The 57,671-nt window shown below is 46.4% G+C and carries 43 protein-coding genes (2 of these 43 only partly in view); 3 read left to right on the top strand and 40 right to left on the bottom strand.

Annotated features, from left to right (window positions below; all coding sequences use genetic code 11):
• The 13 genes from CEF13_RS08465 to CEF13_RS08405 form a co-directional block, all read right to left on the bottom strand.
• A protein-coding gene (locus CEF13_RS08465; protein ID WP_102710279.1) for an ABC transporter substrate-binding protein crosses the window boundary here: on the bottom strand, positions 1 to 798 show its 5' portion. The gene continues 108 nt to the left of window position 1, outside the view; the window shows 798 of its 906 coding nt (coding positions 1-798); it begins with the start codon at positions 796 to 798; its stop codon lies beyond the left edge, outside the window.
• Between the two features lie 20 nt (positions 799 to 818).
• On the bottom strand, positions 819 to 1,460 hold the full coding sequence (locus CEF13_RS08460; RefSeq protein ID WP_102710278.1) for an ABC transporter permease: 642 nt from the start codon (positions 1,458 to 1,460) through the stop codon (positions 819 to 821).
• Positions 1,461 to 1,556: 96 nt separating this feature from the next.
• Entirely contained in the window at positions 1,557 to 2,807 is a 1,251-nt protein-coding gene (locus CEF13_RS08455) for a Zn-dependent hydrolase (protein ID WP_102710277.1), read from the bottom strand.
• A complete protein-coding gene (locus CEF13_RS08450) occupies positions 2,800 to 4,074 on the bottom strand; it encodes a Zn-dependent hydrolase (protein ID WP_102710276.1) in 1,275 nt (424 codons plus the stop codon). Before CEF13_RS08450 ends, CEF13_RS08455 begins: the two co-directional genes overlap by 8 nt.
• Before the next feature lie 26 nt (positions 4,075 to 4,100).
• Positions 4,101 to 5,465 carry a dihydroorotase gene (locus tag CEF13_RS08445; protein ID WP_102710275.1) on the bottom strand — a complete coding sequence of 455 codons (1,365 nt, stop codon included), beginning with the start codon at positions 5,463 to 5,465 and terminating at the stop codon, positions 4,101 to 4,103.
• Positions 5,462 to 7,012: an HAL/PAL/TAL family ammonia-lyase gene (locus tag CEF13_RS08440; RefSeq protein WP_102710274.1), complete on the bottom strand. Its 1,551-nt coding sequence runs from the start codon at positions 7,010 to 7,012 to the stop codon at positions 5,462 to 5,464. Before CEF13_RS08440 ends, CEF13_RS08445 begins: the two co-directional genes overlap by 4 nt.
• Positions 7,012 to 8,109: a thiohydantoin desulfurase gene (locus CEF13_RS08435; protein ID WP_102710273.1), complete on the bottom strand. Its 1,098-nt coding sequence runs from the start codon at positions 8,107 to 8,109 to the stop codon at positions 7,012 to 7,014. The genes CEF13_RS08440 and CEF13_RS08435 overlap by 1 nt, the downstream gene beginning before the upstream one ends.
• Complete coding sequence (locus CEF13_RS08430) at positions 8,109 to 9,764, bottom strand: thiourocanate hydratase (protein WP_102710272.1); 1,656 nt, start codon at positions 9,762 to 9,764, stop codon at positions 8,109 to 8,111. The genes CEF13_RS08435 and CEF13_RS08430 overlap by 1 nt, the downstream gene beginning before the upstream one ends.
• Before the next feature lie 269 nt (positions 9,765 to 10,033).
• A complete protein-coding gene (locus CEF13_RS08425) occupies positions 10,034 to 10,708 on the bottom strand; it encodes an ATP-binding cassette domain-containing protein (protein WP_102710271.1) in 675 nt (224 codons plus the stop codon).
• Positions 10,709 to 10,717: 9 nt separating this feature from the next.
• Positions 10,718 to 12,286 (bottom strand): ABC transporter permease, encoded by a 1,569-nt coding sequence (locus CEF13_RS08420; RefSeq protein WP_102710270.1) that lies wholly within the window; start codon positions 12,284 to 12,286, stop codon positions 10,718 to 10,720.
• A 70-nt stretch (positions 12,287 to 12,356) separates the two neighbouring features.
• On the bottom strand, positions 12,357 to 12,737 hold the full coding sequence (locus tag CEF13_RS08415; protein ID WP_102710269.1) for a hypothetical protein: 381 nt from the start codon (positions 12,735 to 12,737) through the stop codon (positions 12,357 to 12,359).
• Positions 12,738 to 12,877: 140 nt separating this feature from the next.
• Positions 12,878 to 14,182, bottom strand: coding sequence for a sensor histidine kinase (locus CEF13_RS08410; protein WP_102710268.1), 1,305 nt, complete (start codon positions 14,180 to 14,182; stop codon positions 12,878 to 12,880).
• Positions 14,183 to 14,191: 9 nt separating this feature from the next.
• The gene (locus CEF13_RS08405; protein WP_102710267.1) at positions 14,192 to 14,872 is read right to left on the bottom strand and encodes a response regulator transcription factor; all 681 of its coding nucleotides are present in this window, start codon (positions 14,870 to 14,872) and stop codon (positions 14,192 to 14,194) included.
• 243 nt (positions 14,873 to 15,115) lie between these two features.
• On the opposite strand from CEF13_RS08405, the gene CEF13_RS08400 reads away from it, so the two are divergent.
• Complete coding sequence (locus tag CEF13_RS08400; RefSeq protein WP_102710266.1) at positions 15,116 to 16,003, top strand: deoxyribonuclease IV; 888 nt, start codon at positions 15,116 to 15,118, stop codon at positions 16,001 to 16,003.
• Here the strand turns inward: CEF13_RS08400 and CEF13_RS29665 are convergent.
• The 16 genes from CEF13_RS29665 to CEF13_RS08320 all read right to left on the bottom strand — a co-directional run bounded on the left by CEF13_RS29665 (position 15,953) and on the right by CEF13_RS08320 (position 36,401).
• Entirely contained in the window at positions 15,953 to 16,342 is a 390-nt protein-coding gene (locus CEF13_RS29665; protein ID WP_425320556.1) for a MerR family transcriptional regulator, read from the bottom strand. The two genes, CEF13_RS08400 and CEF13_RS29665, sit on opposite strands and share 51 nt — an antisense overlap.
• Before the next feature lie 21 nt (positions 16,343 to 16,363).
• The gene (locus tag CEF13_RS08390; RefSeq protein WP_102710264.1) at positions 16,364 to 16,732 is read right to left on the bottom strand and encodes a DUF4180 domain-containing protein; all 369 of its coding nucleotides are present in this window, start codon (positions 16,730 to 16,732) and stop codon (positions 16,364 to 16,366) included.
• A 36-nt stretch (positions 16,733 to 16,768) separates the two neighbouring features.
• Entirely contained in the window at positions 16,769 to 17,689 is a 921-nt protein-coding gene (locus CEF13_RS08385; RefSeq protein WP_102710263.1) for a phosphotransferase family protein, read from the bottom strand.
• Positions 17,690 to 17,930: 241 nt separating this feature from the next.
• Positions 17,931 to 18,944 carry an endo-1,4-beta-xylanase gene (locus tag CEF13_RS08380; protein WP_102716283.1) on the bottom strand — a complete coding sequence of 338 codons (1,014 nt, stop codon included), beginning with the start codon at positions 18,942 to 18,944 and terminating at the stop codon, positions 17,931 to 17,933.
• Between the two features lie 129 nt (positions 18,945 to 19,073).
• Positions 19,074 to 20,597, bottom strand: coding sequence for a glycoside hydrolase family 43 protein (locus CEF13_RS08375; RefSeq protein WP_102710262.1), 1,524 nt, complete (start codon positions 20,595 to 20,597; stop codon positions 19,074 to 19,076).
• Between the two features lie 30 nt (positions 20,598 to 20,627).
• On the bottom strand, positions 20,628 to 22,151 hold the full coding sequence (locus CEF13_RS08370; RefSeq protein ID WP_102710261.1) for a glycoside hydrolase family 43 protein: 1,524 nt from the start codon (positions 22,149 to 22,151) through the stop codon (positions 20,628 to 20,630).
• Between the two features lie 65 nt (positions 22,152 to 22,216).
• Entirely contained in the window at positions 22,217 to 23,518 is a 1,302-nt protein-coding gene (locus CEF13_RS08365) for an endo-1,4-beta-xylanase (RefSeq protein ID WP_102710260.1), read from the bottom strand.
• A gap of 123 nt (positions 23,519 to 23,641) precedes the next feature.
• Complete coding sequence (locus CEF13_RS08360; RefSeq protein ID WP_424991962.1) at positions 23,642 to 24,583, bottom strand: carbohydrate ABC transporter permease; 942 nt, start codon at positions 24,581 to 24,583, stop codon at positions 23,642 to 23,644.
• Positions 24,584 to 24,605: 22 nt separating this feature from the next.
• Positions 24,606 to 25,520: a carbohydrate ABC transporter permease gene (locus CEF13_RS08355; protein WP_102710258.1), complete on the bottom strand. Its 915-nt coding sequence runs from the start codon at positions 25,518 to 25,520 to the stop codon at positions 24,606 to 24,608.
• A complete protein-coding gene (locus CEF13_RS08350) occupies positions 25,517 to 28,072 on the bottom strand; it encodes a DUF5696 domain-containing protein (protein ID WP_102710257.1) in 2,556 nt (851 codons plus the stop codon). Before CEF13_RS08350 ends, CEF13_RS08355 begins: the two co-directional genes overlap by 4 nt.
• A gap of 16 nt (positions 28,073 to 28,088) precedes the next feature.
• A complete protein-coding gene (locus tag CEF13_RS08345; RefSeq protein WP_424991967.1) occupies positions 28,089 to 28,676 on the bottom strand; it encodes a YIP1 family protein in 588 nt (195 codons plus the stop codon).
• Positions 28,677 to 28,707: 31 nt separating this feature from the next.
• A complete protein-coding gene (locus CEF13_RS08340; protein WP_102716282.1) occupies positions 28,708 to 30,168 on the bottom strand; it encodes a hypothetical protein in 1,461 nt (486 codons plus the stop codon).
• Between the two features lie 16 nt (positions 30,169 to 30,184).
• Positions 30,185 to 31,048 (bottom strand): carbohydrate ABC transporter permease, encoded by an 864-nt coding sequence (locus CEF13_RS08335; protein WP_424991966.1) that lies wholly within the window; start codon positions 31,046 to 31,048, stop codon positions 30,185 to 30,187.
• A gap of 14 nt (positions 31,049 to 31,062) precedes the next feature.
• Positions 31,063 to 32,019: a carbohydrate ABC transporter permease gene (locus CEF13_RS08330; protein ID WP_102710255.1), complete on the bottom strand. Its 957-nt coding sequence runs from the start codon at positions 32,017 to 32,019 to the stop codon at positions 31,063 to 31,065.
• 17 nt (positions 32,020 to 32,036) lie between these two features.
• A complete protein-coding gene (locus CEF13_RS08325) occupies positions 32,037 to 34,931 on the bottom strand; it encodes an extracellular solute-binding protein (protein WP_102710254.1) in 2,895 nt (964 codons plus the stop codon).
• Positions 34,932 to 35,027: 96 nt separating this feature from the next.
• The gene (locus CEF13_RS08320) at positions 35,028 to 36,401 is read right to left on the bottom strand and encodes an ABC transporter substrate-binding protein (protein WP_102710253.1); all 1,374 of its coding nucleotides are present in this window, start codon (positions 36,399 to 36,401) and stop codon (positions 35,028 to 35,030) included.
• A gap of 281 nt (positions 36,402 to 36,682) precedes the next feature.
• On the opposite strand from CEF13_RS08320, the gene CEF13_RS08315 reads away from it, so the two are divergent.
• Complete coding sequence (locus tag CEF13_RS08315) at positions 36,683 to 37,444, top strand: helix-turn-helix domain-containing protein (protein ID WP_102710252.1); 762 nt, start codon at positions 36,683 to 36,685, stop codon at positions 37,442 to 37,444.
• Between the two features lie 164 nt (positions 37,445 to 37,608).
• On the opposite strand, the gene CEF13_RS08310 is transcribed toward CEF13_RS08315, so the two are convergent.
• From CEF13_RS08310 to CEF13_RS08260, 9 genes are all read right to left on the bottom strand, one after another.
• Positions 37,609 to 38,493, bottom strand: a complete 885-nt coding sequence (locus tag CEF13_RS08310; protein ID WP_102710251.1) for an ABC transporter ATP-binding protein — start codon at positions 38,491 to 38,493, stop codon at positions 37,609 to 37,611.
• Positions 38,494 to 38,496: 3 nt separating this feature from the next.
• Positions 38,497 to 41,358 carry an ABC transporter permease gene (locus CEF13_RS08305; RefSeq protein WP_102710250.1) on the bottom strand — a complete coding sequence of 954 codons (2,862 nt, stop codon included), beginning with the start codon at positions 41,356 to 41,358 and terminating at the stop codon, positions 38,497 to 38,499.
• Between the two features lie 48 nt (positions 41,359 to 41,406).
• Complete coding sequence (locus CEF13_RS08300; RefSeq protein WP_102710249.1) at positions 41,407 to 42,474, bottom strand: efflux RND transporter periplasmic adaptor subunit; 1,068 nt, start codon at positions 42,472 to 42,474, stop codon at positions 41,407 to 41,409.
• On the bottom strand, positions 42,440 to 43,165 hold the full coding sequence (locus tag CEF13_RS08295; protein ID WP_243864516.1) for an ABC transporter ATP-binding protein: 726 nt from the start codon (positions 43,163 to 43,165) through the stop codon (positions 42,440 to 42,442). The genes CEF13_RS08300 and CEF13_RS08295 overlap by 35 nt, the downstream gene beginning before the upstream one ends.
• A gap of 286 nt (positions 43,166 to 43,451) precedes the next feature.
• Complete coding sequence (locus tag CEF13_RS29150; RefSeq protein WP_243864538.1) at positions 43,452 to 47,429, bottom strand: family 43 glycosylhydrolase; 3,978 nt, start codon at positions 47,427 to 47,429, stop codon at positions 43,452 to 43,454.
• 238 nt (positions 47,430 to 47,667) lie between these two features.
• Positions 47,668 to 49,299, bottom strand: coding sequence for a helix-turn-helix domain-containing protein (locus CEF13_RS08275; RefSeq protein ID WP_102710248.1), 1,632 nt, complete (start codon positions 49,297 to 49,299; stop codon positions 47,668 to 47,670).
• Entirely contained in the window at positions 49,274 to 51,043 is a 1,770-nt protein-coding gene (locus tag CEF13_RS08270; RefSeq protein WP_102710247.1) for a sensor histidine kinase, read from the bottom strand. The genes CEF13_RS08275 and CEF13_RS08270 overlap by 26 nt, the downstream gene beginning before the upstream one ends.
• Before the next feature lie 76 nt (positions 51,044 to 51,119).
• On the bottom strand, positions 51,120 to 52,769 hold the full coding sequence (locus tag CEF13_RS08265) for an extracellular solute-binding protein (protein WP_102716278.1): 1,650 nt from the start codon (positions 52,767 to 52,769) through the stop codon (positions 51,120 to 51,122).
• A gap of 361 nt (positions 52,770 to 53,130) precedes the next feature.
• Positions 53,131 to 54,876, bottom strand: a complete 1,746-nt coding sequence (locus CEF13_RS08260) for an SGNH/GDSL hydrolase family protein (RefSeq protein WP_102710246.1) — start codon at positions 54,874 to 54,876, stop codon at positions 53,131 to 53,133.
• Between the two features lie 565 nt (positions 54,877 to 55,441).
• Here CEF13_RS08260 and CEF13_RS08255 point away from each other — a divergent pair.
• Positions 55,442 to 56,182, top strand: coding sequence for a potassium channel family protein (locus CEF13_RS08255; protein ID WP_102710245.1), 741 nt, complete (start codon positions 55,442 to 55,444; stop codon positions 56,180 to 56,182).
• A 144-nt stretch (positions 56,183 to 56,326) separates the two neighbouring features.
• On the opposite strand, the gene CEF13_RS08250 is transcribed toward CEF13_RS08255, so the two are convergent.
• The gene (locus CEF13_RS08250) at positions 56,327 to 57,322 is read right to left on the bottom strand and encodes a cell wall hydrolase (RefSeq protein ID WP_244917058.1); all 996 of its coding nucleotides are present in this window, start codon (positions 57,320 to 57,322) and stop codon (positions 56,327 to 56,329) included.
• 241 nt (positions 57,323 to 57,563) lie between these two features.
• On the bottom strand, positions 57,564 to 57,671 hold the final stretch of the coding sequence (locus CEF13_RS08245) for an MFS transporter (RefSeq protein ID WP_102710244.1). Its footprint extends 1,113 nt past the window's final position; the window shows 108 of its 1,221 coding nt (coding positions 1,114-1,221); its start codon lies off the right edge, out of view; its stop codon occupies positions 57,564 to 57,566.

Below are 57,671 nucleotides of genomic sequence, written 5' to 3'. Positions count from 1 at the left end.
AAGCTTAGCTGAAATTTTGTTCAAAATCTTTGCGATTTCAGGGTCCTTCTCGTTAAGATCACCACGTATTACAGGAGCCACGAAGTATGGAGGCCAGAAACCTTTGTCATCCTCAAGCAGAACGAGATCCGGGTTAGTCAAATCACCATCTGTTGTAAAGCCAACCGTTACATCCGCTTCGCCATCAAGCGTTACGCGGTATTTAATACCGTAGTCAAACAGCTTAATTGTTTTGAAATTCATTTTGCCATAGAAATCGTTCAAGCCCTTTAAGCCATCCTCACGCTCTTCAAATTCTGGAACAGCAGCCAGGTTAAGCTCAGGTGCTGCCTTCACCAAATCAGAAATTTTGTAGAGGTTATATTTTTCCGCGATTTTTTTGGATACTACAAGACCTTGGGAATCGTTCGCGTTTGTCGGCTCCAGCCAAATCAGATTAAACTTTTCTTTATAGCCTTTAGCGACTTCATCGTATACCGTTTTGGCATCCGAGTTAGGCGGCAATTCCAATACGTTGATCAAGCCTGTTCCTGTGTACTCAGGGTAGAAGTCAATATCGCCTTTTTTGAGAGATTCATGAGCAACAAGCGTACCGCCCAGGTTCAGCTTGCGATCAACCTTGTAGCCTCCATCTTCAAGAGCCAGCGCGTACATTTCACCAAGAATTAATGATTCTGTGAAGTTTTTGGAGCCGACTTTAACGACGGACTTGCCTGAACCGCCATTTGACGAGCAAGCACTGATGACCAATGTTGCACTTACAATCAAACCTGCAAGAGCTAATAATTTTCTTTTCATCTGAAAATACCCCTTTCATATTAACGCTGATATTTGGTTACTAATCTTTCAATTCCCGAAAAACCAATTTCCGATAAAATGGCTAACAAGGCTACGGGGAGTGCTCCGACAAGCAGCAAGGAAAACTTGTACATGCCAAGGCCGTTGATAATGAACGTTCCAAGCCCGCCTCCCCCGATGAATGCGGCCAATGTGGCGCTGGCAATAACTTCTACCGCAGATGTCTTAATGCCGGATAGCAGCAATGGAGCAGCAAGCGGCAGCTCGATTTTTCGCATAATCATTCGCTCGCCCATACCCAGACCTGAGGCCGCTTCGATTATAGCGGGCTCTATCCCCCGAAACCCCATGTAAGTATTAATAAGAATTGGAGGGCAAGCGAGCAGCGTCAAGGCGACGAGTGCAGGTGCAAACCCCGTTCCCATTATAGGTAAAATAATAATTAATACAGCCAAGCTGGGGATGACTCGCAAGGAATTGAAGAGCCCCATAATCGGACCAGTCAACCATTGCTTCTTCGCACACACAATACCTAGAGGCACACATATTACGATTGCAATAAGCAGTGCATAGAAGCTTATGCTCAAATGAACCTTGACCGCTTCCCAAAATCGGTCGCTATTGGCTAGCACATATTCGTATGCACCGACGAAAGCATTCACCCTTATTCCAACCTCCCTTCTCGATTAATTATCATCTATTAATAATGAGTTACCATTATTATTAATCTATATATCCCATTATGTCAATCGGAATTATTAATTCAATTCATTTGCCAGCTTTATTAGCGTTTGCAGGAGTACATTTGCTCCTGCCTCACAATCTTCAGGACTGCTCCATTCGAGTGGATGATGACTAATTCCATCACGCGAACGAACCAAGATTAGACCCATTTCAGTAAGATCATTCATTGCGACCGCGTCATGGCCTGCACCACAGACCATATAAGTTCCAGGCAGCCCGACTTCCTTACAGCTTTCTGCTATTGCATCCACGATGCTCGGAGAGGAACGAACAGGCTGGGCACTGTCTATGGTTCGAAACGAGACTGACAAACCTCTCTGCTGCGCTATAGCTGTTAGTTCGGTCGTAATAGCCAGTTGCATGCTGTGCAGCTTCTCCGCTGCTTCATGCCGCATATCGACAGTAAATACAATCTCTCCAGGGATAACGTTAATAGCTCCCGGAGCCATTCTTAACGTGCCGATTGTAGCAACTCCGCCGTGCTCAACCGCTATTTGTTCAATAGCTAGCAGTTGAGCAGCTGCGGCTGTCAGTGGATCTTGCCGCAGCTTCATCGGAGTTGTTCCTGCATGGTCTGCACGCCCGCGTACAGTCACTTCAAGCCAGCTGTGCCCATAAATCGCTGTTGCTATGCCAACAGGCGCATCCTGTTCCTCCAAAACGCGGCCTTGCTCAATATGAAGCTCCACATAAGCTTTAATAGATTCGCGGCTGCGGCTAGCGAACGCTGCTCCATAGGGATCCAAGGTGGCATATTCCATAGCTTCCTTGAGTGTAGTACCCTCCGAATCGGTCAGTTCCAGCCAGCTCTCATTCCATTGCCCAGTCATCGCTCGACTTCCGAAATAACCGGCGCCAAAACGGACACCTTCTTCGTCCGTAAAGCAAATCACCTCTAAGGGTCTAAAATGTTTAATTTCTTGTTCTCTAATCGTACGCAGAGCTTCTATTCCGCCAAGCACGCCAAGCGCGCCATCGAATATACCAGCTTGAATGACCGTATCGATATGTGACCCCGTAGCGATTGCTCCTGCATCAGACGCCTCGCCCTCAAGTCGACCGATCAGATTGCCTGCTTCATCTTGTCTAACATGAAGCCCGGCATCCTCCATCTGACGAATGATAAATTGTCTCGCTATTAATTCCTCGTTGCTGAGTGAAAGCCGTGTAACGCCGCCATTTACGTCGATGCCAATTTGTCCTAGCTGCTCAATGGATGCCATCAGCCGCTGTCCATTGATCTGTGCAAGTCCCGAATTAGTCATCCTGCCACCCGCTTAAATCAGCAGCATCAAACCATAGCAAAGCTTCTCCAAGAGCCTGCGTTCCTGCTGCTACATCCTGAATATCCGTCCATTCCTCCGGACAATGGCTTCTGCCATCCTTGCTTGGAACAAAGATCATGCCAATTGGAGCAATTCTAGCCAGTTGGTTCGCATCATGACCCGCTCCACTCGGCAAAGAAATAACCGGAGCTACAGATGCGCATGCCGCCAGCACCTGTTCCAATACCTGCTCTTTGACGATAACGGCATCCGATTTCGATAAGCATTCAAACGACAAATCCAGTCCGCGCCTTGCAGCAATGTCAGATGCCTCATCCGCAAATGCCGCATACACAGCATCAGATATCTCATGATTAAGTGAGCGTATTTCGAGATCAAATCTAACCAATCCCGGCACTACGTTAGAAGCATTGGGCTCGTTCGTTAGTTTGCCAATCGTGCCAACCGCATCCTTCGCATAGTGCAAGCAGTGACGCTCAAATGCTAGGCCAATCTCACAAAAGCCCGCTAATGCATCATGGCGAAGCGTCATTGGCGTTGTTCCCGCGTGATTCGGCGCTCCTGATATTTGAACACGGTAACGATGTATGCCAACAATGCCAAGAACCGCGCCAAGACGATTTCCTGACTGCTCAAGCACAGGGCCCTGCTCGATATGCAGCTCTAGATAAAGCGCAACATCACCGGGCTTCCTCGCCTGTATATTTAGCAGACTGACATCACCGCCCTGCCGATTAATCGCATCGGCAAGCTTTAGCCCCGTATCATCGCGAAGCTCTAGCATGGTTTCCGTCAAATTCCCAACCATGCCTCTGCTTCCAATCGTCGAAATGCCGAACTCACTTGGTTCTTCCGCAGTGAAATCAACAATTTGCAGCGTATGACGAAGCCGCTTTCCAGATTCAAGAAGCAATCGAGCGATTTCAATACCGGCAAGCACGCCGATAATGCCATCAAAGCGCCCACCGCCCGTGACCGTATCGGTATGAGAGCCAATCATAATTGGAGCGAGTGCAGGATCGCTCCCAGGCAAGCTGCCAATCAAATTAGAGGCGGCATCTATAGACACCGTAAGCCCTGCTTCCTGCATTTGCTCAATCAGCCAGCGCCTTCCGCTGTCATACTCGTCAGTGAATGGACGGCGCGTCCAGCCTGGCTTGGACGGGTTAATAATCGTTGACAGCTGCTCAATATTCGCTTGCAGCCTGGATATATGAGGTATCAGCCTGTCTACATTACTCTCCATTTCCAACCCCTTCTCTCTACAATGACTTAGGCAATATGCTCTGCTCTTACAAATTCACCATGACCAGCCTTGCCTACAATAACTCCCGCTTCATATACAACAGTTCCTCTTACCAAGGTATGAGAAAGCTTCCCTTGCATCTTCATGCCTTCATAAGCACTCCAGCCAGCACTAGAATGAAGCTCCCGCTCATCCAGCGTCCATGCAACGGTTGGATCAATAATTGCGAGATCGGCATCATAACCTTCCGCCAATCTTCCTTTGCGATGACCGAGTCCAAACACATCAGCAGGCCTTTGACTAAGCAGCCTCACCATGTCCATAAGCGAAATCCGTCCCTTGGCAACGCCTTCACTATAAATAATAGGAAGCAAATGCTCGACACCTGGTGCACCCGAAGCATTGTTGAAAATATCAGCATCCGATTTACGCTCAATCAGCCAAGGCGCATGATCAGATGTAATCATATCGATTGCTCCTTTTGACGCAAGCTCCCAGAGACCGGAAACATCCGATTTCGCTCGCAGCGGAGGGTTGATTTTCCCCTTCGCCTGCAGCCTGGGCATATCTTCCTCGCTAAGCGTCAAATAATGCGTACATGTCTCCGCGGTAATTTTAGCCCCAAGCGAGCGGAAGTAATCCGCCAGCTGAAAAATACGAGGATACGTGCAATGATACAAATGCAGCTTGACCCCCGTCTCGTAAGCAAGCTCCATAGCGGTCAGGGCAGCCACAGATTCACTGACCTTCGGCCTACTCCACACATGCGCGCGGGGATCATTTCCTTCAGAACGATATTTATCGATATAACGCCTTACTATTTCATCGTTTTCTGCATGAACGCCAACAGGACAGCCGGTTTCGGCTATGACCGCAAAGGAGTCTAGCAGCTGGCCATCGTCAATGCGCGGAAACCGAAAGGAGTCCGTATTGAACATGGATACCTTGAAGCCGCAGGCTCCTGCTTCTGCAAGCTGCCGAATATGCTCGTAGCCATCCTGCTTATGTATCGTAACGAGCATCGCCATATCAACAAGCGATTGCTGCTCAAGCTGCTTCCTCTTTTCATCAAACAAATCCAGTGTACAGATCATGCCCGTAGCATCATACGGCATTTCAATGATTGTCGTTACTCCGCCTGCTGCCGCTGATGTGCTTGCCGTTGTAAAGCCTTCGTCCAATGAGCTATAGCAATGAACATGGGCATCCACAGCGCCGGGCAGCACGAAGCTTCCTTCTGCGTGAATCACCTTATCTGCTGTCAGATCATCAGCATCCTGTCGACCGATGTTGATGATCTTGCCGCCTTTGATTCCAATCACCGAATCATATAACACTTCATTCGGAAGCACGAGATTTCCATAAACCAAAAGATCATAATGCTTGATCATGATTCGCTTCTCCCTTCCAAATAAATTCCTTTGCGCATCAGATGATATACAGCATCAATATCAGGGGTTAAAGGGCGATCCTCCGTCAAAGTAGTCACAACACTGCGGATTTGGGCATACAAAGCGGCCGATCCTTTGCCTAAAGCAGACTGCGAGCCGCGCAAATCAATCGCTTGAGCCGCTTGCATGGCTTCCATGCCAAGAATGTAAAGTAAACGATCAATGATATCAGCTGTCTTCCGTATAACGAGCGGAGTGTTGTTGGCGTGATCCTCCATATCACCCGCAATGGAGAAGTAATCAGCCGAGACCGGATTAGACAGCAGCCGGATTTCGGCATCTATGGAAGTATAGGTTTTCTGAAGCGTGCCGAAAGCAATCGTTTCTGCATTTGGAGCTAGGAAACGTTCAAGACCTGTAAAGGCAGGCGTTCCCAGCTTCAATGAGCGGTAGCAGGATATTTTCGATACATGGCTTAATGCAATAGCTACCATCTCAAACGCAATGGTCCATGAGGTGACGTCGAAATTAGACGAGGGAATGACCCTTCTCTCCTCAATAAGGACGCATGGATTATCATCTGATCCGTTTAATTGAATAAGAAGCAGCTTTGAAGCATACGCCAGCGCGTCACGAGCTGCGCCATGAACATGACAAGCACTTCGAAAGCTTAGCGGATCTTGAATTTTATTGATTTGATCCTCTTTCATCGATGTACTGCCCTGCAAATTGCGCCTTACATTAGACGCGCTCTCCGCCGCTCCCTCGAAGGGTCTCACCTCGAACAATGCTGCTTCATGAGGAAGGATGCAGCCTTGAAGCGCTTCAAGCGACAAGGTGAAAACAGCATCAGCAGTATCCAGCAATCTTAGAGCTGCTGCTGCGGTCAAAGCGGCACTGCCTGATGACAGTGCATTGGAGCTTACAATCGCAAGCGCATCCTTTGGTCCAAGCTGCAGGGGTGTGAGCCCTGTTGCATCAAAAGCAGCTTTTGCAGACATTGTTTGACCTTTATAAATCACGTTTCCTTCGCCAATAATAGCTAATCCAATATGAGATAAAACGGATATATCTCCGGCGCCAATAGAACCGCGAGACGGCACAATCGGGTGGATCGCTGCATTAAGCAAATCCCGGTACATCCATACAATTGCCGGCTGCACCCCTGTACATCCCACCAGCAATGAATTCAAACGGGCAACCAGCACCGCTCTTACCTGCTGCTCTGAAGCAGCAGGCCCTATCGCAGCAGAATGAGAATAAATGAGATTTCGATTAAATCTTTCATACATCTCCGCGGTAATCTCACGGTCCTTATTTTGCCCGACGCCGCGATTAAGTCCATAGATGGGTATGCCTTCTGCAGCAAGCTCATGAATGAGCACATGCGCTACCTGCACCCGTTCCATTGCCTGCTCAGACAGCTCCACCCGATACCCGTCAATGGCTATGAGCTCAAGCTCGCGAATAGTGAGACTATGCCCATCAAGAATAATGACTTGCTCAGACGGCTGTTTCAGTTCTCCTGCTTCTATTTTTCCGTCCATTATTCGATGCCCTTAAGACCATATACAGCAAGCGGAATGCCCAGCGCCTTCTCTACCTCTGGATATACGGTAGGGTCCTTTACGCTAGAGCTAAGCGGAACATGCTGCTTGTCGATAGCAAGCAAGGAAAGCTCCATGCCTTCCTTCACGCCGCCTACGCTAATCGGCAGTCCTGTAGCTGCTTCAAAGGTTGTAATGACATCTGGATAGGTTGTCAATCGATTGCCTTCCGCATCATCCACAGCCATATATTCGTTCATTACATGCAGCGTTAACTCGCCGCCTTGGCCATCTGCCATTGTAATGGTTCCAATATCAAAGGCTCCAGAGTAATGAACATCCTTCTTTAACACAACGCCTCTACCGATCATCCGACCGTTCGTTTTTTCACATACGGTCTCCATAATCGCTTCAGCACCAATCGCCTCTGCCTCGATCATGGCATAGCCAAGCTCAATCGCTATCGAGATCCCGCCGATCGCAGCATGCTCCTTCACATAAGAAGCTGGAATAGGATGGCGCGCAGAGGCGATGAAACCTCCTGACATATCAGATGCCGTCCGCAAAATATTAGAGGTTTTCGCAGGTGTTCCCTTCACAACCAGCTCAAGATAAGAGCCTGTATCCCTTCTTCCCCCAACGGCAACCTGAATCGTCTCATAATCGGTACGAGATGCCAGACCCATCGAGCCCATTTTCCCTGTCGGATGCGCGCGGATATCGCCAGTTGCATCTACGACAACAAGCCCAAGGGCAGCAGCAGGAAGCCAGCCATTAATCGTGCTCGACATGCCGTTTTGCGGCGTCATAACGCCAACAACCTTGCCATCGTAGTTTTCCATCAAGAGCTCAACCGCTTTAATATAATCAATGCCTCGCATTTCCCAGTCTCTTCCTGCTGGTGCGCCAATTGCAGTCGCCGTAATAATAATGGCATCATCTGGAAGCTCATCAACCGAAACTAGCTTCGGCTTGCCTATACCTACCGCCGCGCCGCCAATCTCCAATCCATGATCAACCCAGCCTCCGCCGCCTGCTGCGAATACGGATCCTCCTCTTACTGCCGCACGCACATCTGCTATAGTCAATTCCCGCATTATGCATTCCCCTTCCGATTTGTATCAATTCTTCGTATGCCTTTTTTGCTTACTTCATCCAGCGCTTCTTCATAGCCTGCGTCCGCATAACGCATGACGCCAAGTCCCGTATCATTATCCAGCGTTGTTTTCAATCTCAAATCTGCATCCGTCGTTCCATCTGCAACAAGCGTTACGCCAGCACTGGTCATGTAGCCGCTGTAGCCGCCCCCGCCTGAATGAATCGCCACAAGATCAGCCATTGAAGAACAGTTGATCATTGCATTCAGCAGCGGCCAGTCCGATATGGCATCACTGCCGTCTTTCATATTCTCAGTCATAATATTAGGATGTGTCATGGAACCTGCATCTAGATGATCACGAGAGAAAGCAATTGGCCCACTCAGCTCACCTGCTTGCACCATTGCGTTAACGGCTAATGCCAGCTTTGTCCGGTCACCATGACCGAACCAGCCAATGCGTGCTGGCAATCCTTCAACCGGCACATACTGGTTCGCTAGTCGAATCCAATTGACAACGACCTCATTGTCACTGAAATGCTCCAATATATATTGATCAATTTTCTGAATATCGCTAGCTTCTCCGCTGAGCGCGACCCAGCGGAAAGGACCAATGGCACGCGAGAAAAGCGGTCTAAGAAAAGCCTCCGTAAATACGGCGATATCAAAAGCATCCTTAACCCCATTTTGCACCGCTTGTGAACGGATGTTGTTCCCATTATCAAAGACAATTGCGCCTCTTCGTTGAAATTCCAGCATCGCTTCCACTTCGATTGCTATTGAAGCGCCTGCATCTGCCTGAAGCTGATCCGGTGCAGTTTTGCGCATCTCCGCAGCCTTCTCCAAGCTGTAGCCGGATGGAATGTAGCCGTACATCAGATCATGCGCCGATGTCTGATCTGTCACGATATCAGGCTGAATCCCTCTACGAATCAGCTCCGGATAAATATCTGCAGCGTTGCCAAGCAGTCCAACGGATAAGCTCTCTTGTCTCTCGCTAGCTTCTTGAATCCACTTCAGCGCTTCATCAAGGCTTGCTGTCTTCCTTTGCAAATAACCAACTTCAATGCGTTTATCAATTCTAGCTTCGGAAACCTCCACGCATAAAATAACCGCATTTGCCATCGTGCCCGCTAATGGCTGTGCTCCACCCATTCCGCCCAAGCCGGCAGTCAAAATAAATTTCCCTGATAGACTGCCGCCGAAATGCATTCTAGCGATCGACTGGAATATTTCGTAAGTACCTTGAATGACGCCTTGAGAACCGATGTATTGCCATGCTGCAGCTGTTAAACCGCCCCAAACGATTAAGCCTTGCTCTTGATATTTATAGAAATTATCGCTTGTTGCCCATCTGCCAACAATGTTGCAATTCGCCATGACAACGATAGGGGCATATTTATGTGTTCGCATAATACCGATTGGCTTACCTGATTGAATAACAAGCGTTTCATCTTCTTCCAACGATTTGAGTGTGTTGACAATGGCATGATAGGAATCCCAATTGCGCGCCGCTTTGGCAAGCGCTGCATACACGGTAAGCTCCTGTTGATTTTCACCATTTTCGAGTACATTCTCGAGCATCCGCAGCAGTGCTTCCTGTCTCCAGCCTTTGCACCGCAGCTCGCCGCCTCTGGCAGCTAAAATTCTATCCATGTCCACTTCTCCTTTTTATCATTATTCAATAATCATTTTCTATTTATCAATAAATTAACAAACGTTTCCTCTCTAGTCAACACTATTTTGTTAAGAATACGTCAGATTAAGTAACGCAATAGGAATTAACTGCTTTAATGATATACTGAAGCAGCTCCTGTTTCAAATTAGGAGCAACCTCGAACCCTATAAATAGCACCCATGCTGGGCGCACTCAAAAATGGCTCATGCTGGTTTAGCATGAGCCATTTGATAATACCGCCATAGTATCAATCACGTTTTTTCATCTGTGCCATCTTTCCATCACTCATACCATAAATCACATCCGCAATAGTTGTTACTTTTTTGGAGTGGGTAACAATGATTACACATTTCCCCTCATCATGCGCAAGAGCGGAAAATATATTCAATATTTCCTCTTCGGTTGCACTATCGAGATTTCCTGTTGGTTCGTCTGCGATGACAATCTCAGGGTTGTGTGAAATGGCTCGTGCTATACCTACGCGTTGTTGTTCACCACCGGATAGCTTGAGGATTTTTCTATCCGCAGTTTCCCTATCAATGCCAACCTTTTCGAGCAAGGCATAGGCGAATGCCTTTTTGTCCACTTCCTTGCTCTCGCTGATATTCATAGAAAGCACGATATTTTCGATCGCGGACGAATTGGTGAGAAGATTAAAGCTCTGAAATACAACGCCTATGCCCTTCGCCCGATATTCGTCACGGTTGAGATTCTTTATGTCATGATCGCCGTGCAGAATCGTTCCGCCTGTGCATATATCAAGCCCTGCTATTAAAGAAAGCAACGAGGATTTACCAGAGCCTGACTTGCCTACTATCGTGTAAACCTTTCCAGCTTCAAAGGAAGCGTCAACCCCGTTTAAAACATACTTTTTTGTGCCTTCATATTTATAGGTTACATTGTTAAGTGTCAATACGCCCATTTGTATCACCTAATTCCTTTCCATGAGTATTCTGATCGGCTCGTATTTGGTAATCTTGCTGATGGAAACAAGCCCGGCAAAGGAAGCTAATAAAATCGAAATCAGAATAAGCTCCAAAATCGTATTTAGTCCGAGCGTGATCTTCATTTCAGACAATGGCTGTGCTTGTGACGCGCCACCTGACATGAAACCACCAGGACCCATCGATGTCATAGGGCCCCCCTTCCCAGCTACCATCATGCCGCCGGGAACTTGTGGAGCACTGGCCTGTGCTGCGGAAACCTGACTTTTCAGTATTGCATCAGATACAGGCTGTGCTGCGGTAACACCCAAACCCAAACCGATTACAAGACAAATACAGGTGATTGTGAGAATTTCCGTCCAAAGTCCGAGTGCGACTTTGAATTTTTTCATACCCATCGCGCGAAGCACACCAATTTCATATTTGCGCTCTCTGATGGAGATGGAGCAAAGAAGCAGGAGAATGATTGCTCCCATTACCATAACGGCAATCATAAAGGTGATTGAGATATTCTTTAACCCTAAAACAGGTTTCACGACATTATCGTAGGAAGCGGCATCGGTTTCCACGTCGAACGTATCTGGTAGTCCCATTGCTCTGGCTTGTGCTTCAAAATCTGAGATCATGTCGGGTTCCTTCAGATAATATGTCGCATTGATCCGTATTCCCGTTTCATCGGATTTTCTCGCCGCAAGCAGAGTAGGAAGTGTTGTCAGAACTTCGTTTCGTTTATTCAAGAAAGCGGCTTTCGTCATATTCTCATTGGCGTATTCATCGGTGAGGTCATCATAAACGCCAACCACCTCGAGCTCGTAGGTAACATCGCGATCTAATCTAACTGTTTCCATAGCGGAAATGGACACATTGTACTCAGTACCGTTTACCTCCACCGTGTCGCCCTCGCTTAGACCGCTCGTGTCCAAATCAATCGGGGTATCTATATCGACTTTGGCCGTAAAGGTTAAATGATCTCCAATCTTGATGTTGTTCGCATCTCTAAGCTCAGTGCTAATAACACATTCGTTGTCATTTTGCGGAAATGTACCACTCTCAAAACTTCTCAATCCATCGTTAAAATCCTGCCATGAGTCTCCGAGCAACTGAAAATTACCACCGTCTAACCTCATGGCTTGCATCATTCCTCCCGATGACGCACTAAGTCCACTATTTCCGTTTGCTTCACTATTATCGTCTTGGTCAATTGCATGGATATCAGAGTTGTTTGCACCACGGCTGCCTGTTAAGATACTTTCTCTTAAATATTCGGAATTAGTAAATTGCAAATACAGTTCGGAAGAGATTTGAGGCATGCGCATCATTACGCGCCCATCTTTTGAGTTCTTCATCGCCTCGTCTCTAACCTTTTCCATGTTTGGCCTGATGTAGACCTCAGATCCAAACCGGCCTTTATAATCATCAATCACGGCCGAAGCAGTATTATTAATGATAAGAGTAATTACAGTCGTTAAAATAATAGCGAAAATAATCGCCCCAATCATGATGTTTCTACCTAAGTTTCGCACTAGGTTTTTCAGTGCATTTTGAAATATGTACATTTTACTCAAGCTCCTTTTTTAATATCTCATTTCTAACTTGTTGCTGCCTTTCAATATAATATTGTATGTGTTATTCACTTCTACGCTCGTCCTTCACAGCTTCAAACTCCTCAAAGAAATCATCAAGTTCGTCATCATCGGACTGATTTGAATAGCCTTTCCGTTTCATATACTGGTTTGCAACTTTTTTTGTATCATTTTTAACAAAAAGCATACCGATTGCAAACAATATGGCCGCAATGCCGAAAGAGGTAATAATGTAAGTAAGCACTTGTGGCAAAAATTGTTGCCTGTAATAGTCGGATATTTGTTCATCTGTAGTTCCTTGTAATTCAGCTTGATCAAGCATATCAAGCTGCGCTGGGATATATAGCACAAGCTGCCATATGCCCATACCCAAGATTAGAACGGAAAGAGCAAAGATCGTGATTGGTACAACATTTTTTTTCATCGACATTCTCCTTTATATGAACTATCTCTTGCTAATAATAGAAGACAGACCTTTAACCAACCTTAAATCAAACAACGAATTTTTCTAACAAAAAAACAGCCTTCGGGCAGTTTCCCGAAGGCTGTTTTTTCAATCATTCTTTATTTATGAAGTACAAATGTAAAGGTAGTGCTTTGTCCCTCTACACTCATTGCATAAATCTTACCACCCATATTCTCTATGATTGCTTTGGCGATCGGCAAACCCAATCCATAACTGCCATCATACGTTCTTGATGGATCCGGACGATAAAAACGGTCGAAAATTTTCGACAGATGTTCCTTTGATATACCCATACTGGTATTTGTTATGGAAAAGACAACCTGATGTCTTGATTTCTTTAATGTAATTTCAATACCGCCGTTTGAATCGGAGTATTTGATTGCGTTATCAAAAAGTATCTTTACTACCTGAGCCAGTTTTTCGCTTTCACCGTTTATAATAATATTGGGCTCAATATGTTGTGTAAGTATCAATCCCGTTTCATACGCAACCGCTTCCATTAAAAGCACAGTATCACGAACAGTATCGCTTAGATTAAACGGTAGACTTTCAGTGCTTGTTTCAGCGTGCTCGGTTTTGGCAAGATATAAAAGGCTGCTTACCAGCTTGCTCATACGGTCGGTTTCGGCTTTGATATATCCGATCCATTTCTCTTGACTCTCAACGGTGTCTTTTTTATTCGTTAGCAATGCATCAGCATTAGCATTAATTACTGCAATAGGTGTCTTTAGTTCGTGGGAAGCATCTGCAATAAATTGTTTTTGCTTGTCATACGAAACCTCAACAGGAGCAACGGCGCGTTTCGCAAAAAACACACTGACCCCCCATATAACAAATAACATTACAATACCAATTGCCCCAAAAGTTAAGAGTAATTGTGTCAATATTTTTTGTGATTCGGTAATGTCTAAAAAAGATATTTGAGTGAGGTTATTTATTCTTTTTGTTGAACCAAAGGGATCGCCGTTGTCTCTGAATACTAAACTACCTTTTATATCCTGTTTAATAAATAGCCACAGTTTACCATTTAGTGAAATTCTTGCACTTTCATTATTGGAATCCGTCGCAAACCTAGCCGCATTTTCAAAAACTTCTTCAGGCATATCCACAAAAGAATGAACGCTTATTAATCGGTTTGAACCATCCAATATCACATTAAATGAAAGTGTATAATCTTTTGGAATCATTACTTGAACATTTTGATCATCTGAAGTTCTAGCCAGAATATGTATTGGTGATCGAGTAGGTATTACCGTAGAGGAGAGATTCTGTAGCTTCGAGTAATTCTCATTTTGTGTATTCACGTATGTCATAATGTATATAACGGAAAAAGCGGCAATCATCATGATTGAAATGATAACCATGTTAAGCAGGATGAACCTATTTCGAAGTTTCTTAAACATAATTTCATTTTATCCTCTGCCGTTTTTTAGTAAATACCCCACGCCACGTACTGTTTGAATTGAAGTAGATGAATTAAGCGATAATAGTTTTTTGCGCAGGAAAGAAATATAAACCTCCACATGGTTATCCGCCGCTTCACTATCAAATCCCCATAGCTTATCAATGATGGAATTCTTAGATACAATCATACCTTTCATCTGAATGAGAAGCTCTAAAAGCTGGCTCTCTTTTAAGGTCAGTTTATATGTTTTTTTTCCGCAGTAAATATCTAGAGTATTCGGATTAAGCTCAATATCACCAGATGATAGAATTCCCTCTGGCACAAGCTCGCTCTTCCTGCGTCCCAATGCACGAAGTCGGGCGAGAAGCTCCTCGGTTTTGAACGGTTTTACGAGATAATCATCCGCACCACAGTCGAGTCCTGTAACCTTATCCTCGGTTTCGCCCTTTGCCGTAAGTAGAATGACTGGAACGGCGATTTTTTCTTCACGCAACTTTTTCAATACATCAAGACCGTTTATTCTCGGAAGCATTATATCAAGTATAATAATCTCATAGATAGCGGATAATGCACAATCAAGACCGTACTCTCCGTCAAGGGCAAGATCGACAGTATAATTATTTTTTTTAAGAACTTGAGCTAATGCTTCAGCCATGTACTTTTCATCTTCAACAAGTAAAATCCGCATCACTTTCTCCTCTCCGTTCTATTTCACTACATATTTGTTATCTATTCTTATATCCAAAATTATAAGTGGTCGACCTTAAACAAAACTTAAATGATAATTGTTTCGACTAATTTAACACTTTAGTCTCGTTTGCGGCCTATTAAAATTTGTATTAGCTCTGTCCCCAATACTCACCATTATTTTTTTAGACCTCCTGATGATATAGTTGATACTAATATCCTTAATACGAGCGGAGTGGTCTTCTTGTCAATCTTAATAGGATCTCATGTATCCATGGGTGGAAAAGAGATGTTATTGCAAGCAAGTAAAGAAGCAGCCTCCTATGGCGCTTCGACCTTTTTAATTTATACAGGTGCTCCACAAAATTCGAAACGCAAATCGATTGAACTCTATAATATTGAGCGCGGCCACGCCCATATGAAGCAGCATGGCATTTCTAACATCGTTGTTCACGCTCCTTTTCTTATTAACCTAGCGAACACGAAGAAAAAAGAAGTTTTCGAATTCAGCGTGACATTTCTTCAAGAGGAAATAAAACGGACGGAGAGTTTGCAATCCAAGCAATTGGTATTGCACCCAGGATCGCATGTAGGCGCAGGCAGCGAAGAGGGAATCAAGCAAATTATTCATGGATTAAATGAAGCTTTTACTGAGGATAGTCACGTACAAGTTTCACTCGAGACAATGGCTGGAAAAGGTACGGAATGCGGTCGAAACTTCGAAGAAATCGAAAAAATCATTGATGGGGTTCAACATAACGAACGGTTATCTGTCTGCTTAGATACGTGTCACATTCATGATGCCGGGTATGATATTGTCAATGATTTCGACGGCGTGCTTGAGCAGTTTGATCGAATAATTGGGATAGACCGTTTGAAAGTACTTCATATTAATGATTCTAAAAATGAACGAGGCTCCAGAAAAGATCGTCACGAAAATATCGGACATGGGTACATCGGTATAAAAGCTCTTGACTATATCGTGCATCATCCTCAACTTACTCAGATTCCTAAATTATTGGAGACGCCCTCTATTGGCGAAATCAAATATAAAGATGCGCCATATAAACATGAGATTGCACTACTTAGAAGAGAAATAACAGAACCAATTAAGAAAATGAAGTCGATTTAATTGCCCGTACAAAAAACACGCCATGACTTGGCGTGTTAAAATTTGAGTTTCGGAATGGATTTTATACATTTTTTTATCGATCACAGCGATAAATGCTTCGATGTTTAATTGCCCGCTCTTGGATTTTTGCAGCGCCTTTTGAATTTCCTTTAATGTGAATCCACATGATTTGGCATTAAGTATGAAATTAAGTTGAATCAACACTTCTTCCGAGTATAGCCGGTAACCTGATTCTGAACACAACGGCGCAGAAATGATACCTAGATCCTCGTAATATCTTAAATTTTCCATATTTAAATTCGCCATTTTTGCTATTTGTCCCCGCAAGTAACCCGACATGGTCAACTCTCGCTCCATCTACTACTTCAGCTTGCTTAACTTTTCAATCGCTTTTTGTTCAGTCGGCAAGAAAAAGATATCGTGGCCGTTGTTACATTCATAGATGAAATCTTTTAGGCTTTGACTTGTGTACACAGAAAAATCTCCAACAATAGCAACCTTTACATGATAATTAATGAACTTCTGCAGTATTTCACCTGCAAGGCGTGTTTTCAAATCAAAAAAACTTTCACTTAGCAAGGATTTGTTTATAACTATACGATCACTGCCTGCTTCATATTGTACGGTTGCCATAAGATCCAATGCTGATTGAACATCCTCGATTAAGATCTCGCTGCTGCTCACGATGGCAATAATTCCTCCACCTACATCTACCTTCGCTATTTTCATAAATACCCTCCTAATTTAAACAATATTTAAACATACTTATCTAAGTCTTTCTAGCTGCGTTTTAGTTTTTCCGAGAAAGTATTTATACAGATTTGGCCTGCTTAACGTCTTACCTAATTTCCATACCCCAAAAAACAATGCTAATAAATCAATATCAAAAATATCTTTTTCTGTTAGTTTGTAAATTTCTCGATACCCATTCAATAAAGCATCCATACCGTTTATCCCCTTAGGGAAATCGGTATGGAACCTAAAATGGGCCAAATCATAAAACCGGCTATTGCCCATTATTTCACCAAAGTCAATAATTCCAGTGTACCTGCCCTTGTTGCAAAATATATGCGTTAAATCAAAATCTCCATGAACCAAATAAGCATCCGTATCATTCATGTTAGAAAAGACCATTTCCAAACTATCATTAATCACTTTCATTTCAGTATCAGTAAAGCCGCTTTGTGGCAGTCCACTTATGACGGTTGTTATAAGTTCATCATAAAATCCTCTAAAAGAATCACTTTCTCCGATGAGATCATGATGAACTTTTCTATTCACCCATCCGAATCCATCCACTTTTATTTGATTCACTAAAGCAATTTGCTTTCCTGCTTGATGAAGGATATGCTCAAAGTCCTTTTTTTCAGACATACTTTCCATGCAGCTTCCTTCTATTTCTTCAACGATCATAAAGGAAAGTCCCAGCAATTCGTTCTTATGCTCAAAACAGACAACCTTAGGAACTTGTACACCACTTTTAATTAACATCTCATGTATTTTCACTTCAATTGCAAAGCTTTCTTCTTCTTTCATAATACGGGCATAAAAAGTTTCAGTCATTGATCGAAAACGATACACATATGTAGATCCGCCTTCGAGCACACGTTCCAATTCATCAATAGAAGCAAAATATTTCTCTACTGCTTGTCTTACAAATAATAAATTCGGCTCTTCTGTATTCACATAATACCTCCACTTCTACACATCTCACTTAACCTATATTAGTTAGTAACAACCAAATTTGTAAATGAATATAATTAAACTTTCATGATAATCGAAAAAAAACCACGTCCTAATGACGTGGTGGCCAGGCTGTCGAGCAGCAACTCGAGGACATGGGTCAAGTCCCTCGCTGCTAATTGATTTGTTTCATAACCTTATGAACACAGTTTCTTCCGCCAGATTAATAAGTTTTATGCCAAATTCAAGATTGCGCAACATCCATCACGTTCCAAAAAGATTGCTTAGGGAGTTGTTCCGTATCAAAAATAAATGGCCAATTTTTTCGGCCTCTCACCGGAAAGTGATCCAGCCAGGTATAATCATCCGCCCCTCCCCAGAATGTCACTGAGGTTATGCATTCGCTGTACTCCTTAAAGAGCTGGAAAAATAGCTGGTAACGTTCCGCTTGTCGTGCAAGCATCTCTTCGGTTGGCGCCTTTAGATCAGTACGGCGATCTTCATGACGGAATACGGATACATCCATCTCCGTAATATGCAGCTTCATTCCGAGACTTGCATACCTCTCGATCGCTTGGCGAATATCATCGAGGTTCGGATGTTCCAGGCTCCAGTGAGCTTGCAGTCCGATTCCGTGAATCGGTACATCCTTATCCTTCAGCGACTTTACCAAAGTATAGATTTTTTCTCTTTTCTCTGGTACTGATTCATTATAATCGTTATAAAATAAAAGTGCTTCTGGATCCGCCGCATGCGCGAATTCGAACGCCTTGGCAATGAAATCATCACCAATGATGTCTAGCCACTTGGACGATCGCAGCAGCTCCCCGCCGTTGTCGGAAACCGCTTCATTCACGACATCCCATGCGTAGATATCTCCCTTATAACGTGTAACCACCGTATCAATGTGAGCCTTCATTCGCGCCAGCAGTGTCTCACGGTCAATAATGCCACCCGAGCGATTCTTAAATACCCAATCAGACGTTTGATTATGCCATACGAGCGTATGGCCTCTAACCGCCATGTCATTCGCTTTGGCGAACCCCATCAAGCGATCGGCTTCATCGAACGTATATTGATTTTCGGCAGGATGCAGACGCTCAAACTTCATTTCATTCTCTGCCGTTATACTATTGAAATGATACGCCAACAGCTCACGCTGCGAGATCATCGTCATTGGATTTACGGCCGCCCCTATTAAGAACTGCTGCTTGAACGCTTCATGAAGCTTTGTTGATCCATCATATCGAGAATTGATCACTTCTTCGTTCGCCTCCTGTTCCTATGCATCTCTTTAAGGATACACAAGCCATAGTAATTCCTTCACAAAAAAAGTATAGAAAGCGAGAGGCCTGTGCATGCGCTTAGGTCGCTCGTTTATTCCCTTCTACTCGTCGGCTTCATAATCAAACCACTCAAAATGAGCCGGCGATGTGGATCGAATGCCATTTCCCGTAGCGTACATGGCGATAAAGACGCCCGTAAACCCGCCGGTGACTTCTGTAGCTAATAGAGAGCACTCCCCATGACCGAACCAGAAAGGCACTTCATCGCTGCCATTTGAGAACCCGAAGGCATAATGCTCCTTGTCCGCTTTGACGGTTAGTATGACTGTTTCCGCCAACCATGGTATCTCGTTTTCCACCTTCCACAATGAACCGAGCCTTCTCCGGAAAATGAGCTTTCGGTCGCCAGCAATCTTTGTTACCGCAATCTCGTAATGAAACCGTTCGTTCATGAACACTGTAATTCCCGCTTCTTCGCCATCTTGTTGGGGTGAAAACGTCAAAAGCGCGGATACGAGGCATGTAAAGTGCTGCTGCCTTCGCCCGATAAACGCAGGTGCATCAACATCATTTAAGGTAGCTGAAGAGCCGTATAGCGTCAAACAGCTTTCTCTCACCATCAACGACCAATTCTCTGAATTAGATGAACGCAGGAAATTCCATTCCGGAGAGAGAGCTGAACCGTCGAAGTCATCTCTCACCGGCTTCTCAACGGTCTCTGGCTGCAGCACTAAACCGCCAGATGACATCGTTTCGCCTACGGTACCATTCTCGCCGATTATCGGCCACCCTTCTTCTGTCCAGGTGACGGGTGCAAGGAACGTCTCTCTGCCGAGATGGTGGCGATTCGGATAGCCGACAGGACGAATGCCCAGGAATACGGACCACCAGCTGCCGTCCTGCGCCTGAACGAGGTCTGCGTGCCCTGTTGCATGGATGGACTTCGCTTGGCTGCGATGGGTCAAGATCGGATTGCTCGGGCAGCTCTCGTACGGACCGTCTGGTTTATTGCTTCTTGCCACGGTCACCATATGCCCATATTCGGTGCCGCCTTCGGCGATGAGCAGATAATACCAACTACCGATTCTATAAATATGGGGTGCCTCTGGATATTGACCGCCGGTACCCGCCCACAGAAAGGCCACATCAGATATTTTCTTGCCAGTTAACAAGTCAATTCGACTCTGATAGATGCCTTGGCCCTCTGCCCCATTAGCGGACGAAGTAAAGTAAACAGTCCCGTCCTCGTCGAAGAACAGATCGGGATCAATTCCGGGGTGATCGACGAAGATAGGAGCCGACCATTCCCCAATCGGATTATCTGTATGCACATAGAAGTTGCCGCCAGCCGAAACGTTTGTGGTCACAACATAGAAAATGCCTTCATGTTCACGAATCGTCGGGGCGTAAATACCACCGGAGCTGGCTGCCCGGCTCAAATCGAGCTGCTCAGGCCGGGTCAAAACGTGGCCAAGCTGTTTCCAATTCACGAGATCCTTGCTGTGAAAGAGCGGAACTCCTGGATAATACTCGAAGGAGCTAGTAACCAGATAAAAGTCATCTCCATATCGACATACGCTGGGATCTGGATGGAATCCGCTAATAATAGGATTTTGGTAAGGCATGCGTCGAAACACTCCTCTTGATTAATCGATTTATTGTCCAAGCTTATTGTAGCGGAAATAATCGTAATCTACGTATCCGCCTGTTTGCTTCATTGCGTAATTGTATAGCCCGAATCGGTAGCCCATGAAATGCTCCAGTTTATATTGCATCTGTAATGGTTTCCCGATCGAATGCCAGGTCTCCCCGTCCGTGGAGTAGCGGAAACGGGCAATGTCTTCACTGTTGTCGAACTGAAAATTGATTTGTAAATAAATCTCGTTGCCCTCGAACAGCATGCGTTCTACCGTGATCTCGCCTTCGCCGCCATCCGCTCTTCCGTTTACACACATCGCCACATAACGATCACCGTTCTCTTCGACTTGAATGCCAACTGTTCCGAAGAGATATTGCAGTGCGACCAACCCCGCACGGTCACCCGGCTTCATGTGGGTGATATCCATGACCGTCGTCCCTACGCATGCCGGGCCTTCCGTCCGCTGTGTGAGCGTATTGCGAGCAAATTCCACGCTATGGGTCACATGACCCGTCGTAAGCCGCAAATATCCAGGGCGCTCCGTGACTGACCATCTTGAATTATCCGGATTATGATTCCATTGCCAGTTTAGCGCCAGACGATTCTCTCCATACTCGAACTCGTCGCTGATGACGAACGGTTTGGGAGACGAGCTTGGCAGTGATACTTCGAAAGATTTCGGCGCCATGCCGTCTACGCCGATTACCGGCCAATCGTCCTCCCAGGCAACCGGAAGCACACAAGGAATCCTCCCGACGGCTTCATGATCCTGGAACAGCACGGCGTACCAGTCGCCTTCTGGTATATTGAGAATGCCTCCCTGTGCGATGCCATTATTTCGATAGCCCATATTATCATCCAGAACGAGCTTGCGCTCATAGGGACCCAATAGATTCCGCGAACGATAACATAATTGCCTACGACGTTTATTGCCTGTATTCGGCCACTCAATGAAAAATAAATAGTAATAGTCATTTATTTTATAAGCATGACAGCCCTCACTGCGCAGCATGATTCCTTCCCGATCCGTTTCGAACAGCAGTTGATTGATGCCGTGCGCTTTCAAGGCGGTTGCGTCTTCCATCAACTCCGTGATACGAATATCTCCATTACCATGAATGACATAAGTGCGTCCATCATCGAACAGCAGGCTTGGATCATGATGGAGTCCATTAATGACGAATCTCTCCCATTGACCGTTCTCGATATCTTCCGTCCTATAGACATAGAATCGATTCATGTCGAGACTAGAGAAGCAAACATAGTATAAGCCATTATAATACCGTAAGCTGGCAGCCCAAGAGCCTCTTCCGTAAATGCCCTTGCCATCAAGCAATTTATGTGCATCATTATCCTCCAACGTATCGTACACGTAATTGACGAGCTCCCAATTCATCAAGTTCTCAGACTTCATGATTGGACAACCGGGCATCGAATGCATGCTCGTGCTAACCATGTAGAAGGTTCTTCCTACCCGAATAACGCTCGGATCCGGAACATCCGCCCAGATGATAGGGTTCGTGATCACCGTATTGTTCATTTTCAATTTTCCCCTTTTCACAGCGAATTAACGAGAATTTTTCCTGTTATTGTCTCTATTAATGATTACGTGGATGGCTTCGATTGCCCGGAAGGATCGACTACTGCCCAGAAAGCCTGCTTCGCATGCATCTGCTTATCAAACAGGAGCGGCGCGTCGGTTCGCGTTACTGGGAAGGAATGTAGCCATGTATGGTCGTCCGCGATTCCCCAGAAGACAACACCGCTTAGAATATCCTTATTGGCTCTGAATGCTTCGAACAGTTCGCGGTATCGATCCGCTTGCTTCTCAAGCAAGTCGTCCGGTATATCCTCACCTAAATCTCTGCGATCGTTCCAAGCATAGATGCTCATATCAAGCTCGGTAACGAGATTGTCGAGGCCAAGCTCACCGAACTTCTGCATCGATTCTACGATGGAATCGACAGTCGGCCCGTGAATTCCGATATGCGTCTGATGACCGACGCCGTCGATCGGTACGCCTTTGTCCAGCATTCCCTTTAGAAGCTCGTACATCCTATCGCGCTTCGCAGGATTGTCCGTGCCGTAATCATTGATATACAACTTAGCTTCCGACCCTCCCGCTTCGCGCGCAGCGCGGAAAGCCGTCTCGATATAATCGGTACCTGTAATCTTGTACCAATCGCTCGCTCGCATCCCGTCAGGGTCACCCGGTTCGATTACCTCGTTTACCACGTCCCACGAATGGATATCATCCTTGTATCGTCCCACGATCGCGCGGACATGTGTTTCTAGACGTTTCAACAGCAGCTTCTTGTTCGCTTCGCGCTTCGCCAGATCCGTCTCATCCACCATTGGCTTTCCTTCGGCATCCTTGAAGAACCAAGCGCCTACCTGGTTGTGCCAAACAAGCGTATGATAGCGTACCTCCATACCATTTTCCTTCGCGAATCTGACGATCTTGTCCGCATTGTCCCATGTGAAATTGCCTTCTGTAGGCTGAATCGCATCCGGCTTCATCACGTTCTCCGCGACCAGCCAGTTCACATGCTTCTTGAGCAGCTCCGCATTGAGTCCTACCGTTTGGTTCGGTTCGATTGCCGCTCCGATCGGGAAGTAATTGGCGAACGTTTCCGCCAGCGACGGGATATCCGCCTCGACCGAAGGCTCGGTCGGCGGCTTCGTCGTTTTTCCTTCTACTTGTCTCCCCTCTGTATCGGCGTTTTTATCGACTGAGTTGACGCTGACCGTCGGGGCATCCGTCTGCTTCATCGCTGATTCATTCAGGTCGTTTTCTTGCAGGGTTGCCCCGGGCTTATGATTGTTCAATATGAGAACGGCAACGATCGCAATCACTACGACAGTTGCTATAACCGCGTATACGATCTTTTTGCTGGCATCAGTCATGGCTATAAACCACCTTCCAGTTCATAATTTTTTCTTTGACAAGCAATATAGCAATAACGCCCTCCAGAGAGCCGCCAATTCTGGCAAGTTCCCACAGGGCGTTATGCATATAACGAGACTTCCCTAACCGACGATTCCAGTACGTTCAATACTTTCGACGAAATACCTCTGTACGAATAAATAAAGAATAACAAGCGGTAAAATAGCGAGCAGGATACCGGTGTCCTGCACCATGCTCATAAAGAAGGGATCTTTATTGGTTGTTGCGCCGCCTTCAAGCAGAATCGCCAGGTTGTAAGGCAGAGATGCCAATTGTGTTGACATTACCTTGCTCGACGTCAAATACGTCGTCGTGAAGAAGCTGTCGTTCCATTGCCACACGAACGAGAAGAGCAGCACAGTGATGATAGACGGCATTGCGTTCGGGAGCATGATACGCAAGAACGTTGAGCTGACACTAGCTCCATCGATATAGGCCGCTTCCTCAACCTCCTTCGGAATGCCCCGGAAAAACTGCCTGAATATAAATATGTAAAGGCCTGCCTTTAACGAGTTCGCCGTTATCGAGGTTAAGATGAATGGCCAGTACGAATCTAGCAGATTCAGTGATTTGCCAGTCAACAACGGAATTAAGCCGAGCAATGTAAAGTCTTTCAGGTTCATATAAATGGGAATCAGAATCGTCGTAGGCGGAACCAGAATAGTCAAGATAACGCCCATAAACAACAGATTGCTTCCCTTGAATTTAAGCCTAGCGAACGCATAGCCTGCAAGCGCACATGATACGGTGGTCAAAATCGTTGTTGTACTGGATAGCGCCAATGTGTTAAGCAGCGTATGCCAATAATCCATGATGAACATCGCACTTTTGAAATTATCGAGCGTGTAATGCTCTGGAATGAATACGACTATTGGCGAGTACATATCGGCTTTGTCCTTGATCGATGTGGAGATTTTCTGAATAATCGGATATAGGATAACGAACGATAATCCTGCGATCAATACCAGCCGAACGAATGTCCATAGCCCTCGCTTCCAACTTTCCAATGATAATAATCGGGTCATTATCAAAGCTCTCACTCTCCTTCTATTCCTGGTAGAAGACCCGTTTGGATATGAAATACGTACTAATCAGCAAGATGACCATAATGGCCAAGAAATAGATCCACGCCATAGCCGAACTGAGCCCGAAGTTGAAGCTCGTGAATCCCGTTTCTTTAATAAGTGTCGTCATACCGTTCCTTGAGAACGAGTCGATAATCGTATAGATCACGTTAACGAGAATGAGCGGGCTGACCATTGGAAAAGTGATCTTCCAGAATGCTTCGTAGCCGGTAGCACCTTCGATCTTGGACGCTTCATAAAGCTGGGGAGAGATCGTCTGAATCCCCGCTAGAAAAATCAAGATTTGCACGCCCGATTGGCTTACGATCTGGTAGATTCGGTTGACAGCATCCGAGAGATAGAAGACTACATTCTCGTTCACGCCTGATCTCAGCATAATGCGCTGCAGTTCGAATGTGCCTAACGAATTTATTAGACCGCCGGAGCCCGCGTTCTGCTCGTTGATTGCTTGCACCAAGCTGGACGCTTCCAAATTCGCGATAATGCCGGAAGCGAGAATAACCGGAAGGAAGAAAATCGATCTGGCAATGGCTCTGCCGACAAATTTCTGGTTAAGCAATACAGCAAGGAATAAACTGAAAATGACGATTAACGGTACGTTAATGACCATATTCACGATTGCTTCCGTTAATCTGCGGTTAAAGTTCGTGTTAACCGTCAAGGCTTCCACGTAATTGGCAAAGCCGATAAACTTGATCGACATGCCGTTCGCATTAGCCTTAATGGAGCTGAAGCTGTATTGCAACGAATACAATAACGGAATCAGGAAGAAAAATAGGAAACCAAGCAGCCACGGCAATACATAGAGAAAGCCCCAAACCGACTTCTGCTCAGCATACGTCCTTGGTCTAAAGACAAGCTTCGTTATCGATTTCAAGATTGCTCACCACCCGTCACATAACTCTCGGCTTCTACCGTCAATCCGCCCACTGTCGCTTTGGCATCGTTATAGTTCACGATAACGTACAAGCCGCTTTCATAGATGGTTTTGAACAATCCTTCGCCAAGCTTCTCATGTGCGATGATCCGCTCGTTCTGAACGTTTTTCAGAACCGCGTTCACTTCTTTATAAATATCAGAAGCTTGATCCAACCATAACTCATAATTGACAGCGTACAAATGGCTAAAATCCGTTTCCTTCACCTTATAATTCGGCTCATGAATCCATTCAAAGTATACGCCAGAGCCATATTCCAGGCATTTCAGAATATATTGGCGGACATTCGAATAGGCAGTCAGATTATACGGTGTCCCCGTATAGCCGATGTGGCCGCGAATAACCATCTGATAGAATGGAATTTCTTCATCCTCAAGCTTGTATTTGCTGTTCGACATCGGTGCATTTGTAATATCCGTCAAATAAGGTAGGGCGTAAGCGTTGCCTCCTTCGGCTAAGATTTTTAAATCCGCCTCGTGAATATCTTTCAACGCCTGAATCGAGATATCCTCTGACTCCGTCCGATCGATTTGCTTGTTCTTGCGGAAGTCGCTGTTCAACTGATCTGCTAAATCTCGAAGCGATATGCCGGCGCCCGTATCGTATTTCTTCAAGTCCTTTAGTATCTCTTCCACGTATGAGCCAACTCGACGCGGCGATACGACATAAGACGGCGACTTGTTCCGATCGCGCCGATTAAGCGCTATGTCAAGCGGATAGAACGCCGCAGGCACACCTCGCAATGATCGAGAAGCATCCTCTTTATCGTTAAACCCTTTACCTGTATGAGCAGTCAGGATGGCAACATCCGGATAAAGATCGATGCCTTGTTCCTTAGCGAATGACGTCATACCTCGCAATCCTTTGGCCCCGCCTATCGCTCGATCAACCGAAACGCCTTCCGGCACCTTGTGATCAAGGCCGCCATTGAACCAGCCTGCGTATCTCAGCTTGATATTGTCAATGCCAAGTTCTTTCATCTGGTTAATCATTTGCTGCGTCTGTTCAAAAGTTGTAAGGGGCTCGAGCGTCCGATATGGGATGCCTACGAAATGCTTCTGTTTGGAGATGCTTCCAATGACCTGAAGATAGAATGGAAGCTCTTTATCCTTATTTTCGGCTTTTTGCTCGGGAAGTCCACCCCTTTGTTCCAAATATTGACGGTAATATTCAGCCATGCCTTGATACGAAGCGTTTTCTCCGCTCAGAAAGGCGTAGCGGATTGTAAAATCGCTCTTCGTCGGATGTTCCTGGAACTTAGGCAACGTACGCTCCGAGCCGTTCGCTTGGAGAGTCAGAGATCCCTTGTTAATGACGTTGAAGTTCGGGTAAACATAATTATAGCTGTTTAATTTTCCGCTGATATCAGCACTAATTGTGGCGGTCGACGCACCTTCTTCGATAATGCCCAGAAAGGCATTGCTCTCGCGAATGATGCCGAAGACCGGTAGTCGAACAGTCTGCTCATTCATCGCGTCCTCAACCGTCTCCATCGCCAGGTCAGCTCCATATACCGCTTGCTGATAGGCTGGATATTTGGTTTTACCGTTATTGAAAGCAATCAGCGAACCTGAACCGTCTGGCACGAAAATGGAGCCTTTCTCATCCGTCCCCCCAGCTCCGAAGAAGCTTAGAACTGAGACGTTGCTGACCGGATATTCGCGGGGTGATTGAATATCTCCAATTGGGACTTTGACAATAAGGCTGTCGGCATCAAGCGTATACTCGATTGAGGCTAGGAAGATTCTAGGCGCAGGTATCTCCTGTGTAAAGTTCAGCTCGGCCATATCCTTCTCCAAGTCCTCATCTGTGTATCCGGCATCCTCAAACGCTTTGAATGCTCGATCTAGTTGAAGTCCGTTCAGCGCTCTGTCGTTCCGAACATACGCAGAACTCTCTTTATCTTCAGCATACGCGATACGCAAAGCACGTTGTCCCACCTTGTCAAGCTTGCCCGACAATTCCTCTAGGCGAGCAGCGCTTAGCATTAAAGGCAAGTCCAAGGCCGTTTTCTCGGCTTTCCCGAATTTGTAAGTAACTTTAACCCCATCTGGAATGGCCTCGAAATTAACCTGCTTGTAGGCCACACTATCCAAGAAGGTATTAATCGAATTAACCTGACCGAAACTATTATAGTATTCAATCTTCAATTGCGATGTCAGCAAGCCTTTGTTGACCCCTGTTGCAATTGGATCTGTTTCTCCTTCAGGTGGATTGCTGTACCATATTTCACCGCTGCGCTTATTGAGCACAGCGATGGTGCCTGTCTCGTCATTAATAAACAGCCGCAGCCCATCATTCTCAGCGATTCCCTTCATGCCGGCGACGCGCGAGTCCGTGAAAGAAGCGTTCAATGCTTTGCCTTGCGTGAATGCAGCCTCCAGCTGTTCGCGTTCATCTGCTGGATTCGTATTGCCTGATCCGGAACAGCCAGCAATCAGCAGCCCGATAACCATAAACGCTGACAATATGGCATTTCTGGCCATACGCATCTCCATTCCTCCTTCCTTAGTTCCTCATGGTGATTTCTTGATAAATAACAGTTACAAAAGATATCATTTGTTGGACTAAGCTAAAAAATAATAAGCAGATGAATGCCATGAAACCTATGGCCACAATCGTTAGTATGATCGTTCCGATCGTCTTGCTCGGCGTGAATTGATGCACGGTCATATTCCCTATAAACAACAAGTACATAGACCACAAGACGGCAAAGCTGTTGCAGAAATAGTAGAATGTCGTCTCCTGCAACGATATGACATTGCTTAGCCAAATCCATGGAAAATTGATGATGACCATCGGAATAAGCGCGAAACAGGTCGATGTGAATATTTCAACGAACTTTCCCTCTCCGTCCATTAGTGTCGTCAGCGACCAATTAGCCACGCACCAAAACAACACCGGCACGATTACGTACGTGACCTCCATCAGACTGTTCATTTCGGCGGGATTATAGATATGAACCAAAAACCCGCTGTACTGGCTGCCCAGAACATTGGTCAAGACCAACAACAGCAAGATCGCGAAGGATAAAATCAAGTTCATCTTCTTGCTGGTTTCATATTTCATCTCCCAATAACCGTTAAAGGGATGCATGATGAGGTAAAAAGGGTATTTAAGGATCTCTCTATTCAACCGAAACACCCCTCTTTCTATTCAACATTCTCCGGTAAATCCGTACGAGCAGGAAGACGGCGACCAGCCCGATAACCACAGTCATAATCGTGCCGAAGTGTTCTCTCAGCACTTGCTTGCGATAAAGCAGGAACGCTTTCGAATAATTGCCCTGATCCAGGCTTTGCTTGAAATACCGCATTGCCTCTTCATAATCGCCTTGCCGGAGGATCGACTTGCCGATTCCTGAATAAGCGAAATCGAGATTGGCGTTCATGTTGATTGTCTGTTCGTAAAGATGAAATGCTTTTTCCTCTTCGCCTCTATAGTAGCTTCTGACCGCCTCATTCAACGTCCGGCCGTATTCCGTTGTTTGAAATACGGTAATTTCACCGAACGCCTTATCCAGAACAAGGAAATCGTCCCCTACCCTTTCGATAGCGACCGGCGAGTTGAATTTGCCTAGCTGGTTGCCTAAGCCGCCGAATACGTACATGAAATGACCATCGCCATTGTAAGTGAAAATCCTGCCCCTCTTAGAATCGAGAACGGAGTAGATTTCGCTGTCCGTCACATCGATATCAATAAGCCTAGAAGGCCCACTAGCGCTTGTATAGCGAATGTCCCCTTGTGGATTAAAGTAGCCCGTTCTCCTCAGTATGTCACTGCCTTGCGCGTTCAGCTTGCGGATATTGTCGCCCCATTCCCCGCTCGTTGCATAGATAAATCCTTCGTCATTAATATCCAAGTTCGTGAATTCTGTCGGGGTGAACATGATCATCTGACTACGCTGTGCCTTTGTTGACAATTTCTTCCAGAATAGCTCGACCGGATCGACCATAACGCGATTAGCGCCGATGAAAGACGTAAATGCCCCTTCTGCGCTAAATTCCATCAATCCGTCGAACACGCCGACTGCCATAACGTAGACACGCTGCGCTTTGTCCATGACGACACGGACTGGCTGAAAATCAAAGCTTTCTCGAAGCAGATCAGATTGGGGCTTATCGACAATCTTCACCAATTTGTGATTCTGGTCGAGGTGAACGACACGTTTATTTCCCGTATCTGCTATCAGAACATGCTTCTGCTCCGTTACAAAAATGCCTTGCGGGTTAAGGAAAGTATCAGACTGCCCGTCATGCTCGAAGGAGTCGATAATTGCGGTCTTCTGAAACTGTCGATCCAACACGACGATCCGATTATTGCCGGAATCCAGCACATAGATTTCGTTGTCCGCTGTAACATGAAGATCGCTCGGATTGTTGAATGCGCCGACCCCCAAGGAAATGCCGTTCAGCAAAAGCTTTGCTTCGTATGCGGAAGGCGCTGCAACAGTGTCGCCCCAAACGGAATAATTATAGGACGACCCGCCGCCTTCCGCGTACACAAGAGTTCCTCCCTCGCTTAAGCCAATTAAGCAACAAACCACCGCGAGAAGATACGCTCTTACTATTGATTTGCTCTTCAACATCATGCAAGTCCCCCTTCTACTCTTTCATCCCGGAGGTAGCCATCGTCTGAATGACGCTGCTCTGAGAGATGACAAAGAGCGTAATCGGAACAACCATCAAGATGAGCGCTACTGCCGCTCCAACGCCTGCGCGGGCGATTCCTCCTGCTGTAATCTGACCAAGCGCATAATGAAGCGTCTTTAAGTTCTCGCTGTATATGAAGCTGCCTCCATCAGTCCCCCAAAGTGCAGGAAACTGCAAAATCATGAGCGTTAACCATGCAGGCTTAACATTCGGCATAACAATGTTCCAATAAATTCGATATTCATTCGCCCCATCAATCTTGGCCGCTTCCAACAAGGCTGTCGGAATTTGCTCGATAAATTGCTTCATCAGAAACAACCCTAATGGAAACGCGAGCGACGGCACAATAATCGATGCATGGGTGTTAATCCAGCCGAGCCAAGACATAACCATGTAGTTTGGAATGGCCGTGACATGTCCTGAGAACATGAGCGACAGGATGACAATCGAGAACAGCATCTTCGAGCCAAGAAATTTATATTTCGCCAGCGGATATGCCGCCGCGGATGCGAGCAATATATGTCCTGCAGTCCCGATTACTGTAATGAGCAGCGTATTGGCGATATAGCGCGATAGCGGCACCCATGAATTGCCCATCAATGCGACTAGGTCGTAGAAATTCTCTAGTGTCGGATTATTCACAAAGAATCTCGGTGGGAAGATGAATAATTCATCAAGTGGTTTGAATGCATTGTTCACCGCATAAATCAACGGCAGCGCCATGAAAGCTCCGAACACAGCAAGAAACACGAACAATATAAAGCTGACGGTAAAAGAACGATTCAGCTTTCTCGTCGTTCTGAATACGCTCATCATTTTCACGACCAACGTCACTCACCTACCTTTCTGAGCAAAGCTTGCGTCAGCTTGTTGGTTCCGATCATAATGCCAAAGAGCACAGTCGCAATAGCGGACGCATAGCCCATCTCAAATCGAATGGTGCCATAGTCCATCAGATGCGTAACAATCGTATGCGCTGCATAGTTGACACTCGGAAAGCCCGCAAGGGCTATCGTAATGTCAGCAACAGCAAGCGACCCTGTAATCTGCATAACTGCACCGAACATCAACTGCGGCCTCATTGAGGGCAGCGTGATGAACCATAGTTCCTGCCAACGGTTTTTGATTCCATCTACCGCGCCCGCTTCGATCAGCGTCCTGTCAACCGTCTGCAATCCGGCAATAAAGGCTAAGAAACTGGTGCCCAGACTAAGCCAGAGCTGTACAATCATGATAATAACAAGAATATACTTCTCATTCGTCAACCATAAAATCGGTTCCAATATGACTCCGAGCTTGATCAAGAAACCGTTTAAATAACCGTATCGGTCCCCGGAAAATACGATTAACCAAATGAAAAATACGTTCCCTGAAATCGCCGGCGCATAGAAGATCAAAGTCATAAATGCCCGAACCTTTGGCGAAAGCTCATTGATGATCCATGCGAAAATAAAGCAAGCAATGTAGCTGACCGGTCCGGTAATGATTGCAAATATAAATGTGTTCTTCAGTGCAATCATGAATATGTCATCATTCAGAAACAATCTTGAGTAATTCTGCCATCCAACAAACCGAGGAAATTCAAGCATGTTGAAATAAAAAAAGCTGAGAATTAATGAAAAGACGACGGGAATAACTGTAAAAGTAAAGAAAATAAGCATATACGGACTCATTAGAAAATAATAATGCTTATTTTTTTTCAAATCTGTCCACACATGAGCCAATCTTGATTTTTTCTTTGGATGGATAAGGTTAGACACGGCTTGACTGGTTGTTTCGGCTTGCAATGGATTCCACCCCCAAACTAATACGGTAAATTGAATTCTTTCCGCTTGATCTCGATTTCGTCATTGATGTACAGCACGTAATCGTTCAATGCTTCTCGAGGATTCTCGCTGGCGTTGATGACCTTGCGGAACGCATTGTCCAGATGTCTGCCGGTGAAGTAGCCGCCAGGCACTTGCGGAATACCTCTGACCCACTCCCATTGGCTCGCAAGATTTGTATAATCTTTGACCGGCCACGGCAATTCCTCGAGCGCTTCGGCATTGGCCGTCGGATAGCGTGCAGCTTCTCCCATCAGGCCTTCCATCTCGCGTCCGTAAGCAATCTGCGTTTCCTTGCTGGTCCACCATTTCATGAACTCCCACGACGCGTCCTTATTATCTGTGTTTTCCAACATCATGACACCTGTTGTATGGCTAGCCACTTCGTGATTAACAGTGCCGTTCTCCTTCTCAGTGCCTGGCACGATTGTGAAATCCCATAAACCTTTGATTTCCGGCGCCATGACCGTCAACATGTTGTAAGTCGTATAATCCGCGATGCCGATCGGCATCTCACCCGTTCTGAATCGGTTAGGAAAATCCGCCTGCACAGGGAATTTATAGTTCGTATAAAATTGCGTCCACTTCTTGAACATTTCCATTGAAATATCGCTATCAAGGGCGCTCTTCTTATCGCCTTTCTGATAAAACTCGCCACTATTCTGATAAAGCAGCATGGAGAAGGTCGCATTCGGAACAAGACTCGCGTTCGTAGACTCGATCGGCAGCCAGAATTCCATGTTATGCTTCTGAAGAACGGAAATCATGTTGTAGATGTCCTGCCATGTTTTTGGCGGAGTCAAGCCTAGCTCTTTAAGAATATCCTTTCGATAAAAGAGCATCGGGAACGACTGCTGCTCAGGCAAGGCATAAACGCCATTATCGTACTTATAAGGTACGAGTCCACTGTCATGGAAGCGAGTTGAGACTTCATCGAAATCGGCAAATTTCGTCAAATCTGCTGCCGCACCCCTCATGGCGTAATTCACCGGAACATCTTCACCGATCTGCATGGCGACGTCCGGCCCCTCGCTAGCTAGCGTAGCCGGCAGAAGAATGTTGCCAGGCACGAGTCTCAGGTCTACTGCTATATTCGATTCCGGCGTAAAGGAGTCATCGATTAAGCTCTTGAGCACTTGTGCCTGATCTCGACCTGTCGTGATCCAGACCGTGATCTTCTTGTCTTGCTCCCCGTTCGTATTGCCAATACTGTCGTAATCCTCCGAATACGAGGCAAAGTAAGCCCCAAGCTCATGCTTGATCTTCTCCATAAACGTCGCTTTAGCTCGCGGAAGCTTCCGGTCTGGCGAAGAAACGATCAAATAATCAAGGGAAAGGGGCTGCTCTCGCACGGTAAGAATCCATGTGCCTAGACCACCGACGTTGACCTTGAATGCATTCAAGCGATTGCCGACAGTCTCTGGATTGATCGCCATTTCTTTCAGTTGGCCGATCATCGTATGAAGAACAGCTACCTTATCACTTCGTTCTCCCGTCGATTGCTCCAAATAATCAGCCACACTCTGAATTACGACTGCTTGCTCTTCAAACGTTTTGACCATGTCAGGAATTCGCTTCTCCAATTGATAATCACGGAACGGATCGGGCGTATTCGACGTAATCATCAATATCTTTCGGTACAATTCGTTCAGTTGAAGCACACTCGATTCGATCGTTCGAATCAAAGGGGCGATATCGCCAAGAGAAACCATCATGCGAATGCGATGCGTACCCTTCGTCAAATGGAAAAGGTAAGGCTCATCTCCGCCTAACACGTTCATTTTCCAATCTAGATCGAAATTAAAGCGAAGACGCTTCATTTCCTGAAATGGAACCTGTCCATCTATCGTCAAGCTTCTCGTAGCGTAAACCCCACGCAATTGATCCTGCTTCTGCTTCAGCGCGATTTGATACAATCCGTCTTCTTCAGTCTGGAACTCCCATTCGATCCACTGCCCGGGAAGCTTCCAGTTCGTTCCGCCAATCGTATTAATTCTGATCTTCGATACGTTGTAAGGAACGACGGTTGGACTCGATCTGTCCGATAACGGATATAAAGTAGGCGATGACTTGGAGACAGCATTCTCCGCTTGGATGACAATATACTGATCCTTGACGGGCTTGATTCCTTCCAGCTCGTATTCCCGCTTCTTATCCTGATACTTAATTAATTCATGGTCCTGGTACAGCTCAATATAATCAATCGCCATCGGTTCCCTTAAGGCCGTTAAGGAAATCGATTGCTGTCCGCTCTCGAAATAAAAGGAATAAGGCTCGTCATAATAACCGTTACGGTCAGTCAATGCAGAGATTTGCCATGCCTGCTTTTCAACTTGTCTAGGACGAATTTCATTGCCCCGATCATCTTTCTCGATCTCATCCTGTCTATTCCCCCAAATGCGGTCGAATAATAGGATGTCAGCACCCTTAAAAGGGATTTCCTCGTTAATAGAAAACTGTCTTTCAATGGCAGAGCTTTTTCCTTCTATAGGCAAATAATGAAGTCTCACATTATACAAACCTGCATGCTCAACTTTCACATCCCAACTAATTGCCCCGGATTCCGGCGTGATTACCGCTTTTCCGTCAAGCCCATTCAGACGATCTGCGATTTCGAAGCCATCGCCGGTCGTTCTCGAGAAACTCTCGCCCTCGATTCGGATGACCTCATCCGGCCTTACCGCAGCTGAGTGGCTTTTTAAATACACATCATAGCCATCTTCTCCTGCCGATGCCGTAACGGCTTTGAAGTCCGCCATTGCCATGGCGCGCCTATTATCGGACGAATCTGAAGGAAAGAAAGCCCATATCGACGATACCAGTACGGCAAGAACTAGTATGATAATGACGTAGTTCTTCTTTCTGAAGTTCAACTGTTCTCCCTCCTGCAGCAAGAGATTTTATTCAACAACAGTCCCCATATAGAAAATAATTCTAAATGGGGACTGTTGGTCACACGCTGTCACATGTTAAGAACCGTACACTTCGTTAATCGCCGCCTGGAACGTCGCTTTGTATTTCTCGACAACCGTGGACACCGAGATCCCGCTATTGATTTCACCGACAAAATCCCAGAACTTTAAATTCGGGAACGAATTGTGATCGAATACAATCATTCCAGCTCCCACTTCACGGGCATTGTTGATATCATCTTCGTTGCTAAACAAAGTTTCAAGGGAAGCTTGATCCGGATAATCGTATTCAGAATCAATATCATTGATTTTCTCCCAGATGTACAACAACTGCTCCGGATGCTGGATCGCTTTCGGAATCGTGAGCGCTTGGAACGCACCTTCACCTGAATGGTACTCAGTCGTGCTTGGTCCTTTCGGGAACGGAACGAAGCCGATGTCAACGTCCGGCATATCCGTTTTAAAGCCTCCCAGCTCATAAATAGCCCCGGCATACATTAGTGTGTTGCCTTGACGGAAGAATTGGCCTGGCTCTGTCCAATCTCCACCCTCAGAAGGTCTATAAACCTGTTCAGTAGCCAGTTTAGATAAGAAATTCAATGTTTCCTGTGTAGCAGGGTCATCGAGATTTTGTTTGTTTCCTTTGGTCAGGAAGGCATTATTCGAGTACAGAGCGTGCTCCACCACCTGCGAATTTGCTAGGCCCCACGTGTCCAGCTTGCCATCGTTATTTGTATCTTTATTAGCTTCTTTAGCTACTTGTACGAATGTATCCCAATTCCAATTATCTTCCTTTACATAATCTTGAAGCGACTTCATGCCAAGCTGATTCATAAGCGTACGGTTGTAGAAAACACCTTGGATAAGATTTCCTTGGCCTTCGCTAAATCCGTAGCCTCGTCCTTCATATTGCATATATTCGTTCGTAGCCTTTTGATTGAAAACCTTCGTGTTTTTCGTATACTCGTCAACTGGCCACAGCAAATCTTGCTTCACCAACGTTGGAATCGTATAGTTTTTACCTAAACGAACGATATCGCCAATAGGTTCGCCGGCTAACAGGGATGCAGTGACTTTCTGTTGATACTCGCCATAATCGATTGCGATGTACTCGATTTTGAAGTTGTGCTTCTTCATCAGTTCATCCAGATTTTTCTTGCGTTGAATATTGTCAGGGTTATCCTCGTTTATTTCCATATTCCACCACGAAACGACTTTGATCGTTCTACCGCCCATGTCGAAGTCCATCACAGGCGAACTTACATCTTCTTCTTTTTCTACTTCCGGTGTTGTCGTCTCCGTGCTCGCATCTTTGTTCGAACCGTTGCCCATACCATTGTTCTTGGTGTTGCTGTTGCCAGAGCCGCTGCTGCATGCGGAAAGCACGAGAACGAGTGTGCACAACATCATCATCATTTTGCGAATTTTCATTGCGAATCCCCCTTAGTTTAGTGAACTACAACAAAAAGTGTAGCGCTTTCATAAGGTTGGAAACAACCTGTCTAAAAGTGGATTTATCACCCGTTAAATTCTATATAGGTAATATGTTTTGATTAATAAAGATCCGTTTTTTAACAAAAGGTAAAAAACTGTTAGCAATGCAAAGAAAAGCACATTGTTTCATTTCCATCTATTTTACATAATTAAAGCGTAGTCTTTCTCCAGTAAGAGGATGTTCAAAGTACCGCAAACGCAATTAGGAGGTAACCATCGTGTATAAAGTGCTGCTTGTCGACTCTGACTCTATTTCGTCGATGGAGATGCTGCAAGGTATGTTGGAGTGGAACCAGATCGGATTCGAACTGGACGGTTATGCCAGCAAACCTGCAGAAGCTATCGCTTTGTTAAATAGAAACTGGTTTTCGATTATATTGATCGGCATGAACACCGCCCATAGTGACGCCTTGTTCCTATGCGACTATATTCGCCAGAAAAGCCGCGTACCTATCATCCTGATCGGCGGGAGCAATGACTTCCAGCTTGCCCGGAAGGCCCTTTATTATCAAGTGAGTGACTATTTGCCGAACCCCGTCTCGCCTGAAGAGTTAACATCAAGTCTGCAAGCTGTCAAGCAGGACCTTGATTGTGATACTGACAAAAATAAAGCGCTATTATGGACACCGACGGATAAGGATGCCTGTCCCCCTGTCAATATCATCGAGAAAGTAAAGGAATATGTAGATGATGCATTGAATCAAAACATCACATTGAAGCAGATTTCCATTAGCTTGCATTTTAATTGCTCTTACTTGGGCCAAAAATTCAAATATTACGAGAACATGACCTTCAATGAATATTTGCTTCAGCAGCGAATGGAAAAAGCGAAGCTGCTGCTCGAAAATACCGATCTGAAAATTTATGAAATTGCTAACGAGATCGGCTATACGGAGATAGATTGGTTCTACAAAAAGTTTAAATCGTATACCGGTGTAAGCGCTAACGAATACCGGAAAATGTTCTCCATTATTGCGTAACCGCTTTCACCACTCGTGAAATGCATCTATTATTACGCTGCAAATTGTGGGTTCCGAATTTAAAGTGAAGAGCCGAATGCTTAGGAACACAGCATTCGGCTCTTTGAGTTTTTGTTTTCTACGGATTTTTCAGGCCATTTGCCGTCAAGCATTTGTGAGTCAGTCTACTTGCTTTCTGATGGGTAAAGGACGATACGTCCCTCTTCCATCTCCACGCGTACTTTGTTATTGTCTTTAAAGCCGTCCGCGTCTAGGTAACCAGATGGAATCTGAAGCCGTCCCGCCTTGTCGAGCACCGCAAATTCCGTGTGGCTCTCGGCCTCTTGCAGGCTGCTCTCGGCATCCAGCATTGCCAGCTCCTCGGTGTACGATATTTTGCGGATCATTTCCGCGGAAGTTTTGCCATCCCGAATTTGGACAACACGGTCAACCTTCCGCGCAAGTAACGGGTCGTGCGTTACGATAACGATCGTTATACCGATGGATTGATTGAGTGACCGAAACAGATCCAGCACTTGATTGGACGTGTTCGTATCGAGCGAACCCGTCGGCTCGTCGGCGAGAAGCAGCTTCGGATCGTTCGACAGCGCAATCGCGATCGCTACCCGCTGTTGCTCCCCACCGGACAACTCACTAAGCCTGTTATTCATCCGGTGGCCGAGGCCTACTGCCTCCAGCAGCTCCAAAGCGCGCGCTCGCCGACGGTTGCCGTGCAGCAGCATGGGAAGCTCCACATTTGCTAGAGCAGTCAAATAGGGGATGAGGTTACGCGCGTTGTTCTGCCACACGAAGCCGACCGTTTCCCGTTTGTAAGCAACCAGTTCCTTTTCTTTGAATTTCAACAAATCCTTCCCATCAACGAACAATTTGCCGGCCGAAGGTTTATCTAGACCACCAAGCATGTTCAGAAGCGTCGACTTGCCGCTTCCAGAATTTCCTATGATCGCCATCAACTCGCCGTTCTCAACCTGCAAATCAAGGCCTTGCAAGGCAAAAACTTCGAGATCAGCCATTTTATATATTTTGACGAGTCCTTCGCATTCAATCATTTATTACTCCTCTCCCAGCTTCAGCGCTTGTGCAATTCGGATACGCGATAAGCGGTAACCAAGTATCAACAGGCCGACCGTCAGAGTAAACCCGATGATTCCATATAGCTGCAAGTAATCGCTTTGCTGATGGATAATCTCGAAAGGCGGCACCTGATTCTTCGTGGCAAACGACATTTCGAACAACGGCACGAACAGTTCACTGATTGAATTGCCGATAATAACACCGAGGATGACCGCAGCCCCGGAGGTGAATAGCTGTTCGCTGACGAGCATGCCGATAATCTGCGAGAACGAAATACCCATGGCTCGAAGCACGCCATATTGCAGCGTTCTCCCAGAGAGGGTCAGCACCCAGAAAAGAAGAAACCCGAAAAAGCTGATCAGCATCGATATGACGAAGCCAAGCGTCATAACGCCATTGATTGCAAGTCTGAACGGATCGTTCTTGGATTGAATTAGCTCCTGCGTTGCATCATGCAAGCTGGCGATTCTCAGCTTCTTCTCCGCCAATTGATCGTAAATGGTCTGGCTAGATACCCCGTCCTTCAGTTTCAGCCATACTTCATACGGTTCGACTGCCAACCTGTTCTGAATCGTCCCCAGATGGCCCACGATTAAATTAGGCTTTTCGGCTTTGTTGTTATCGCTACTCGACAGCGGATTCCAGCTTGGCCAGTAATCGATAATGCCGTAGACTATGAACTGTGCTTGGTCGAGACCGTCCCAAGAAATGCTTATTGTATCACCAGGCTTCGCTTTCGCCTTCTCTGCAATCGAACGAGATATGAGAACCGCCTTCGGATTCGGCGCCAATAGATTCAAGTAGCCGTTAATCGGATGATCAAGAAGTCCATCCTTCATCCAGGCTGTATGGCCAAAGTCCATCGTGTCAATGCCGAAGATAGTAGTTGTGCCGCTCGAGCCACTGACTGGCGTGACGAAGCGAGCGTTTATTTTCTTGAATACCTTCGCGGTAGCCTCGATGCCTTCCAGCTCTTCAAAAGGTTTGAACGGCGGTTCCGTATATTGGACCCGATTCGAGCTGGCGCTTGCCGTATCAGTCTTTACCTCCGGCGCGGATGACGTATTAGTACTGGGACGTGCGTCGCTCTCCCAGCGGGTTGTAACCGTCATATCAGCGCCAAGAGCATATTGAATCTTGCTCTCCATGTTGTCGTTGATCGTGCGGGCTGCGTTCGCACTGAAGAGCCCAGTCGCAACGGTCATGATCAAGAACAGCTTAATTGTCTGGTATTGCCCTGACGATCGGCTAATTTGCACCAGCGTATTGTATAGCGCAGGCGACCACCACTTGCGGCCCCCCAGGTAGACAAGGCGGATGAACCAAGGATATACCCGCAGCAGCAGCAGGCCGCCGCCGAGTGCGAACAGAGAGGGCATGAGGAACAGCATTGGATCGAGCTGCAGCGAATCCGAATCAAGCCCTAAACGCTGTAAATCCTCCTGCCGCTTGTTAAAGTTGTACAGCAGGTAGACTGATACTCCGACGAGCAGAATGTCAAGACCGGTCTTATGCCAGAACGTAGTCTTGTTCTGCCGGGCGTTATGCTGCTTGTGGCTCACGATGCTGGCTCTCGTCGCTATGAAAGCGGGAATCAAGATTAGGGCAATGGCAGCGGTTACCGCAGCAACCGACACCAAGTAGGCACTGCTTGACAGGCTCACCTCGAGTGCCGAACGTTCAACGAATTCGAGGAAGCCATTCGATGCGCCAAGAAACTTCGTGAACATTATGCCGAGGAAAGGCCCGACTGCTAGAGCGCTAATCCCTAAAAAGAGGCTTTCGAGCGTATAAGCCGCCATGATCTGCAAGCGGCTAGCCCCGCGGCTGCGAAGGACGGATATTTCCGTCTTCTGCCGATCAATGATAAGATTGGCGGCCATAAAGAGATAAAATGCAAGCATCAGCATGACCGGCGAGTAAAGCGACAACATCATGATATCGAGTTTCTCTTGCTTGCCTTGATAAGAGGCGACGGTCGAGATTGCCGGTATATTAACCTCGTCGACTCCAATTCGACCGCGGAAGTAGCGCCGTATGTCCTTGTCTGTCTGGACGAATGGGGCAATCGTGTCAACGGATAAATGTTCATAATCCAGAGCGAAGCGCCAATCCAAGCTGGACAGCTTCGTCTTGCCGCCAATCACAAACTCGCTCTCAAACTGCTCAAAAGGTATGATGAAACCGTCGCTATCCTCGCTTGTCAGGAACGGCAAATACGAGTCGGCTGCAGGATTCGTATCCATAATCCCGACCGGAATAATACGGAATTTTGTTTTATCCGGCGCTTCCGCGATGAGCTCTTCACCGAGGTCGCGTTTTGTTGCGATCAGAAATTTTTGAGTAACCAATGCTTCAATGATGCCGTCGGTACGGACAGCCGGCATATGGCCGTCGATCAGCCGTACGCGTTCCTCCATGCCGGAGAGCGATTTGATGCTGCCTGCCGCCTTCTGCGACTGCTTCTCCTGTTCCGAAGCATCTGCTCCGTACACCTTCATGCGCTGTGTGAAACGCTGCTGGTAGAACGATAAAGCACCGAGTCCCGCACGTTGCGGAATCGTTTGAACGAATCGGTCGGCCCGCTTGATAGCCTCGATTGTCTTCTCATCCATCGTTGTCGCGGATACGGTCGTGGCGATCCGGATATAACCTGGATACACACCTTCCTGAAACTGCACCGATTGAAGTTCCTTTTGCAACGTTCTCTGCAGGATGGCCTCCGAATATAGCGGCATGGAGCTAAACAAGGCCACGCATACTGTAAGGCCAATCCATAGATTCAATTGCAGCCATTTGTTGTTCGCCATCTTGCGGAGGATCATCGTCCATAAGGCCATAAGTACACCCCATCCTTGCGCCCGAAAAAACCGGGACTTCTTTGTTAGTTAGTTGTTCAGAATGACCTGTTGGCCTTCCTCTAGTCCCTTGACTACCTCCGCCTCAGTTGGCGTAATCAGCCCTACCTCTATGTCGACCTCCTTGCGGCGTTCGCCGTCTAATACTTGCACGTAATAGCGTCCCATATAGGAGCGGATCGCTGAGCGCGGCAAAATGATGGCATTTTCGCGCTTTTGGAGCTCAATCATAAGCTCAGCACTGTCTCCGATATTTATGCCATCCGGCTTGTTGTCCATGCTCATGTAGAGGGTCACCGCATTGCGTTCCATCTTACTGTTATTCGCGGTGACAGGCACGTTGGAAGGGGCTTGAAGCACCTTGCCCGTATACGCCGTTCCTTTATATTTCAGGTTAACGGGCATGCCTGCTTCTACTGGATGAACCTCCTTCATGTCCGCGGCCACATACGACAGCTGCATGCGGGATGTATCCGCAATGGTCACAATTGATTGATAAGCATTGACAAAATCCCCCGCATTCATCGTCTCGACAAAGGTTACGGTTCCAGAGATTGACGCGTACAATCTGGATTTCTGAAGACGTGTCTCCATTGACTGCAGCGACATCTTCTCACGCTCCAAATCGATCTCGCGAAGGCGCAGGTCAATCTGACTTGCTTCGGCATCGTACGCTTGCTTGAACAGCAGTTGCGCTCGTTCCAAGTTAAGCCGCTGCAGGCCGACCTGGAGATCGAGATCACCCGTTTCCTGTTCCACGAGCAGGTCGCCTGCTTTCACTTCTTGGCCGACGGTCACGTTGATAGATTTGAGGCGACCTCCAGAATCTTTGAACGACAGATTCTCTGCACTCGAAGATACGAAATGGGCCGTTCCTTTGAGATAGGTTTGAATCATTCCCCGACTTGCCTTCACAATATCCAGTTTTTCCTGTGCCGGCTGCACGAGTGGCGGTTGAAGCGCTTCCTGCTCAACGGGGAGCAGCCCACATCCGGAGAACAGCAGCGTGGCCGCAAGCGCGACGGCCACACAACACGCGTTCGGCAACAGTCTCCTACGTTTATTAATCGTTAGTCGTTTGCGATACAATTTTTCCATCCTCCAATGCGATGACATGATCGACAAGCTCCATAATTCCAGGATCATGCGTCGTCAGAACGACTGTCATGCCGGAATATTTCACAAGCTCGCGGAATACGCGCATAACCTGAATCCCCATCTTGCTATCCAACTCCGCCGTAGGCTCGTCCGCGATGAGCAGCACAGGCTCATGCGCAATAGCGCGGGCAATCGCCACGCGCTGCTGCTCGCCGCCTGACAGCTCTGCCGGTCGATGCTTCATTCTCTCTCGCATGCCGACTCTCTCCAGAGCCTGTTCCGCTGCAGCGCGATTGCCCTTGACCGGGGTACCTGCTACACGGAGGCCAAATTCTACATTCTCGTAAGCGTTCATTAACGGAATCAGCCCGAAAGATTGGAATACCAAGCCGATCTCCTTACGCCTAAAGACGCTTCGGTCCTTCCCGGACATACGTGTAACCTCCCTTCCCCGGAAGAACACTTGCCCTTCCGTCGGCTCGTCGAGTGCGCTAAGCATGTTCAGCAAGGTCGTCTTGCCCGACCCGGATCTGCCTTTGAGCGCAACCATCGATCCCATCGGTATTTCCAAATGAACATCTGACAAGGCGGTGACAGCGGCATTGCCTTTACCGAAAACCCGTTTGAGGCCGATAGCCCTCAATATGGTCTCATTGCTTGCTTCCATCGGTAACTCTACCTTCGTCGACATCGCTAACCTCCTTGTTCATCACATAGTTGCTGCAAATCTAGGCCTGCAGCAGTTATGTGAAACTAAAAGTCGATTGTATTATTCATAATTTTAACGCTTTCATTTCAATAACAGTACCCGTTCGTTTCTTGTTCGTTTACCCTAGAAACGATAGGTTATTGATAATAACTGCCAAATAATGCAGTGTTTCTCTAAAGATAAATAACAGCGCCAGACGGTTGCCCCGGCTGGCGCTGCCTAAGAAAGATTCACTTCATAGCAACTGCTTTACAAGTAGTGAGGCAAGCTATTTACTAAACTGCCAATGGCCGAACGTCATCAGCTTCCGGCCAGCCTTGCCTTTGAACACAAAATACAAGTCATGAATACCTTCGACCCCCTCGACAGATGTTGTCAATTCTATCCACCTGTCTGAATCGTCCGCCTTCGGCATGACGAGCGTTCCGATCAGCTTGCCGTCTGGACGATCTAGGCGAAGCTCCATGATACTGCCCTCGTCTGCACCCGATACCGCTGCGGCAAAAGAAGAAGCACCTTCACCGAAGTCAACCCCAGCTACAGCCGTCCAATCTCCGTTGTCGATGTCTGCAATCACCATTCCAACATCAGGCGTACGCAAGCTGGCCTCGGTAGCTGACTGAACCGTGATTCCCGCGCTCCACGCGAACGTATTCGCTTCTACGCGAGCGAATGGATTGACGTTTTTGATCTGCTTGACTCCTTGCAGATCGGCCGCTATTTCCTGAATGGAGCCATCTCCGTTAAAGTTTACGTGGTTCAAATGCGTCGAACGGTAGCCCCTCGGAACGCCCATTTCTTTGGAAAGCGTCTGTGCGTGGTAAGCCATATACCAATTTTCTTGGAATTGGAACATCGCATGATGGTTATTGCCTCCTACCCCGAAGAAATGTCCTGGATTTTTCAGAATCGTTCCCCGGTATGTCCATGGCCCCATTGGATTGTCGCTGGTCATGTAGGCGATTTCTCCTGCAGGCGGACTGCCTTCCGGACGCGTCCCGCCATAGAAATTAGAGCAATACGTAAAGTAATAAGTGCCTCCGACCTTGTTTATGCCGGCGTCCTCGAACATAAACGGCGCTGGAATAACGACCGCCTTATCAATGACGCTGATCATATCGTCTCCCAATTGCATAACGCGCGCCGTATCAGGCTTCTCGTCCTTGCCTTCCGGGATGCCGCCTCCAAAGTAAATATATGCCTTGCCGTCATTGTCAACGAGAACGGCAGGATCGAATAGCCACGTTACGCTCTCCACTCCTGGCGTCGATCTCGAAATAAGCGGCTTGCCGATTGGATCTGTCCACGGCCCAATTGGGCTATCGCTCGTCAACACACCGATGCCGCTGGCGTTATTAGCAAAATAAAGGAAGAACTTGTCTTGGCCGTTAATGACTTTGTGAGCCGCCGCGGGTGCCCATGATTGCGTTGCCCATTTGGCTTCTCCTTCCGGACCAGAGACGTTAATCACGCCATGGTCTGTCCAGTTCATCAGGTCAGCTGATGAAATAACTGATAGCTTGTTGATGGAGCTGTAGGTGTTATCCTTCACGTTTCCGTCTTTGTCATATTCTAACACGTCATTCGTGTTGTACAGGTAAACACGGTCGCCAAACACAAGCGCGTAAGGATCGGCACCGAACTTATGGGACACGACCGGATTGCCGTTCGGCGGCAGCTTGCCGATTGCACTGGCCGGTGGTTCAAAGCTCAATTGAGCGGAAGCTCCGCTTACGTCATACGAATTTGTTTGGTTGTCTGCTTGGATAATTTCCAAACTGCTTACTTTCAGTTCTTCTTTCATTCTCTCCGTCAGCTCCCTTTTTAACTTTAGTTTGATGGTCACCAGTTCTTTACTTGTATCCCGATTGGCGAACGAAATGGCCGTTCCGTCGGCATTGCCGATCTGAAGCTCCAAGTCGTTCGCCGCTGGCTGAAAGGCGACTCGCGTTGCCGATACGTTGCTGGGACTCGGAATAATGGCTTCAACCTCGAACGCATCAGGAACGCGCAGCTTTGCGTGAATTTGCTTCACTTCAGCACCTTTCGGGAAGTCGTCCATGAGTAACCTGACATTGTATGTATTGCCCTTCTCCTTGCTCAGCTTGATTGCGTCTTCCTTCAGGTAAGCGGACAATACAGCAGGCGTTGTGACGCCCGTTTCGTCGTCACTGAATCGGAAGTAATCGAAATCCACATAGCCTCCGTCTTGTATCGTGGCGTAGTTGAACAACGCGAAGCGATAGCCCATAAAATGCGGGATCGTATACCGCATTTGCAGTTCGCTTCCGAACGCGGTCCAGTCCGTTCCGTTCAGGCTATAGAAAAACTTGGCCTTGTCTGCCTCAAAGTCAAAATCAACCTTCAAGTGAACCTGCTCTTGCTTTAGCTCGGCTCTTGCTTTCTCCCCTCCTTTCTCAGCCATAACGAGGTAGCGCTTGCCGCCCTCTCTCGTTACGCCAATAAACCCGTATTGCTCCTGGAATGCAGCCAATCCGGCGAAGTCGCCGTCAAGCATGCTGCCGGTATCCACCATGATCCATCCGGAGCTTCGAGGCCCTTGGCTTCTTTGCGTCAGCGTATTTCTCGCCTGCTGCAGGTCACCAACGACTCCATCGGTTGTCAGGCGAAGGAAGCCTTTCCGCTCCGTCAAAGACCACTTCGTATGATTTGGGTTATGGTTCCATTGCCATTGTAGTCCGAGAACCGAGCCGTTCGGCATCGCTTCGCCTTTCTCAGCATCTGTCAATGGACTGGCCTTAATTGATACTTGATCGAGGAAGAAATCCATGCGATCGTTGACGGGATCGGGGTTATCCGTCCAGGGTGTTTCGAAGAACAGCTGAATATTATTGAGATTGCCGTCTAACGTGAAAACACCGGATATTTCAGTCCACTCGCTCCGCTTCGCAATCCCTTTGACGAGATTGACGTAATTCGTTTCTCCAGCTGCCGTTATCTTCGCAGTCAGTACAAATTCTTTCGTCTCAGGCCCTTGTGTATAGTTGACTAGGAACTTCGCCTTATAACGTTCGCCTGGTACGAGCCTGCCGGCCATATTTTGCCCGATCCCAGCATACGTAGCGGGACGGTTCGCGATAAACGCGACCTGATTGGCCGCATCGGAAGGATCTCCGACCACGGATATTTGCGCGCCATCCTTCGCTGTCCAATTCATCAGCATGACGTTGAAATCGCCATTCCTGACAAGTTCCTCATCCGAATGGGGATGGAACGGAGAGGCCGATTCAACAGATACTGCAGCGACTTCCGCAGTGCGTTCCTGATAGAACTCGTCACTTCTGGTTAGGGATGACTTTGCCGTGCCAGTGCCTGGCTTCACGATTTGGAGCGGCACTTTGCCTTCGGGGTCGCCATATACCGGCCAACCGTCCTGCCATTGCACGGGCAACAATACCGGAGTTCGTCCTACCGCATCATGATCTTGGAAGAGCATGGCGTACCACTTTCCATCCAGCGTGTCCACCAAACCGCCTTGTGCAACTCCGTTTTGCTTGTAGCCCATCGTGTCGCTTAATGCTAGCCTTCCTTCGTACGGACCGTCGATCCGATCGGAACGGTAGACGAATTGCTTACGTATTTGCCCCTTTTCCCACCAAATCGTGGTGATATAATACTTTCCGTTTATTTTATATGCATGTGCCCCTTCCATCCCCTCTTTGCCGGAGGTTAGGATAACCTTATTCAGACCACTTGGATTGATCGCCTTATAGTCGGAAGTCAATTCCTTAATTGTGAGGTTCTCGATGCCGAAAATGATGTATGCTTTGCCGTCATCGTCGAACAGAAGCGCTGGATCGTGCATATAACCTTCAAATTCCGTCCGTGTCCACTTCCCTTTTGGGTCCTCTGCACAGAAGAGATAGGTTTTTCCGGTATCAAGTGATGCCGTTAGCACATAAAACTTGCCGTCATGATAACGGAGACTGTTCGCCCAAGAACCTTTTCCATAGGCATTCAATCCGCCCTTAAGCTTGTACGCGTCGTTCTCCTCTAGGCGGTCATATGGGTAGCCGATAATATCCCAGTTTACGAGGTCGGTCGATGACATGATCGGCGATCCGGGCATCATATGCATGCTTGTCGTCACCATGTAATACGTATTGCCTACGCGGACGATGTCCGGGTCGGGAGCATCGGCGTATATAATTGGGTTCGTAGCGAGTTCCACCGGCTCTTCCTTCGATTCGGTCCGTTCAATCTGCGATTGGAAGAGGAGGAACATGGCGGTGGCTGTCCCTACAAGAGCGACGGTGAGCCAAAGACGTTTCTTCTTATACGTTTGCAAGACTTTCACCTCTTTCCCTACTACTGTTCATAGTAAAGTCAACCGGATTAGCGAACAACCTGTCTATTTCTTCGTTATTACCTGTCGCATTATAGGTTGTTGATTTGAAAATTCAAGTTAAAAAGGCAAATAGGCTGCCGAATATAGGGCAGCCTTGCGCAAATTCTACTAAAAATTAAGTTGCAGCGAGAGTTTCACGATACTCCTGAGGCGTCATTCCTGTCACCTTCTTGAAGAAGCGTGTGAACGAATGGGCCGCCTCATAGCCGACTGATACAGCAACCTCGCGGACCTTCAGATCTCCGTCCCGAAGCAGCTGTTTCGCTTTTCTTGCCCTGCATGTATCGATATGCTCAGACAAGTTAATACCGCGTTCCTGTTTGAAGAAACGCGACAAATAAGACGGGTTGAAATAGTGGATTTCCGCCAACCGAACCAAAGATATGTCTTCACTTAAATGTTCATCAATGTACTCGCATATCCGGTCGATCACTTGTGAGGTTCTGTCCCGTTCCTCGCTATGCTTGTAAAGGAAGATCGCTTCTGCGGTTTGCTTCAAATAGCAGAACCCATCCTTCATCGATGAATGACCATCCAGTCGCATCAGCTTGTCATGATCATCAATACGACAATGCAAACCTAAACGGTTCAGACAAGCATACAGCATAAGGGCAACCGAATAATACGCTTCGATTGATTTTTGTACATGCTCGTTATGCTGAAGCGCAGAACTCGACAATTGCTCCAATTCGGCGAAAAACTCCTCTGAGCGGCCCGCTTCCAAATGAGCTGCCAGAATTTCAATTTTGCGGCCTGACAGGAATCCCTCTTTGCTTGCCAAATCGTCGATGGTTTCGTCGCGATCCCGCAAGATCATGGAAATGCCGTCACCAATCTTCAGTTGCTGCAATCGTCGCAGTCTCTCGTATTGTTGGGTAGTGGCGATCCATTCGCAGCATGTGCCGCTTATCGTCAGTGAGATATCCAGGCAAAGAGTAGCTTGGCAAACTTCCTGGACAAGTTCAAGTACGCCTTCCATGTACTGGATAAAATCTCCACCTTGCATCTCGTTTCCCTTCGATAACGGCTGAAGAAACCATAATAGGTCGCCGTGCCTGTCAACAATGCCGATGTTGCCCGCATGATCCTTTAAATAGGAATCCCACACCATTCTGGCCGAAGCAAGAAGCTGGCTTCTCTCCGTATATGTTATTCCTTCGGGATACGACAAGCGAGCAAGAACGAGCATGACACTTTTCGTTGGATCCAAACGAATGTTTAGTCTGCTGAATTCTTGTACGATCACGTCTTGCTCCGCGCACAACACGTCACTCTCTTGAAGCAAATGCCTCATGTAATCCCCTTGCGCCATGAATTCATAAGCATACATTTGCTCACGTGATCGCTCCAACAGCTTGCTCTCCATGTTGCAGCGATGAATATCGGATAAAGCTCCCTTCACCGCTTCGGTTACCTTCGCATAACCTTCCGTTTTCAACAGATAACGGACATCCGGCATTTGGAAGGCGCGATAAGCAAAGTCAAATTCACTATGACCAGTCAGGAAAATCACCTTACATCGTGGCCAAAACATCAGAATTTCCTCCGACAGTTCCAAGCCGTTCATCCCAGGCATAGCAATGTCAGTCATGACGATATCGATCCTCGAACGCGACATCCAGCCCAGAGCTTCCTTCGCCGAATAAGCCTTACATACGTCCAACTGATCAGGCATAAGGTTGCTTAACACTTCGTAGAGTCCGTCCGTTATAATTTCCTCGTCATCGACGATTAGCAGTCGGTACATCTCCTTCCGCCTCCTTAAAATGAATTCGAATCGCTACCTGCAAGCCACCTATCTCACTTCTTGACAGAAACAAGCCGCTTCCTTCGCCGTAGGTCAGCATAATCCTGCGATGGATATTAATCATGCCAGTCATTTCATGCGCCTCGTTATTGTTCGCCAATCGATCGTTCAGTGACTCAATCGAGCTCGCATCCATCCTGTTGCCATTATCCTCGACAACAATCAGCGACTCCGAAGCACTGTGTTCAAACGATACGCGGAGAAAGCCTTCCTCCTGCATCTTCTCCAGGCTATGCTCGTAAGCGTTCTCGATGATAGGCTGAATGATGAGTCTCGGCACACGAATTCTTTCCATTTCCTTAGGCAAATCGTCAAACTGGACACTAATGCGCCTAGAAAATCGTAGTTTCTGGATTTCGGTATACATCCGTGCGTGCTTAATTTCTTCGGAAAGCCATACATTCTCTTCACCGTTGCGTGTAATAAAACGGAAATATTCGCCCAACATGTTGGTGAACAGCTCGATTCGGTCTGTATCACCCGTCTTGGCGAGTGAATTAAGGATGAAGAAGCTATTATATAAAAAATGAGGATTGATTTGGGATTGGAGCTGCTTCAACTCCGCTTTCTGCATCATCAGCTTCTGCTTGAAATCCTGATCAATAAGCGTTTGCAATTTATTCAGCATCTTGTTGAACCGATCGTACAAGTAGCCAAATTCATCTTTGCTGCCGTGTTCAATCTGAATATCCAGAGCACCACCTTCCATTCTCCGAAAGTTCTGAACGAGAAGCAGCAACGGTCTATGAACAAGCCTGTAGGTTGAGAAGAAATAGACGACGATCGCAAGAATCGACGTGATCGTGAACAACCAAGCCCATAGATTGAACTTGTTGAGCGGCCTTTTGACCGTTTCTTCAGGCAAATACGTTACGATCGTAAGCCCCAATTGAGCCGATTCGGCTTTGTCGACATGATACGTTCTCCCGTCCGCTTTTAGCAGCAAAGATCGTTCGTCAGACCGGTTCGAAGCTTTCAAATAATCATTCATAATATCAGACGATTGATCATTGCTAAGCAACGTAAACCCTGCCCCTTCCGCGATCAGGAAAGAGCCGCTCTCAGGATATACGCTTAGCTGGTTCAACGATTCCTTAAGCTTCACTGTATCGAGTTCTATCTGCACAATAAAGAGAGGCTCTTCTCCCTTCTTCCCGCCAAACTTGGAGGCGCTGAGATGAAGTGAACCATTTTGCTCGATGAGGCGGCTAGCGGTGCTGCGATCTAAAGCTGAACGAATCTGGTCATACCTATCTTGTTCGAAATCATGTACACCGTTGCCGAACGAGAGCGTTTTTCCAATCGAACGAATGTGAACGTAGATATCCTTCATATATGCACTGCTATTCTTAATCGAAGTAAGCCGATGTAACAAGTAGTCCATGCTTTCCTTCTTCTCGACACTGTCCATCATATTCCACGTAACCGCGATCTTATTGAGCTCTCCTTCCTGGAGCATATCGAACTGCTGAACTTCCAGCCACTCGACCTCGCGGTTCATATCTTCCAGGTAAGACGACAATTGCGCCAGAGTGTTTCTTGAGATGTCGCTGCTTGCATTGTTATAGCTCCAATTATACAAATAAACGCAGAGCAATATGATAGGAAAGATTACGATGAGGTACATAAGCACAAGCCTCAAGAACAGGGAGTGGCGCAATGAATTTACGGGTATCTTGAGCATACTTACACTACTCCTCGCATGCTGATTAATATATGGACAACATAACAGCGCTGGTACGGGATTTTCACATAAGCGTTCATTCGTGACTCTGGCCTTTCTCCGAATACCACTGATTGACTTCGTCCGTCATCTCCGCCCCGCCTAATCGATGCCATTCTTCGACGTAACGATCGAAGTCTTCTACCGGACGGCCGAGAATAATGTTCATGAACGTTTTGTTTTTCAGAGAGTCCAGGATAGATTTTTTCTCAATGATCGCTTCCGTCGGAACGCCTACGAAGCTCTCGTACAATAACTGGTTTTTCTTCTCGTACTGTTCTAGAATCGCGAACGCACCCGAAGGCCCGTAGGTTCGCTCCCATCCCCATCCGGTGATGTCATTTTTCGTTAAATAAGCATTGATGTTTTTTTGGATCGCTTTGGCTTCGTCATGCAGCACGGAAGCATCTCCTGTTCTTCGTGCTTCTTCGAGCTGGCGAAATGCCTCGTAATTTTTCAACAAAGGAGCCGGGGTGACAGGCGAAAGCTGCCAGACCGGGAACGGCGTGCTGTAATACGTCTCGTATTGGGCCGTGACGCCCCAGTTTTTCTCGAGGTGCAAATTGATCAACTTCACGATGGCTTCAGGATGCTCGTACCCCTTCCTTACGGCAAGGAATTGAGAGGTAGCGAATCTTAGCGGCACCTTTGGCAATGTTTCCGTGTTTGACACGATTGGGAAAGCTCGCCAATCCGCATGGGAATCGTTCTCGTAATTCGATTGCACTATGAAAGAACCCCATTGCTCGCCATACATGATGCCAATCTTTCCCTCTGCAATTAAAGCCTTTTCTTTGCGGCCGTCCTTGAATGCAAATTCATTATCGATTTGACCGTCGCGGTACATTCCTTGAAGCACGCTCAGCGCCTTCTTCACTTCCGGCTGAACAGATCCATGCACGAGCTTACCCGATTGGTCTTTAATCCACATATTCGGATATGCGCCAAATCCGGCCATGAAATCCGTCAAACCCATTACGGGGTCCCACAAATATTGAGTAAGCGCCAGACCGAACGTATCATCCTTTCCGTTCCCGTCAGGATCGTTTTTTGTAAACGCTTTCGAAATAGAAAGCAAATCGTCCATCGTCCTCGGTGGCTTCAAGCCTAGCCGATCCAGCCAGTCGGTTCGAATCCATATAAACTGCGCTCCTTCGATCGAAGCAGCCGTTTCCGGTATGGCCATTAGCTTTCCGTCGATCGTTGCCGCTTCGAACGGTCCCGACCCTTCCTGGCTAAGCACTTCTTTCGTGAATGACGCCGCGTATTGCTCATAAGCGTCGGTCAGGTCTTGAATCAAGCCTTCGTTGGCTAGCTGCCGCAGCTGCTGCGCGCTCACTCTAACGATGTCGGGAATATTTCCTGAAGCCAGCGCAGAGCCCAGCTTCTGCTGATAAAGGTCGCGGTTGGCGGTCCAATCGTACTTGATTCGGATCCCCAACACGTCTTCATATAATCGGCTCCAGCGATTATTTTCCAACGTATCACCCGGATAGGTTTTAATCAGATCAAACAAGTCGTCGCTCGTTTCCCGTACCAACGATACCTCGATCGGAGGATTGTATTTGCTTAAACCTGGATCTGAATAAAGCTCCGCTTTTCCCTCGCTCGAATTTGGCTTTACATCCGTGGGTATCCGATCTTCACATGCTGTCAACGTCTGAACAAGCATGAATACGGTAAGCATAAGCTTAACCTTGTTCCATAACTGCTTCCGCACTCCGACAACCCCATTTCACAGTAAAAGAAATACTAGTATATCATACAATTTTCCTTGATCATTCATAAGATATGCAAGATGCATTTCTTGACATCGTTGTCCGATATTTACTTATGTTGTACATGCAGCAGCAACGAACCTACGATGCTAATCCTCGCCGGCTCTCTACTAGTTGCTTATTCTTTGAGGCTTATAGAATCCGTTCCTTCTACGCAGACTCGTCCCAAGGTATCGAAATGATCATGGTTATTTTACAATATTGCCCTAAGCCGAAGAAGGCTGCACCCATAACACACAAAAAAACGCCTAGTTCGGCGTGTTTTGTGTGTTATTGGACGTAACCAAAACCCAGAATGGTAAAGCGTTTTTCTTCGTGGCCAGCCGCCATCTTGATTTCCACGATATGCTCATTAGAGATATGGTCATTTATCAAAATTACGGCATTGCAATGCGTCCAGTTGATTACATGCGGGTCTGCGACCATTAAGTACTGCCCGTCTACGCAAATTTCCGCATTTCCGAAATCGCCGCTTCCTGAGTCCTTGTATACCAATATGAGACGCTTGCACTGGATCGTCATCTTGAAGCTATCACTTCCAGTTTCGGCCGCATGCATCCAGTTATTAGTGAATTGAGGCTTTCCAAAAGGTTCATCATCCATTTCCGCCATTTGCAGATCCGCATCGATATCACCAAAGCTGCCGGGATCTATTCTAGCTATGTCTACATCCCTACTGCGATCCAGCAAATATGTATCGACGAAATCGTTCCCGATGACGGGAGGCTTATCGATCCAAATATCATCCCTGTCTGAGGCGGACTGGTTAGTTTGAGCAAATAAATACCCGATACAATCGGCCATCACCTTATGTCCCGCATTTGTCGGATGATAGATATCATAAAAGTACTGTCTTCTGGAGATAACGTTACCTTCGGCCTTGGTTAAACTGAACTGTTCTACTACAGCATCTTTTACGCTGACCATAGGAAGATCGTAATGCCATCCTACCGGAGAAAGCCGATCTTGAAGGTTCCAGTCGTTTACGAATACACTAAACATTAGAATGACTGCTGGTTCGTTGCCGCCGGCGAGAGCTTTCAATACAAGGCTCTCAAAACAGATTCCTTTCGTTTCGTCGCCTGCGTCATTGACGGCAAACTCCACGATCACGATATCGGGTTCTATGGATTTATCTCTCAGGACATCCCGTTCATAACGGATAATTCCGAGCTCCGAGGGCGTCCCCCCCACTCCTGCTTTAATCAGATGAATATGGTCACCGCCACCTTGGCCGAACATTTCCTTGAAGATGGTATACGACCTATAAGCATAACTTTCCGTGTGAATCGGTTTGGCTCCTGCTCCTTGAGTAATAGAGCCGCCAATATAGGCGATCGTGACTTCCTCGCCTCTTTTCGCTTTCTCGATGGCCGCTTTCAATCTCTTGTTGTTGCCTTTGTTTAAGAGTGATTTGGCAATCATCTCTAAGTAAGCCTTAGACCTGAAATCAACCGGTGGCTCAACCGTGATTTCGGGAACTTGAAACCCTTCATGCAGGTAAAAAATAATGCTTGCCGTCGCCAGTGCGCCCGCATAATCGAATTCAACTGCAAATTTTCCTGGTACATCATCATCCTGAGACCAGTCGCAGTCAGCCAGAGTCAATATCGTTTCAGAGCCGTCAGCCGTACAGGGAATTCTCACTCGAGTACCCGTTTCATATTTGCTCGTTTTTCCCCAATTCTCCATCGAAAAGAAGACATTCAAATCCTCTTTTTCATGCGACTTCACAGATATTCCGATACTATGAACCAACCGGCGAAATCCACTGCAGCTCTTCAGAAGTTCCAGGATATTCTCATCCTTGATACCGCCCGTAAATTTGGCTTTTTCGATTAATTGTTCTCCTTCCAAATAAATCTCTTGGGAGAACTTTTCGTTGGGATTGGCCGTCGCTTCAATAATCGATTCAAACATTATAAAAAATCCGCTGCGGTTCTCAAGCGGATCCTTCGGCGCCATAGGACCTTGGGTGCCAAATTCGTTCATAATTGCGGATTGATTTTCGTTCATTTGGAAATCAGCCTCTTTCGCTGCATTTTAGTTAATTTAGATAAATGTCCATCGCTGGTTCATGCTTGTTAATAGGGAATTGTAATTTATATGATATGTATTCCTTTCACGGAAATTCTGATCGTCAGCCACTGTAATCAAACATTAGCAGTCAATCAACAAAACAACAACCTGTTGAATTATAGTTCATTATCCGGTCCAGTAAGTATAATAGGATTATGATGAAACGCTAATTAACAGAAAAACACGAGTTGTTTGGCTCGGTAAAAAGTTAACGGATAATCTCTACAAATGGAATCATATATAAACGAACAAGACCGAGACCCTTCCAATATCTTGTTCATAGATAGTCTCCTTGGACAAGCAGATTCGCCCATGGTTGTATCATGGATAATACTCTCATTATTTTGAGTGAAGATACTTCTAAATAGGTACCTAATAAAACACCAAATAGAAATCTTAGCTTTTTCCAACTATCGCCAAATTGAGTCTTTTGATGTAGAATAATACACAATTATGTTCAAGAAAATCCCTCTACCGATTGGGAAAAAGGAACGGTTCTTAAATGAAAAAAACGAAAACAGAAATAATCTACGAAATCATTATGATTTCTCTAGCCCTTATTTCAATTAGTTTCATCTGGATCGATGAAGCATCTTTACAAATTATCGACAGGATCATTTGGGTTATATTTTTCCTAGACGTTACGATCAGATTTGTTAGGGCAGAAAACAAATGGCGTTACATAAAGGAAAACCCCTTCGATATAATCGCGATTATCCCTTTAGATTCTATTTTCAGAATCGCGCGTATTGCCCGTTTTTTTAAAATAATTCGTTTAATATCGGTATCTTCTCATTTTTTTGGGCCTGTATTCAAAATTCTTAATACAAACGGTTTGAATAGAGTTTTAACAGTAACATTCGTTCTCTTGTTTATTTCCGCTATTCCAATATGCCTAGTTGAGCCATCCATTCAAACGTATGAAGATGCCCTTTGGTGGGCCTTTGTCACAGCAACAACTGTTGGTTACGGTGATTTATCCCCAGTAACTCCAATAGGCCGTGTTATTGCTATTATATTAATGATTTTCGGAATAGGTTTAATTGGAATGATCACCGGATCAATTGCCACATTTTTTATTAAATCGCAAAAACAATACCCACCAGCAATCCAATATCTTAGTAATGAAATTGATCGATACGAAGAGTGGAGCACAGAGGACATAGAGCGAATCAAAGTCATGTTAGATAGTTTCAAGAGTCTGAAGGATACTGAAAAAGAAATAAGAGTAGAAACAAAATAAACAGAAAACCACGTCCAGAGGTGAACTGCACCCCATTTGTTAGACACCATCTAACAAGTGGGGTGCAGTTCAAGGACGTGGTTGATTTGTTTTATGGGGGTGGAAACTAGGGAAACCGAAGCTTGCATTTGGAGAGAGGTCTGACTAACTTGCAAAACTATGACTTCCGATCGTCACAATGACATCCAAGCTGGACCAAAACGATCCTTTGGAAACATCGGGATTGAAAAAATAGAGCGCATTCTCAACATTATTTTTCCCGTTCAACGCATCCTTGGCGGCACGTAGAGAACTTGCGTTAGGTTTACTTTTGTCCAGTTTGCCGTTATGAGCTGGAGGAAACTGCTTTCCTGAATAAATAACGTCATGTATCGTATCCGGGAAGCTTGCATCCTTCACTCTGTTCAATATAACATTGGCTAAGCCAAGCTGCCCTTCATAAGTTTCATTTCCGGATTCAACCATCGTAATCTTGGCAAGCAGCATTAAATCTGATTGTGTATACGGCTTTGCTGCTTTATTAAAAATCGAAGGAATAACCACTTTCAACTTCGTTCCCGGCTTGATCGTCGCCTTGCCATCCAATCCGTTCCGCTTCAATAGCTCGGATTTGCTGCTTCCAAATGCCTTGCTAATCTCATCCAATCCATACTCTTCCGTTATTATAGCTGGCTGCACTCTTGTTAGTTCGACAATGCCTGATTCTGGATTATATGTAACGTTTGCATGCATCATTTCCGACAATTGGCGCAGTGGTACATATAGCCTGCCGTTCATTAAGACCGGAACCGCTTCCATCTGGTAGCGGCCTTCGTTGAAATATACAACCGGTACGCCATTTCCAAGCACGATGTGATCGTTGAATGCCGTATGTATCGTTACTTCTTCATTTACATTATCCCAGCTTGCCTTCGCACCTAATATTTCAGCAATCCGAGCCACTGGCACATACAATCTACCATCCAGCGTATAAACTGGATCCGTTATCTTCACAATTTCACCATTTAGTTTTAGTGTCTCTCCATTCGCAATCGCAGGTTCCCCTGCGGAAACGCTGGACATCGGAACGATACAAAGCAGCAACAACCCTAAAATAACTGCCATAATACATGTTCTGATCTGCATTCCTTCTTTAACCATATGTACCTCCAAGTAAATTAAGTTGGTGTAAAATACCAACGTTCACCTTCTGCGAAAAATTATAACACAGCTAATTGCACTTGTAGGATTAACATTTTCACAGAATTATTCAAACACGCTTTCTTTTTCCCTTTCATTAAGGTCATTACTTAACAATTAACGTTGAAGAAATCGCAATTGTATCAAAACCGTATATAACAAAAAGAACGGCACATTGCCGTTCTTAAATGGAGATATTGGTTTAATCAAGAATTGGACGAACCCACCGCATATAATAAACCAACCCTATGCCCAGCACCACCGCAGTGAAGAGGAAGGGCATCTGATAATCTGCGCCAGCCAATATTAA

Origin of the sequence: Paenibacillus castaneae, from assembly GCF_002884445.1 — a bacterium.
GTDB lineage: Bacteria > Bacillota > Bacilli > Paenibacillales > Paenibacillaceae > Pristimantibacillus > Pristimantibacillus castaneae.
Note: the sequence above shows the minus strand (reverse complement) of the source record. Positions and strands in the feature narration are given on the sequence as shown.

Coding starts and splice junctions, on each gene's coding strand:
- CEF13_RS08270 (WP_102710247.1), bottom strand. CDS start 51,043: ATGCTCAAGATACCCGTAAATTCATTGCGCCACTCCCTGTTCTTGAGG.
- CEF13_RS08305 (WP_102710250.1), bottom strand. CDS start 41,358: ATGGCCTTATGGACGATGATCCTCCGCAAGATGGCGAACAACAAATGG.
- CEF13_RS08370 (WP_102710261.1), bottom strand. CDS start 22,151: ATGAACAATACGGTGATCACGAACCCTATCATCTGGGCGGATGTTCCG.
- CEF13_RS08410 (WP_102710268.1), bottom strand. CDS start 14,182: ATGTTTAAGAAACTTCGAAATAGGTTCATCCTGCTTAACATGGTTATC.
- CEF13_RS08435 (WP_102710273.1), bottom strand. CDS start 8,109: ATGCGGGAATTGACTATAGCAGATGTGCGTGCGGCAGTAAGAGGAGGA.
- CEF13_RS08365 (WP_102710260.1), bottom strand. CDS start 23,518: ATGACTGATGCCAGCAAAAAGATCGTATACGCGGTTATAGCAACTGTC.
- CEF13_RS08275 (WP_102710248.1), bottom strand. CDS start 49,299: ATGTACCGACTGCTAATCGTCGATGACGAGGAAATTATAACGGACGGA.
- CEF13_RS08450 (WP_102710276.1), bottom strand. CDS start 4,074: ATGGAGAGTAATGTAGACAGGCTGATACCTCATATATCCAGGCTGCAA.
- CEF13_RS08360 (WP_424991962.1), bottom strand. CDS start 24,583: ATGACCCGATTATTATCATTGGAAAGTTGGAAGCGAGGGCTATGGACA.
- CEF13_RS29150 (WP_243864538.1), bottom strand. CDS start 47,429: ATGTTCCTCCTCTTCCAATCGCAGATTGAACGGACCGAATCGAAGGAA.
- CEF13_RS08345 (WP_424991967.1), bottom strand. CDS start 28,676: ATGCATCCCTTTAACGGTTATTGGGAGATGAAATATGAAACCAGCAAG.
- CEF13_RS08430 (WP_102710272.1), bottom strand. CDS start 9,764: ATGGATAGAATTTTAGCTGCCAGAGGCGGCGAGCTGCGGTGCAAAGGC.
- CEF13_RS08445 (WP_102710275.1), bottom strand. CDS start 5,465: ATGATCAAGCATTATGATCTTTTGGTTTATGGAAATCTCGTGCTTCCG.
- CEF13_RS08440 (WP_102710274.1), bottom strand. CDS start 7,012: ATGGACGGAAAAATAGAAGCAGGAGAACTGAAACAGCCGTCTGAGCAA.
- CEF13_RS08340 (WP_102716282.1), bottom strand. CDS start 30,168: ATGTTGAAGAGCAAATCAATAGTAAGAGCGTATCTTCTCGCGGTGGTT.
- CEF13_RS08390 (WP_102710264.1), bottom strand. CDS start 16,732: ATGAAAATAGCGAAGGTAGATGTAGGTGGAGGAATTATTGCCATCGTG.
- CEF13_RS08420 (WP_102710270.1), bottom strand. CDS start 12,286: ATGTACATATTTCAAAATGCACTGAAAAACCTAGTGCGAAACTTAGGT.
- CEF13_RS08320 (WP_102710253.1), bottom strand. CDS start 36,401: ATGAAAATTCGCAAAATGATGATGATGTTGTGCACACTCGTTCTCGTG.
- CEF13_RS08260 (WP_102710246.1), bottom strand. CDS start 54,876: ATGAACGAAAATCAATCCGCAATTATGAACGAATTTGGCACCCAAGGT.
- CEF13_RS08405 (WP_102710267.1), bottom strand. CDS start 14,872: ATGCGGATTTTACTTGTTGAAGATGAAAAGTACATGGCTGAAGCATTA.
- CEF13_RS08415 (WP_102710269.1), bottom strand. CDS start 12,737: ATGAAAAAAAATGTTGTACCAATCACGATCTTTGCTCTTTCCGTTCTA.
- CEF13_RS29665 (WP_425320556.1), bottom strand. CDS start 16,342: ATGTCGGGTTACTTGCGGGGACAAATAGCAAAAATGGCGAATTTAAAT.
- CEF13_RS08310 (WP_102710251.1), bottom strand. CDS start 38,493: ATGATTGAATGCGAAGGACTCGTCAAAATATATAAAATGGCTGATCTC.
- CEF13_RS08455 (WP_102710277.1), bottom strand. CDS start 2,807: ATGACTAATTCGGGACTTGCACAGATCAATGGACAGCGGCTGATGGCA.
- CEF13_RS08300 (WP_102710249.1), bottom strand. CDS start 42,474: ATGGAAAAATTGTATCGCAAACGACTAACGATTAATAAACGTAGGAGA.
- CEF13_RS08250 (WP_244917058.1), bottom strand. CDS start 57,322: ATGGTTAAAGAAGGAATGCAGATCAGAACATGTATTATGGCAGTTATT.
- CEF13_RS08265 (WP_102716278.1), bottom strand. CDS start 52,769: ATGCTTACCGTATTCATGCTTGTTCAGACGTTGACAGCATGTGAAGAT.
- CEF13_RS08375 (WP_102710262.1), bottom strand. CDS start 20,597: ATGCCTTACCAAAATCCTATTATTAGCGGATTCCATCCAGATCCCAGC.
- CEF13_RS08335 (WP_424991966.1), bottom strand. CDS start 31,048: ATGATGAGCGTATTCAGAACGACGAGAAAGCTGAATCGTTCTTTTACC.
- CEF13_RS08295 (WP_243864516.1), bottom strand. CDS start 43,165: ATGTCGACGAAGGTAGAGTTACCGATGGAAGCAAGCAATGAGACCATA.
- CEF13_RS08425 (WP_102710271.1), bottom strand. CDS start 10,708: ATGGGCGTATTGACACTTAACAATGTAACCTATAAATATGAAGGCACA.
- CEF13_RS08255 (WP_102710245.1), top strand. CDS start 55,442: ATGAAAAAAACGAAAACAGAAATAATCTACGAAATCATTATGATTTCT.
- CEF13_RS08350 (WP_102710257.1), bottom strand. CDS start 28,072: ATGCGTATGGCCAGAAATGCCATATTGTCAGCGTTTATGGTTATCGGG.